This window comes from Paenibacillus xylanilyticus (genome assembly GCF_047246825.1).
Classification (GTDB): Bacteria; Bacillota; Bacilli; order Paenibacillales; family Paenibacillaceae; genus Paenibacillus; species Paenibacillus xylanilyticus_B.
The window spans coordinates 332,158-389,828 of the sequence record NZ_JBFOLB010000003.1 but is presented as its reverse complement, the minus strand read 5'-3'; the positions used below and the strand labels follow the sequence as shown (position 1 = coordinate 389,828).

General features: G+C 49.8%; 50 protein-coding genes (1 of these 50 running past the window's edge). 32 read left to right on the top strand and 18 right to left on the bottom strand.

Annotated features, from left to right (window positions below):
• The 4 genes in view from AB3N00_RS21095 to cydC are tightly spaced (at most 1 nt apart) and all read left to right on the top strand, a layout consistent with a single transcriptional unit that may run on beyond the window.
• Window positions 1–598, top strand: partial view of a cytochrome ubiquinol oxidase subunit I gene (locus AB3N00_RS21095; protein ID WP_413036343.1) — the 3' portion only. The gene continues 818 nt to the left of window position 1, outside the view; 598 of the gene's 1,416 nt are visible here — the last part of the coding sequence; the start codon falls outside the window, past its left edge; its stop codon occupies window positions 596–598.
• Window positions 543–1,598, top strand: a complete 1,056-nt coding sequence (cydB, locus tag AB3N00_RS21090; protein ID WP_413036342.1) for a cytochrome d ubiquinol oxidase subunit II — start codon at window positions 543–545, stop codon at window positions 1,596–1,598. Before AB3N00_RS21095 ends, cydB begins: the two co-directional genes overlap by 56 nt.
• A gap of 1 nt (window position 1,599) precedes the next feature.
• Window positions 1,600–3,474 (top strand): thiol reductant ABC exporter subunit CydD, encoded by a 1,875-nt coding sequence (gene cydD, locus AB3N00_RS21085; protein WP_413036341.1) that lies wholly within the window; start codon window positions 1,600–1,602, stop codon window positions 3,472–3,474.
• A 1-nt stretch (window position 3,475) separates the two neighbouring features.
• Entirely contained in the window at window positions 3,476–5,380 is a 1,905-nt protein-coding gene (gene cydC / locus AB3N00_RS21080) for a thiol reductant ABC exporter subunit CydC (RefSeq protein WP_413036340.1), read from the top strand.
• 169 nt (window positions 5,381–5,549) lie between these two features.
• On the opposite strand, the gene AB3N00_RS21075 is transcribed toward cydC, so the two are convergent.
• From AB3N00_RS21075 to AB3N00_RS21050, 6 genes are all read right to left on the bottom strand, one after another.
• Window positions 5,550–6,509, bottom strand: coding sequence for an MraY family glycosyltransferase (locus tag AB3N00_RS21075; protein WP_175397072.1), 960 nt, complete (start codon window positions 6,507–6,509; stop codon window positions 5,550–5,552).
• Window positions 6,510–6,628: 119 nt separating this feature from the next.
• The gene (locus AB3N00_RS21070) at window positions 6,629–7,444 is read right to left on the bottom strand and encodes a hypothetical protein (RefSeq protein ID WP_413036602.1); all 816 of its coding nucleotides are present in this window, start codon (window positions 7,442–7,444) and stop codon (window positions 6,629–6,631) included.
• Window positions 7,445–7,912: 468 nt separating this feature from the next.
• Window positions 7,913–9,466 carry a gluconokinase gene (gene gntK, locus AB3N00_RS21065; RefSeq protein WP_413036339.1) on the bottom strand — a complete coding sequence of 518 codons (1,554 nt, stop codon included), beginning with the start codon at window positions 9,464–9,466 and terminating at the stop codon, window positions 7,913–7,915.
• Between the two features lie 276 nt (window positions 9,467–9,742).
• A complete protein-coding gene (locus tag AB3N00_RS21060; RefSeq protein ID WP_175396829.1) occupies window positions 9,743–10,570 on the bottom strand; it encodes a carbohydrate ABC transporter permease in 828 nt (275 codons plus the stop codon).
• A gap of 21 nt (window positions 10,571–10,591) precedes the next feature.
• Window positions 10,592–11,542: a carbohydrate ABC transporter permease gene (locus AB3N00_RS21055; RefSeq protein WP_413036338.1), complete on the bottom strand. Its 951-nt coding sequence runs from the start codon at window positions 11,540–11,542 to the stop codon at window positions 10,592–10,594.
• Window positions 11,543–11,586: 44 nt separating this feature from the next.
• Window positions 11,587–12,861 (bottom strand): ABC transporter substrate-binding protein, encoded by a 1,275-nt coding sequence (locus tag AB3N00_RS21050; protein ID WP_413036337.1) that lies wholly within the window; start codon window positions 12,859–12,861, stop codon window positions 11,587–11,589.
• Window positions 12,862–13,185: 324 nt separating this feature from the next.
• Between AB3N00_RS21050 and AB3N00_RS21045 the strand changes: the two genes are divergently transcribed.
• The 5 genes from AB3N00_RS21045 (at window position 13,186) to AB3N00_RS21025 (ending at window position 19,471) form a co-directional block, all read left to right on the top strand.
• Window positions 13,186–13,953, top strand: coding sequence for a GTP cyclohydrolase II (locus tag AB3N00_RS21045; protein ID WP_413036336.1), 768 nt, complete (start codon window positions 13,186–13,188; stop codon window positions 13,951–13,953).
• A 237-nt stretch (window positions 13,954–14,190) separates the two neighbouring features.
• Window positions 14,191–14,769: a glycerol-3-phosphate responsive antiterminator gene (locus tag AB3N00_RS21040; protein WP_413036335.1), complete on the top strand. Its 579-nt coding sequence runs from the start codon at window positions 14,191–14,193 to the stop codon at window positions 14,767–14,769.
• An 81-nt stretch (window positions 14,770–14,850) separates the two neighbouring features.
• Complete coding sequence (glpK, locus tag AB3N00_RS21035; RefSeq protein WP_413036334.1) at window positions 14,851–16,338, top strand: glycerol kinase GlpK; 1,488 nt, start codon at window positions 14,851–14,853, stop codon at window positions 16,336–16,338.
• Between the two features lie 401 nt (window positions 16,339–16,739).
• Window positions 16,740–18,398, top strand: a complete 1,659-nt coding sequence (locus AB3N00_RS21030; protein WP_413036333.1) for a glycerol-3-phosphate dehydrogenase/oxidase — start codon at window positions 16,740–16,742, stop codon at window positions 18,396–18,398.
• 68 nt (window positions 18,399–18,466) lie between these two features.
• Window positions 18,467–19,471, top strand: a complete 1,005-nt coding sequence (locus AB3N00_RS21025; RefSeq protein WP_413036332.1) for a Gfo/Idh/MocA family protein — start codon at window positions 18,467–18,469, stop codon at window positions 19,469–19,471.
• A gap of 94 nt (window positions 19,472–19,565) precedes the next feature.
• On the opposite strand, the gene AB3N00_RS21020 is transcribed toward AB3N00_RS21025, so the two are convergent.
• A complete protein-coding gene (locus AB3N00_RS21020) occupies window positions 19,566–19,838 on the bottom strand; it encodes a winged helix-turn-helix transcriptional regulator (protein ID WP_413036601.1) in 273 nt (90 codons plus the stop codon).
• Between the two features lie 580 nt (window positions 19,839–20,418).
• Between AB3N00_RS21020 and AB3N00_RS21015 the strand changes: the two genes are divergently transcribed.
• Window positions 20,419–20,793, top strand: coding sequence for a DoxX family protein (locus tag AB3N00_RS21015; protein WP_413036331.1), 375 nt, complete (start codon window positions 20,419–20,421; stop codon window positions 20,791–20,793).
• A 180-nt stretch (window positions 20,794–20,973) separates the two neighbouring features.
• Here the strand turns inward: AB3N00_RS21015 and AB3N00_RS21010 are convergent, their stop codons facing one another.
• The 3 genes from AB3N00_RS21010 to AB3N00_RS21000 form a co-directional block, all read right to left on the bottom strand.
• Window positions 20,974–21,492, bottom strand: coding sequence for an AbrB/MazE/SpoVT family DNA-binding domain-containing protein (locus tag AB3N00_RS21010; RefSeq protein ID WP_413036330.1), 519 nt, complete (start codon window positions 21,490–21,492; stop codon window positions 20,974–20,976).
• 105 nt (window positions 21,493–21,597) lie between these two features.
• Window positions 21,598–22,278 (bottom strand): CidB/LrgB family autolysis modulator, encoded by a 681-nt coding sequence (locus AB3N00_RS21005; protein ID WP_413036329.1) that lies wholly within the window; start codon window positions 22,276–22,278, stop codon window positions 21,598–21,600.
• Window positions 22,275–22,646 (bottom strand): CidA/LrgA family protein, encoded by a 372-nt coding sequence (locus AB3N00_RS21000; protein ID WP_239301435.1) that lies wholly within the window; start codon window positions 22,644–22,646, stop codon window positions 22,275–22,277. The genes AB3N00_RS21005 and AB3N00_RS21000 overlap by 4 nt, the downstream gene beginning before the upstream one ends.
• Window positions 22,647–22,811: 165 nt before the next feature.
• Between AB3N00_RS21000 and cidR the strand changes: the two genes are divergently transcribed.
• The 4 genes from cidR (at window position 22,812) to AB3N00_RS20980 (ending at window position 26,074) form a co-directional block, all read left to right on the top strand.
• Window positions 22,812–23,705 carry a cidABC operon transcriptional activator CidR gene (gene cidR, locus AB3N00_RS20995; protein WP_175396818.1) on the top strand — a complete coding sequence of 298 codons (894 nt, stop codon included), beginning with the start codon at window positions 22,812–22,814 and terminating at the stop codon, window positions 23,703–23,705.
• Window positions 23,706–23,764: 59 nt separating this feature from the next.
• Window positions 23,765–24,622 (top strand): carbon-nitrogen hydrolase family protein, encoded by an 858-nt coding sequence (locus AB3N00_RS20990; RefSeq protein WP_413036328.1) that lies wholly within the window; start codon window positions 23,765–23,767, stop codon window positions 24,620–24,622.
• A 70-nt stretch (window positions 24,623–24,692) separates the two neighbouring features.
• A complete protein-coding gene (locus AB3N00_RS20985; protein ID WP_413036327.1) occupies window positions 24,693–25,367 on the top strand; it encodes a GNAT family N-acetyltransferase in 675 nt (224 codons plus the stop codon).
• A 35-nt stretch (window positions 25,368–25,402) separates the two neighbouring features.
• Window positions 25,403–26,074: a GNAT family N-acetyltransferase gene (locus tag AB3N00_RS20980; protein WP_175396815.1), complete on the top strand. Its 672-nt coding sequence runs from the start codon at window positions 25,403–25,405 to the stop codon at window positions 26,072–26,074.
• A gap of 130 nt (window positions 26,075–26,204) precedes the next feature.
• Here AB3N00_RS20980 and AB3N00_RS20975 read toward each other — a convergent pair whose 3' ends face one another.
• Both AB3N00_RS20975 and AB3N00_RS20970 read right to left on the bottom strand, forming a co-directional pair.
• Window positions 26,205–28,187 (bottom strand): LTA synthase family protein, encoded by a 1,983-nt coding sequence (locus tag AB3N00_RS20975; protein ID WP_413036600.1) that lies wholly within the window; start codon window positions 28,185–28,187, stop codon window positions 26,205–26,207.
• A 164-nt stretch (window positions 28,188–28,351) separates the two neighbouring features.
• Window positions 28,352–28,849, bottom strand: coding sequence for an antibiotic biosynthesis monooxygenase family protein (locus tag AB3N00_RS20970; protein WP_413036326.1), 498 nt, complete (start codon window positions 28,847–28,849; stop codon window positions 28,352–28,354).
• Window positions 28,850–28,984: 135 nt separating this feature from the next.
• On the opposite strand from AB3N00_RS20970, the gene AB3N00_RS20965 reads away from it, so the two are divergent.
• Window positions 28,985–31,312, top strand: coding sequence for an ATP-dependent DNA helicase (locus AB3N00_RS20965; RefSeq protein ID WP_413036325.1), 2,328 nt, complete (start codon window positions 28,985–28,987; stop codon window positions 31,310–31,312).
• A gap of 128 nt (window positions 31,313–31,440) precedes the next feature.
• Complete coding sequence (locus AB3N00_RS20960; RefSeq protein WP_413036324.1) at window positions 31,441–32,913, top strand: alpha-amylase; 1,473 nt, start codon at window positions 31,441–31,443, stop codon at window positions 32,911–32,913.
• Window positions 32,914–32,997: 84 nt separating this feature from the next.
• On the opposite strand, the gene AB3N00_RS20955 is transcribed toward AB3N00_RS20960, so the two are convergent.
• A complete protein-coding gene (locus AB3N00_RS20955) occupies window positions 32,998–33,744 on the bottom strand; it encodes an MBL fold metallo-hydrolase (RefSeq protein WP_413036323.1) in 747 nt (248 codons plus the stop codon).
• A gap of 204 nt (window positions 33,745–33,948) precedes the next feature.
• Between AB3N00_RS20955 and uxaC the strand changes: the two genes are divergently transcribed.
• The 4 genes from uxaC to AB3N00_RS20935 all read left to right on the top strand — a co-directional run bounded on the left by uxaC (window position 33,949) and on the right by AB3N00_RS20935 (window position 39,723).
• Entirely contained in the window at window positions 33,949–35,385 is a 1,437-nt protein-coding gene (gene uxaC, locus AB3N00_RS20950) for a glucuronate isomerase (protein WP_413036322.1), read from the top strand.
• Between the two features lie 188 nt (window positions 35,386–35,573).
• Window positions 35,574–36,116 (top strand): MarR family winged helix-turn-helix transcriptional regulator, encoded by a 543-nt coding sequence (locus AB3N00_RS20945; protein ID WP_413036321.1) that lies wholly within the window; start codon window positions 35,574–35,576, stop codon window positions 36,114–36,116.
• On the top strand, window positions 36,113–37,840 hold the full coding sequence (locus AB3N00_RS20940) for an ABC transporter ATP-binding protein (RefSeq protein WP_413036320.1): 1,728 nt from the start codon (window positions 36,113–36,115) through the stop codon (window positions 37,838–37,840). The genes AB3N00_RS20945 and AB3N00_RS20940 overlap by 4 nt, the downstream gene beginning before the upstream one ends.
• Window positions 37,837–39,723 (top strand): ABC transporter ATP-binding protein, encoded by a 1,887-nt coding sequence (locus AB3N00_RS20935; RefSeq protein ID WP_413036319.1) that lies wholly within the window; start codon window positions 37,837–37,839, stop codon window positions 39,721–39,723. The genes AB3N00_RS20940 and AB3N00_RS20935 overlap by 4 nt, the downstream gene beginning before the upstream one ends.
• Before the next feature lie 94 nt (window positions 39,724–39,817).
• Here AB3N00_RS20935 and AB3N00_RS20930 read toward each other — a convergent pair whose 3' ends face one another.
• Complete coding sequence (locus tag AB3N00_RS20930; RefSeq protein WP_413036318.1) at window positions 39,818–40,405, bottom strand: hypothetical protein; 588 nt, start codon at window positions 40,403–40,405, stop codon at window positions 39,818–39,820.
• 342 nt (window positions 40,406–40,747) lie between these two features.
• Here AB3N00_RS20930 and AB3N00_RS20925 point away from each other — a divergent pair, with 342 nt between their 5' ends.
• Window positions 40,748–41,644 carry a diacylglycerol/lipid kinase family protein gene (locus AB3N00_RS20925; RefSeq protein WP_413036317.1) on the top strand — a complete coding sequence of 299 codons (897 nt, stop codon included), beginning with the start codon at window positions 40,748–40,750 and terminating at the stop codon, window positions 41,642–41,644.
• Between the two features lie 60 nt (window positions 41,645–41,704).
• On the opposite strand, the gene AB3N00_RS20920 is transcribed toward AB3N00_RS20925, so the two are convergent.
• Together AB3N00_RS20920 and AB3N00_RS20915 are read right to left on the bottom strand one after the other, a co-directional pair.
• Window positions 41,705–42,280, bottom strand: coding sequence for a GNAT family N-acetyltransferase (locus AB3N00_RS20920; protein ID WP_413036316.1), 576 nt, complete (start codon window positions 42,278–42,280; stop codon window positions 41,705–41,707).
• 115 nt (window positions 42,281–42,395) lie between these two features.
• Window positions 42,396–43,019, bottom strand: a complete 624-nt coding sequence (locus AB3N00_RS20915) for a TetR/AcrR family transcriptional regulator (protein ID WP_413036315.1) — start codon at window positions 43,017–43,019, stop codon at window positions 42,396–42,398.
• 175 nt (window positions 43,020–43,194) lie between these two features.
• On the opposite strand from AB3N00_RS20915, the gene AB3N00_RS20910 reads away from it, so the two are divergent.
• A complete protein-coding gene (locus AB3N00_RS20910; protein ID WP_413036314.1) occupies window positions 43,195–45,426 on the top strand; it encodes an MMPL family transporter in 2,232 nt (743 codons plus the stop codon).
• 235 nt (window positions 45,427–45,661) lie between these two features.
• Window positions 45,662–46,615, top strand: a complete 954-nt coding sequence (locus AB3N00_RS20905; protein ID WP_413036313.1) for a nucleoside hydrolase — start codon at window positions 45,662–45,664, stop codon at window positions 46,613–46,615.
• A 136-nt stretch (window positions 46,616–46,751) separates the two neighbouring features.
• On the opposite strand, the gene AB3N00_RS20900 is transcribed toward AB3N00_RS20905, so the two are convergent.
• Together AB3N00_RS20900 and AB3N00_RS20895 are read right to left on the bottom strand one after the other, a co-directional pair.
• Entirely contained in the window at window positions 46,752–47,495 is a 744-nt protein-coding gene (locus AB3N00_RS20900; RefSeq protein WP_413036312.1) for a DUF3105 domain-containing protein, read from the bottom strand.
• Between the two features lie 260 nt (window positions 47,496–47,755).
• A complete protein-coding gene (locus tag AB3N00_RS20895) occupies window positions 47,756–48,379 on the bottom strand; it encodes a hypothetical protein (RefSeq protein WP_413036311.1) in 624 nt (207 codons plus the stop codon).
• Window positions 48,380–48,447: 68 nt separating this feature from the next.
• On the opposite strand from AB3N00_RS20895, the gene AB3N00_RS20890 reads away from it, so the two are divergent.
• The 9 genes from AB3N00_RS20890 to AB3N00_RS20850 all read left to right on the top strand — a co-directional run bounded on the left by AB3N00_RS20890 (window position 48,448) and on the right by AB3N00_RS20850 (window position 57,582).
• Window positions 48,448–48,582, top strand: coding sequence for a hypothetical protein (locus AB3N00_RS20890; RefSeq protein WP_413036310.1), 135 nt, complete (start codon window positions 48,448–48,450; stop codon window positions 48,580–48,582).
• Window positions 48,583–49,144: 562 nt separating this feature from the next.
• Window positions 49,145–49,489 (top strand): Na-translocating system protein MpsC family protein, encoded by a 345-nt coding sequence (locus tag AB3N00_RS20885; protein ID WP_095290982.1) that lies wholly within the window; start codon window positions 49,145–49,147, stop codon window positions 49,487–49,489.
• Between the two features lie 237 nt (window positions 49,490–49,726).
• The gene (locus AB3N00_RS20880; protein ID WP_413036599.1) at window positions 49,727–50,797 is read left to right on the top strand and encodes an ABC transporter substrate-binding protein; all 1,071 of its coding nucleotides are present in this window, start codon (window positions 49,727–49,729) and stop codon (window positions 50,795–50,797) included.
• 103 nt (window positions 50,798–50,900) lie between these two features.
• Entirely contained in the window at window positions 50,901–51,839 is a 939-nt protein-coding gene (locus tag AB3N00_RS20875) for a nucleoside hydrolase (RefSeq protein ID WP_413036309.1), read from the top strand.
• Window positions 51,840–52,159: 320 nt separating this feature from the next.
• Window positions 52,160–52,981, top strand: a complete 822-nt coding sequence (locus AB3N00_RS20870; protein WP_095290986.1) for an ABC transporter permease — start codon at window positions 52,160–52,162, stop codon at window positions 52,979–52,981.
• 4 nt (window positions 52,982–52,985) lie between these two features.
• Entirely contained in the window at window positions 52,986–53,777 is a 792-nt protein-coding gene (locus tag AB3N00_RS20865; protein WP_413036308.1) for an ABC transporter permease, read from the top strand.
• 18 nt (window positions 53,778–53,795) lie between these two features.
• Window positions 53,796–54,854 carry an ABC transporter ATP-binding protein gene (locus AB3N00_RS20860; protein WP_413036307.1) on the top strand — a complete coding sequence of 353 codons (1,059 nt, stop codon included), beginning with the start codon at window positions 53,796–53,798 and terminating at the stop codon, window positions 54,852–54,854.
• A gap of 105 nt (window positions 54,855–54,959) precedes the next feature.
• Complete coding sequence (locus AB3N00_RS20855; RefSeq protein ID WP_413036306.1) at window positions 54,960–56,705, top strand: adenine deaminase; 1,746 nt, start codon at window positions 54,960–54,962, stop codon at window positions 56,703–56,705.
• 136 nt (window positions 56,706–56,841) lie between these two features.
• Window positions 56,842–57,582, top strand: a complete 741-nt coding sequence (locus AB3N00_RS20850; protein WP_413036305.1) for an HAD family hydrolase — start codon at window positions 56,842–56,844, stop codon at window positions 57,580–57,582.
• Window positions 57,583–57,671 lie beyond the last annotated feature (89 nt).

Genomic DNA, 57,671 nt, shown 5'->3' with positions numbered 1-57,671 from the left:
TCCGGACAAACAGGAGAATTCCGGTGAGATCAAGATTCCCGGATTGCTCAGTTATCTGTCCTACAGCAAGTTCTCTGGCAGTGTCAAAGGCATGAAGGAACTGCAGGCCGAGTATGAGCAGCAATATGGACCTGGAGATTATATTCCTCCGGTACGGACAACGTTCTGGAGCTTCCGTATCATGATTGCAGCGGGTGGCTTGATGATTGCACTAGCTCTGTACGGTACGTTCTTGGCCATGCGCAAGAAGCTGGAGGTCGCTGGAAAGTGGTTTATGCGTCTGATGGTATTTGCCATCTCCCTGCCGTTTATCGCCAATACGTCGGGCTGGATCATGACGGAGGTGGGGCGTCAGCCTTGGACGGTATTCGGATATATGACGACCGAAGCCAGTGTATCGCCTAACGTGAGTGCAGGCCAGATTCTGTTCTCTACCATTGCATTTACGGCAGCTTATACGGTTCTGGGTATTGTGATGGTCTATCTGTTCGTACGTGAGATCAAGGCAGGGCCATATGCAGTAGAAAAGCCGGAGGACCACGATGAATCGTCCGATCCGTTCGGCGTGGATGGGGGTTATTCAGTTGTCACTAAGTGAGTTGTGGTTTTTGCTGATTGCCGTATTATTTGTTGGATTTTTCTTTCTGGAGGGCTTTGATTTTGGGGTTGGCATGTCAACTGGCATTATTGCCAAAACGGATCGTGAACGCCGTACCCTGATCAATTCGATTGGTCCGTTCTGGGATGGCAACGAGGTGTGGCTGATTACGGCAGGGGGAGCAATGTTTGCTGCCTTCCCGCACTGGTATGCTACGTTATTCAGTGGCTTTTATCTGCCGCTTGTAGTGGTGTTATTGGCCTTAATTGGTCGCGGGGTGGCCTTTGAATTCCGCAGTAAAATGAGACATGAACGCTGGCGCCAAACATGGGACGTTATCATCGTGGTATCCAGTGCGCTGCTGCCTTTCCTGTTTGGCGTTGTATTTGCAACGCTCATGAAGGGTCTGCCCATCGATGGGGAGATGCAGATGCGTGCGGGATTCCTGGACATCGTCAATCCGTATACCGTCGTTGGCGGTTTTAGCGTAACTTTGTTGTGTCTCGTTCATGGCCTGCTGTTCGCTTCCTTGCGTACGGTTGGCGATCTCAGGGAGAGAGCATTGCATACGGCCCAAAAACTGATGCTGCCGCTGGCCGCCATTCTTGCGGTGTATGCCATAATGACATACTTCATGACGGACGTGTTCGCCGTCCGCGGCTGGGCGCTCTGGATCATGGTGGTCCTTGGCGCTGTCTCATTGGGTCTTGCCGCTTACTTCGTGCGGCACAAGCGCGAGGGTTGGGCTTTTGGCATGACTGGAGCTGTCATTGCCATCGCCTTTGCTTCCGTATTTATCGGCCTGTTTCCAAGAGTTATGGTGAGTTCCTTTGGCTCCGCGTTTGACCTGACGGTCTACAATGCGGCATCCGGTGCATATTCACTGAAAGTGATGACCATTGTAGCCTGCACGCTGCTGCCTTTTGTTCTCGGCTATCAGATTTGGAGTTATTACATTTTCCGCAAACGCCTGAACGAGCAGCATCACCTGGAGTACTGACATGGGACGGGGATTGCTGAAGCTGCCGGGGATTCGGCCCGTACTGGCGCTGGCTTCAGCGCTGGTGCTGCTGCAGGCGATGACGATCATTATGCAGGCAAAATGGCTCGCCGAGGCCATAACAGCATTGTTTGAAGGGTCATCCATAACAGAGCAGTACCCTGTGCTGCTGCTGTTCCTGGCTGCTTTTACTGCCCGTTATGCCATTTCCTTCTGGTTGCAGCGGGTTGCCATGCGTTATGCAGAGAAAACAGGAACCGATCTGCGCAGACAGATGGTGGAGCAGTGGTTTAGGTTGGGCCCGCGTTTTGCCAAAACAGAAGGCACTGGACACCTGGTCACACTGGCACGGGAAGGGACGGCCCAGTACAAAACGTATTTGGAGCTGTTTATCCCCCGTTTGTTGGGCATGGGGTTCACCCCTATTGTAATCCTGTTGTATGTGTTCAAGCTGGATGTCATGTCCGGCATTATTTTGACGCTGACCCTTCCCATATTGATTGTGTTCATGATTCTGGTTGGTCTTGCTGCACAGCGCAAGATGGATGGGCAATTCAAGTCATACAAGGCACTGGCGAATCACTTCGTGGATACGCTTCGTGGACTGGAGACGCTGAAAACGCTGGGACAGAGCGGCAAGCACGTGAATACGATTGTTCGGGTCAGTCAGCGTTACCGTAAAGCGACGATGTCTACGCTGCGAATGGCTTTTTTGTCTTCATTCGCCCTGGATTTCTTCACGATGCTATCGGTTGCCTCTGTCGCGGTAGGTCTGGGTCTGCGGCTAACGGAAGGAGAAATGCTTCTCGGTCCGGCACTTACGGTACTTATTCTGGCGCCGGAATATTTCCTGCCTGTACGGATGGTGGGTGCCGATTATCATGCGACATTGGATGGTAAAGAGGCCGGAGAAGCGATCGAACAGATGATTAAGCGGGGGAAAGCTGCAGAAGAGAGACAGCGGGAGGCGTACGCCAATACTGTTCTTCAAGCAGAAGTAGAGACGGATGTAGCAGGAGTTGTGCATCAGCCCTCTTCCGGCAACAGCAGTGCATACTCTTCTACGATACGTGTTGTACTGCGTGAGGAGAGCACCCGTGACCATGACTATGCCCCTTCATCGAGGTTTTTATGGCATGCGGGCAGCCGACTGGCGCTTACGGATGTGCAAGTGCGGCATGAAGAGGAGGGGCCCTGCTCGTTGGAGGATGTTACATTCCAAATCTCGGGTCTGGCCAAAGTGGGTATCATTGGTGCCAGTGGTTCAGGGAAATCAACTTTGATTGACGTGCTGGCGGGTTTTCAACTGCCCACTTCAGGCCAGGTATTAGTCAACAGTCAGCCCGTATCTCCAGAGATGATGGACTCCTGGAGAACGCAAACGGCAGCCATACCACAGCATCCTTATATATTCAGTGGAAGCCTGGCTGATAACGTTCGCTTCTATGTGCCCGAAGCATCGGATGCAGAGGTTGCCGGTGCGATTGCCGCTGCCGGATTGAACAAGTTGGTAACTTCCTTGCCGAATGGGCTCTATGAGCCGATTGGAGCCGGCGGCAGGCAGCTCAGCGGTGGACAGGAGCAGCGGGTGGCCCTGGCCAGGGCCTTGCTAAGTGCACGGCCAGTCCTGCTGCTGGATGAGCCGACCGCACATCTGGATGTGGAGACCGAGTATGAACTGAAACAGACCATGCTGCCAATATTTGAAGGCAAGCTGGTGTTTCTGGCTACGCATCGTCTGCACTGGATGCCGCATATGGATCACATCATCGTTATGGATGGCGGGACAGTTGCCGAGATAGGAACACATGAAGAGTTGCTGGCAAGACAGGGTGTATACTACCAGATGATTCAGGCCCAAATGGAGGCGGTATGAGATGAAAGCCGGATATGAGCAGACCGAAACGGCTCGGGACGGGAGAAAAAAGAATAACTGGATTGCTCCCTACGTCGCACAGTACCGCTGGAGATTTGCCGGAGTCATTGCACTCGGAACATGCGCTGCATGTTGTGCAGTGCTGCTGCTCTTCACTTCCGGATTTCTGATCTCCAAATCCGCGCTCCGTCCTGAAAATATATTGATGGTATACGTACCGATTGTGGGCGTACGTGCCTTCGGGATTTTCCGTGCTGTGTTCCGATATATCGAACGGTTGGCGGGTCACGATGCCGTGCTGCGTGTGCTCGCGGATCAGCGGGTGAAGCTGTACCGGATATTGGAGCCGCAGGCTCTGTTTCTGCGCTCCCGCATGCAGACTGGCGATGTACTCGGTGCACTCGCGGACGATGTGGAGCGATTGCAGGACATTTATCTGCGTACCGTATTTCCGGCTGTCACGGCGCTAATTCTGTATGGTGCAGCGGTTATTTCTTTTGGTACTGTGGATCTGGGATTTGCATTGTGGGTGAGTCTCTACATGTTATTTCTTGTTGCTCTCTTGCCTGCCATCACTTTAAAGGTGACTTGGAGTCGGAGGGTGCTACTAAAAAGGAAGAACAGTCAGCTATACACCCGGCTGACAGACGGCGTGTTTGGCCTGGGGGATTGGATGGCAAGTGGACGAGCGGCGGAATTCGTCCGCCTTCAGGAAGAGGGAGAAGCGCAGGCAGACTCGGTTCGGTGCAGCCTGCGAAGCTGGACACGGTGGCGTGATCTGATTGCCCAGTGTGTCATTGGACTGATGGTAGTGTCCGTGACATTATGGGCAGGAAGTGAGGTTTTTGCCGGGCAGCTTCCCGCGGTCCTGATTGCGGCGTTTGTACTGGTACTGTTTCCACTCACGGAAGCCTTGCTGCCAGTTTCAGATGCAGTGGAGCGACTCCCACAATACCGAGAATCGCTGGAGCGATTGCAGCATCTGGAGGGTGAGGGGGACATTCATGGTGCCCAATCAGTCGGGACTGACACTGAGCAGGTGGCAGAAGCTTCATCCATGTCCACGGACATGACGAGGAATATACGAGATCAGCGAATCCGCCTGCGGATCCCTCCGAAGCTGAGAGCGGATATTCGGATCGACCGCGTAAGTTACCGGTATGATTCAGAAGATTCCTATGCTGTGCAGGATGTATCTCTTTATCTTCCCCAGGGCAAGCGGTTAGCTATTCTTGGACGCAGTGGCGGCGGGAAATCTACACTTCTGAAGCTGATTCAAGGTGCGCTGCTACCGTCGTCGGCCTCGGCTGTGTTAATCAACGATCAGCCTGTGCAAACGCTGGGTGAGAATGTACCTGATGTCATTGCGGTGCTGAACCAGAATCCGCACCTCTTCGATACGACAGTAGCAAACAACCTGCGGATTGGCCGTCCTCATGCAACCGATGAGGAGATTAGACGTGTGGCCGCCCAAGTGGGTCTAGCCAGCCTTATTGAGTCTCTGCCACAGGGGTACAATACCCCGATGCTGGAGACGGGCATTCGATTTTCGGGTGGAGAACGGCAGCGGATTGCGCTGGCCCGGGTACTGCTGCGGGAGACGCCTGTTGTCATCTTCGATGAACCGACAGTCGGACTTGATCCGGTGACGGAACGCGCACTTATCCGTACCATTTTGGACAGCATGCAGGGCAAAACGATGATTTGGGTTACCCATCACCTCATTGGTGCGGAACAGATGGATGAGCTTATATTTATGGAAAATGGACAAATTGCCATGCAGGGTTCTCACGAACAGCTGCTGGCTCAGGAAGAGCGCTACCGTCGTCTTGTTGAACTCGATCGGCCGGGCTGGGCAGACTGGCAGAAGACGGATATGCCTCTGCCACCCGCAGCTTCCAGGTAAGCGTGATGAAGCATGTCACCAGGTGGCAGGATAATGCAGGTGGCATGACAAAAGTGCTGCTATTCTCCGAATTATATCGTTGATGAAGATCAGCGAAAAGAGACGAGCCAATGAATTCATTGGCTCGTCTCTTTTTTACCTGTATGTTGTAACGTATGCCGCCAGTCCCCTACATCTCCACCAGCATTAGAATAATGGAAGAAAGGCAGAGACAGGTACTGATGAGATACAAGACGCCGACCACCTGCTTGTGGTTTAGCCCTGCACGCAGAAGGCGATAATGGGCCTGGCTTGCATCTGCCTGATAGATGGCTTTACCCTGAATGAAACGTTTGATCACGACAAAAATATTGTCGAAGATCGGTACACCAAGGGCCAAAATCGGGATGAACAGCGACAGCATGGTTGCTTGTTTGAATGCACCGTCAAGGGCAATGACAGCCAGGATGAAACCCAAAAATGTGGCTCCCGCATCGCCCATGAATACCTTGGCCGGAGGTTTGTTGTATTTCAGATAACCAAGCGTTACACCCACGAGCACGATGGACATGAGTGCTGAGTCGCTTTGGCCTTTGGCCAGGGCAACGACAAACAGCGTGACTGCCGAGATCGCCGATAATCCGCCAGCGAGCCCATCCATGCCGTCCGAGAAGTTGATAACGGTGGTTACACCGAAAATCCACAGGATCGTCAGCAGGAATTGCAGCCAGAATGGAAGCATGACGTATTCCGAGGTCAGCGGGTTAACGAACCCGGTGAATGCAATTCCGGAAGCAAATACGAGCACCGCTGCAGAGATCTGAATGATCATCTTGGGCAAGGCAGGGAAGTCTTTGCCTTTTGTTTTGTACCAGTCGTCAATGGTACCAATCGTTAAAAGAAGCATGCCGCCTGCAACCAATGCGGCCGTCTCCATGGATAGCTGCTTCGTAAAAGCAATGTATGTCAGGAAGAATCCAGTAAATATCGCGTAACTCGCCGTCAGCGGAATCGGCTGCCTGTGCAGCTTGCGCTCTACATCCTCCCGAGGCTTGTCCACAAAATCGAGGCGGTGAGCCAATCGGCTAAGCGGAGGAATGAGCAGAAGCACGACAATAAAAGACAGCAAAAATGCCATTATGTATACCATAAAATTGCTTGATTCACTCCCATCTACCATTTTCCCCCTATTATACGAGCTAAAGCGGAAATCTGTCGATGTCATTATTGTAACCAGCACGACTAAACATGCTGCAGAACACTAAGATATTAGAACGTTTGTTGAAGATAGGAGCCGAAGTAATGGTTCGCGGCCTCTGTATTATAGCCGTCATCTCCTTGCCAGGTAGCGGCAAAAATAAAATCACTGGAGCCGCCCTTGCCTTTCCTCGGCTTATCTCCGGGAACAAGCAGACCCGAGGCAGCCCAAATCTCAAGCAGGGCATCCCGTTCCTGTTTGCTCGAAGGGAACAGACCTTTCCATAGCTTCTCAAGCGAGCGGGCGCTATCTCTGGGATCGCCTGTCTGAGAGGCTGCGAGAAGGTGTTCAAGTATGGTTATATCTTCAGGGGTTACCTCGTAGCATAATTCATTGTCGAGACGCAGCAATTCCAGGTCCATCAGGCAGTAGAGCAGCCAGCCATGACGAACGCCGCCCCATTTGATCCGCTCAAAATTCATGACGTTCAGATCGACGTTCACATACTGCTTGTCCGACTGTAGTCGCAGGTAATTGCAATCCCCGCATGAACTGGTATTGGCATGCAGTGCGGGCCGCTCCCCATAGGTGTGCAGAGGCAACTGTGAGGTTAATGCCCAGCTTGAGAGCGCACTGCGTAAATATACTTTTTTGGTGGACAGGCTGTGCACAAAAGCCGAAACAACCCTTTCCTTCATGGTGGTGTCCTGGTGAAGCTGGTGCAGACGATCAACGATCTCGTCATGGGTGATGGTCAGCGGATCGAACATCACATGTTTGCTTTTGGCATATTCAAATTCATCACCAGAGAAGGGTGCAGGAGCAGTCTTCCAGCCGCCACCTCCCCAGAATGTATTCAGCAGTATTTTTGCCGCTTTTTTGTCCAACAATGCAGTTAGCCTCCTGTCGTATTCCATATTCATTCCACTAGACCGGGAATCGGATGTTCAGTTCAACTCTATGAACGTAGCATATTGGACTATCTCTTTCCAGGTTCTAAGGTGCGATTGTTTTGAGTCTGAACCTCGAGTTCGGAGGAGTAGGGATTCATCATTCAGAATATTTTTGTACAAAAGAAATGTACATGAAGAAGGGCCATCCCATATGTCATAAACATGACGGGATGACCCTCTTGAACGTGCAGCAATTCATATTCCTTCTAATGAACTGGAGACACGCTATTCGGTGAATTTTAACAGAAGCGGTGCTCTAACGAATTCCAGGCACTTTATTTGACTACATTATTGGTTCCAGCGCTAGCTTCTGCTGAAATAACGTGGCTGAAGTTTTTTAGCTTCAACATGCCAAGGTTTAACCTCAACATAAGGTGCCTGCGATTCGTTAGCGTGGCAAGCTTACTTCTGATGCATCGTTTTATTTTGAAAAGCGGCGATATCCGCATACTCCTCTTCAAACTTGCGAGAGATCCGGATGAAGATCGGCAGCAATTCCCGGTAGATGCGGACACTGTCCGGGTCCGGCTGATGACGATGCGTTGATCCGATCATGCCGGAGACGGCACTCAGGGAATCAATGCGGCCAAGGGCGTAAAGACCCAGCACAGCTGCGCCCAGGCAGGAGCTCTCAATACTTTCAGGAATGATCACATCCTGGTCGAATATATCCGCCATCATCTGGCGCCACAGTTCGGAGCGGGCGAAGCCGCCTGTTGCCTGAATTTTGGTGGGACGGCCGATTTTCTCCTCAATTGCCAGCATGACGGTATACAGATTGAACAGCACGCCTTCCAAAGCCGCGCGGATCATGTGCTCCTTCTTATGATGAAGCGTCAGGCCGAAGAAGGAGCCGCGAGCATTCGGATTCCAGAGCGGAGCCCGCTCACCTGTCATATAGGGATGGAAGAGCAGACCTTCCGATCCTGGGGGTACATTTTCCGCGACACGAGTCAACACTTCATAAGGATCGATGCCCAGTCGCTTTGCCGTCTCTACCTCGGAAGCCGCAAACTCGTCCCGAATCCAGCGGAAAATGACCCCGCCGTTGTTCACCGGACCACCGATTACCCACGCATCCTCAGTGAGCGCGTAACAGAAGAAGCGGCCTTTTGGATCGGTAACCGGTTTGTCCACTACCGTGCGAATCGCGCCGCTGGTACCGATGGTCACGGCCACAACGCCAGGATCAATGGCGTTCACGCCGAGATTGGAGAGCACGCCGTCACTGGCCCCGATGACAAATGGTGTTTTGTCTGCAATGCCCATTTCCTTGGCGAGCTCCGGGTTCAGACCTTGCTTGAACACATGGGTGGTCGGCACAAGCCGGGACAAATGGTCTGGCGTAATCCCTGCCACATGCAGGGCTTCCTCGTCCCAGTCCAGTTTTTCGAGATTCATCATTCCTGTAGCAGATGCCATGGAGTGATCAATCACGTATTCATTGAACAGCTTGAAGAACACGTATTCTTTCATGGAGATGAATTTATGGGTCTGCTTAAACAGTTCCGGCTGTTCCCGGGTCAGCCACATGATTTTGGTAATAGGTGACATTGGATGGATCGGCGTACCTGTTCTCAGGTAGATTTCGTGGCCGTTCATCTCGGTTTTGAGTGCTTGGGTCCACTCGGCACTGCGATTGTCTGCCCACGTCATGGCCCGCATCAGCGGTTTGCCGTGTTCATCGACAGGCAGGATGCTGTGCATGGCGGAGCTGAACGATACAAACAGGATTTCGTCAGGTTTGACGCCCGCCTTGGACGTGGCCTGTTTAACGGATTCCAGGACAGCTTGGAAAATATCGTCCGCATCCTGTTCTGCAATCGCAGGAGTAGGAGTGTATAGCGGATAATCGGCACCGCCCTGAGCCACGATGGAGCCGTTCTGTTCAAACAGTACAGCCTTGGTGGAGGTGGTGCCGATATCTACGCCGATCATATAGGGTGAAGAAGCCATTTTGTCATCCCTCTTTCTCTAACATATAAGTTAAATGAACGCTGCTGCACGTTAACACTCCGGGTACAGAAAGCCTTCTGATCGCTGTTATTCCCAAATTTCTTGGATCTCCTCTTCAAAGGAAGAAATTTGGTTATAAACGCGAACGTTGCACTTCCTCAGGTCCTTTCTGTCCCCTCCGTATACGTGTTGCTTCTCATCCAACTTATATGGCATCTGGTATTTATCTATAGATAAGAATATCAGACTTGAGGGATGGATCAAAATGTCGGTGCCTTAGTCCTTCACAGCTCCTGCAGCAATATCTGAAATGAACTGGCGGCTGATGAACAGGAACATGATGATAAGCGGAATAACCGCGAGCAGTGTACCGGCAATGACCATGGCGTAGTCCGTATTGTACAGACCGTTTAATTGGGAGAGGGCAATCTGCAGCGTGTATTTGCGCTCATCTGTCAGGACAATAAGCGGCCACAGGTAGTCATTCCACACACCGATAAAGGTAAATGCTCCGAGAAACGCAAACGCAGGTCGCAGGATTGGCAGCGCCACGTTCCAATAGAGCCGGAAAAAATTACAGCCGTCAATCCGGCCCGCATCGAGCAGGTCATTAGGTATGGACTCCGTGGCATACTGGCGAATCCAGAAGATGCCGAAGGCGTTCACCATGCCCGGAATGATGAGGGCCTTGAAGGAACCGACCCACCCGAACGTAGCCATGAGCACGAAGGAAGGTACCAGCGACAGCTGGGAAGGCACCATCATGGTGGCGAGCAGCAGGACGAAGAGCCACTTTTTGCCCGGGAATTCAAACTTCGCAAACGCAAAACCCGCCAGTGAATCAAAGAACAACACCAGTACCGTCACCATGCCGGATACAAACAATGTATTTACAAATGCGCCCCAGAAGTCAATTTGCTCCAGCACCCGGCTGATATTATTCCATAGTTCTCCCCCGAACCAGAGCTGGGGCGGAAAGGCGTAAATGTCGGACGTCGTCCGGGTGGACATTACAATTAGCCAATAGAACGGGAACATGGAAATGAGCATGCCCCCGATAAGACCGGTATACAACACCAGCGATTTGAGGTGTTTGGACGTCATGAGCGCTCCCCCCTTGTCACATCAGGATGATTTGCCTTGAACGAGCTTCCAGTTCACGATGGAGAACAGGGCGATAATGAGGAACATGCCCCAACCGACCGCTGCACCATAGCCGAAGTAATTGTTAATAAACGATTCGCGGTAAAGGTACAGAACGATGGTCATCCCGGCCGCACCTGCTCCGCCGTCGTTGCCCACGAGAATCTGGGGTTCGGTGAACAGCTGCATGCCACCAATCGTTGATGTAATCACCGTGAACAAAATGACAGGTCGCAGCATTGGAATCGTAATTCGGAAAAAGGATTGTATCCCGGATGCACCGTCAATTTTGGCTGCTTCATACAAGGTTTGCGGAATGCTCTGAAGTCCTGCCAGGTAAATGACCGCGTTGTAACCCGTCCAGCGCCAGACCACCATGGAGGAGATGGCCACCTTAATGCCCCAAGGGGCATTAAGCCATTCCACGACCGGAAGCCCGACCGACTGCAGCAGGTAGTTGAGGAAGCCGTAATTGTTGGCAAACAGCGCGCCGAAAATGATCGCCACGGCCACGATGGAGGTGACATTCGGCAGGAAGTAACCGACTCGAAACAGCGTACGGAACTTCACGAATGGCGCATGCAGCAAAAAGGCCACGATCAGCGCGAAAAACAGCATGGGTATGGTAGAGTAAATCCAGATCATGAACGTATTGCCCACAGCCTGCCAGAACTCGGCATCAGTCAGCATGTATTTGAAGTTGTTCAGCCCGTTGTATGTCATTACTCCGATTCCGTCCCACTTATGGAACGCCAGATACAACGAGAAACCGATGGGGAACAGGCCAAACACGGCAAACAGAACATAAAACGGAGAGATCGCAACATATAGAGCACGATGCTCCCAAATCTGGGACAGGAGAGATTTCTTCCGATCCAGGTCCGGACGCACGGCTCCGGGTTCGGGAGTGAGGCGAGGTTCGGTGACAGCCATATGAATTCCTCCTTTGCGGATATCGAACACACACGTTCTTCAGGTTAACGCTGCAGTTCCCGCTCGACGCGGTGTACGGTATCGGTCCAGACCTGCCCGGGATCGGCATTTTGCTTCGCGACATCATTCAGCCGCCGGGTAATAATGTTGTGCACCGATGGGTATCGTTCACCAAAAAAAGCATCTGGAACTTGCTGTGCCGATTCGGCAAATACAGGCCCCGTCGCCTGTCCGCCGAAGAAGGGCTCTTCTTCTTTCATTGCAGGTGAATCAAACACGCCTGGTGCGGAAGGGAAAAGGTTCAATGTTTGATATTGCTCCAGTTGGTTTTCCGGACTCTGCAGCCAGCGAACCAGCTCGAATGCTTCCTGAGGATGCTCACTGGATTTCAGAATGGACAGGAACGAACCGCCGTTATTGCCGTCTCCTCCAGGAGCGCGGGCTACCCGCCACTTACCGGATGTATCCGGCGCAGCTTCCTGCAGCACCTGTTTCATCCAGACAGCACCTACGAATGATGCAATTTCCCCATTGTTCATCGCTGCATTCCAGCCTGGCGTCCAGCCGTCCGCATTGGCAAGCAGTCCTTTTTGTTTAAAATCAATGGATGTATCCCAGCTTGTTCGTACGAGAGGGGAGTCCATTCCGATAAACGAACCATCCGGACGGAAGTAACGTTCAGCCCCTTGGGACAACACTTGATTGTAAACGCTTCCAATGTTATCGGTCAGATAAACCTTTCCTCCGAATTTCTTCTTGATCTGTTCTCCGGCAGCAGCATACGCCTCCCAGCTGTTCAGCTGACGGGTAACCTCTTCAGGCTCGGAAGGAAGTCCAGCTTCCTTGAACAGGTCTGCACGGTAAAAGAGTGCTGTCGGTCCCGTATCCATCGGAAAACCGATCATCTGTCCGCTTGGTGTCACACCTTGCTTCCATTTCCATTCCAGGTATTGGTCTTCGATATCCCCTGCACCGAGGTCATATAGATTATAAAAACGGTCCTCACTGGGGAAGAGCTCCATGATCCAGTCATTTAAGGCCACAATATCCGGCTCACCTGATTTGGCTGCCAGCGTTGTCTTGAGCTTTGCCTTAAAATCACCACCGATCTTTTGAGCGGTCAGCTCAATATTGGGGAACTTTTCCCTGGCCTTGGCAATCAGCTTATCATCAATGGAACGGTTCCAGTACCATAGTGTAAGCGCTACCTTTTTGTTGTTCGCAGAATCGTTTTGTCCTGGCCAGATGGAGCATCCGCTTATAAGCAGGACGCAGACCATCATGATGGCTGTCCAGCAAGTTTTTTTCCCGCGGATCATGTGCACAACCCCCTCATCGTTAAGTTCGAGGCATGAAGTACTTTGGACTACAACATCATTCTATGAGCAGTTTATAAACTCATACCCAATATTCCAAAAATGAAACACAAATTTGTGTCGGTTCCATATCATAATTTTATTAGTTACTTTAAAAACAAAAGTTACTTGACACAATATAATTTTTATTTTAAACTTGCTTACATAAAGTAACTAATGATGATGACAATAATATAGATACGTACTATATCCGTCCGATGATCTTTTTTCGGTCTTGATGCGACTCAACCAGCATATAAAATGGCTTAACAGGAGGAACTTATCATTATGATCAATTCACATATTATTCAACTACTTGCCCCCAAAATCCAGACTTTTCCGAGTGGAAAAGAATTTATATATCTGGTTGGGCCGATCAAACTGCCGGTCAATTTGGATGGAGAGACACGCACATTCCAGTGGTACAGCTGGCTGAAATCGGATAAGGTGATGGACAGCGGCGAGCTGATTGAATCGCTGGCGACTGCCGAACTGGCGGAGCGTCAGCAATCGAGCGTGCTCGTGTATGGAGATTTTGCTGAAGCACAGGAAGCGCTGATCCGCATGCACAGCATCTGTCATACCGGCGATATTTTTGGCAGCAAACGCTGTGATTGCGGCTTCCAGCTGGAGCAGTCCATGAAAATGATCGCAGCCCATGGAGCGGGTGCATTGTTCTATCTGGCGAACCATGAAGGCCGCGGTATTGGTCTGTTCAGCAAAGCGATGGCGTACATTCTGCAAGAAGAAGGTTTGGATACCGTGGATGCCAACCTTCAACTCGGCTTTACGGACGATGCGCGTAACTATGATGATGCCATTGCCGTATTGCGTGCACTGCGTTCCGCACCAGTTACATTGATCACCAACAACCCGCGGAAGCTGGCTGCATTGCAGGAAGCAGGACTGAATGTGGGCGGACGTGTTCCATTGTGGGGAGACCGCTCGGCTTTCAATGAGAAATATTTGCAGACCAAAGTAAGCCGTTCCGGTCACTTGGCAGAGAATGATGGCTGGGCCGGGGCAGAAGCGCTGCTTCCGCATGCACAGGCTTAACGTATAGTCCATATACGTTAACACTGCATGATTTTTCGGTTGGAAACGTCATGTTGTATAACCGACAGGCTGGCCGTTGTTGTTCACTTCTTCAGAGGTGTGCAACAACGGCTTTTTCGTGTTTAGTACGGAGCACTGCATTCCATTGGATCCAACTTGTGATGCTTGGCTCTGCTTGCCGATCTACCATGCGGATTATACAATATAGGCAATCTGAGTAATGCAGGAGGAACGATTGTGCCATTTGAGGGACAGAGTATGTTACCGGCTGCCAAGAGCATGAAGCAGTTCGAAGCAATTATTGACGGCCCTTACACGTATGGGGTTCTGCTGGATACCCATATTGCTCAGTTGGAGAGTTTGCTGGATGAGGCTCGGCGCCGCAGCAAGAAAATACTGCTCCATGCCGATCTGGTACAAGGGCTGAAGAATGACGAGTACGCGGCAGAATATCTGTGTCAACATATTCGTCCGGCAGGATTGATTTCAACGCGGGCGACCGTGATTCAAAAAGCGAAACAAAAGGGGATTACCGCCATTCAGCGTGTGTTTCTGCTGGATACGAATGCATTGGAGAAGAGTTATCAATTGCTGGCGAAAACAAAGCCGGATTATATTGAGGTGCTTCCCGGCGTTATTCCGCATATTATTACGGAGGTGGCAGAGCGGACAGGAATCCCCATTATTGCCGGTGGACTGATCCGATCCGCCCAAGAAGTCGAATTGGCGCTGGAGGCTGGAGCAACAGCGGTAACGACGTCCAATTTTGACCTGATCCGACACTTTGGGGAATCGCTTACAAGATCGAAACAGTAGCATAACTCAATGCATTGCATCAATTCAGGCAGCTCCGCTGGAACCGAATGATGCCATATGCTTACACAGGAGGTTGTCTATATGGAAAAGTATATTATGGCTCTGGATCAGGGAACTACAAGTTCCCGGGCCATTTTGTTTAACCGGGATGGGGAGATTATACATATTGCGCAGCAGGAATTTCCGCAGTATTTTCCCAAACCGGGATGGGTCGAGCAGAATGCGAATGAAATCTGGAGTTCCATTCTTGCGGTGATGGCTTCATGTCTGGCAGAGAGCGGAATCAAGCCCGTCCAGATTGCCGGAATCGGGATTACGAATCAGCGTGAGACGGCCGTGGTGTGGGACAAAGAAACGGGTCGCCCTATTTATAATGCTGTAGTTTGGCAATCGAGACAGACTGCTGGGATATGTGAAGAGCTGAAGTCCCAGGGGCTGGCTGACCTTTTTCGTCAGAAAACGGGTCTGCTCATTGATCCCTATTTTTCCGGTACCAAAGTCAAGTGGATTCTGGACCATGTACCAGGAGCGCGGGAACGTGCTGCGCAAGGGGAGCTGCTGTTTGGCACGATCGACAGCTGGCTCATCTGGAAGCTGAGTGGAGGTACACATGTGACGGACGTGTCCAATGCTTCCCGCACATTAATGTATAACATCTATGATCTGCAGTGGGATGATGAACTGCTGGGCATTCTCGACATTCCAAAAGCGATGCTCCCAGAAGTACGGGGCTCCTCTGAGGTGTACGCACATACGATGGATTATCACTTTTTCGGTCACCGGGTTCCGATCGCGGGAGCAGCAGGCGACCAGCAAGCCGCCCTGTTCGGGCAGGGATGTTATACCAAGGGCAGTATGAAAAACACATACGGCACTGGGTGCTTCATGCTCATGAATACCGGGGAAGATCCGGTGCAGTCCGACCATGGACTTATTACAACGATTGCCTGGGGCGTGAACGGTAAGGTGGAGTATGCATTGGAAGGCAGCATCTTTGTTGCAGGCTCCGCAATTCAGTGGCTGCGCGATGGGTTAAGAATGCTGCGCTCCTCAAAAGATAGCGAGGATTATGCCACAAGGGTGCCATCCACAGATGGTGTGTATATGGTACCGGCCTTTGTGGGGCTGGGCAGTCCGTATTGGGACAGCGAGGTTAAGGGGGCTGTATTTGGCCTGACACGCGGAACAACCAAGGAACACTTTATCCGTGCTGCGCTGGAGGCATTAGCCTATCAGACCAGAGATGTGCTGGCTGCCATGGAATCCGACTCGGGCATCGCTGTCGATTCATTGCGTGTCGATGGCGGTGCAGCGGCGAATGACTTTCTGATGCAATTCCAGAGCGATATTTTGGGGATTCCGGTTGAACGCCCTTTGGTAAACGAGACAACTGCTCTGGGGGCGGCCTATTTGGCAGGTCTTGCCGTAGGATACTGGGAAAGCACCGAGGAACTTACAGATCATGAGAACACGGAGCGTGTGTTCAATCCGGTAATGGCGGAGGAAACAAGGAACGATTTGTACGCAGGCTGGCAGCGTGCGGTAAAAGCTGCGATGGCCTTCAAGTGAGTATGCTAATTTAACATGGGCATTTGTACTTTTTCATTAAACAAATTCAATAGTTGATATTTATTGGTGGAAAATGATGCATAAATTACAGGGTTTATTTTCCTGGATGAGGAAATGAATATGCCCATTAAAAGGAAAACAAAAAGGTTAGTGGGTCAGTTTGAAATTACATCCTTAGGCAGAACATCTTTTTGAAATTTTTTTGAATAATGTGTCATTTCAGGCCTTCACGCCGCTCAAAATGTGTGATAGGATTAAGGCACAAGTTAAAAAATGATGTCTGGAGATCGGGAGAGACCACGTACCGCTCAGCAATTGCTGTAGCGAATGACGTGGTCTTTTTTTGTTCTTTTACGGAAAATTTGTATAGAAAATAAAGTCAATGAATGGGAGGCATACCGATGGCAGCACCTTTCTCAGCAGAGCTACGCAGTGAGTATCTTCAATCGATGGCGAATGCACATTTTGACATATTGGTGATAGGCGGAGGGATTACAGGGGCAGGCATTGCACTTGATGCAGCGTCCCGTGGACTAAAGACCGGGCTGGTTGAGATGCAGGATTTTGCTGCGGGTACGTCCAGCCGTTCCACTAAACTGGTACATGGCGGCTTGAGATATCTGAAACAGTTTGAAGTGAAAATGGTGGCTGAGGTAGGGCGTGAACGGGCAATAGTGTATGAAAATGGACCCCACGTGACGACACCGGAACCGATGCTGTTACCCATTTATACGGGAGGTACATTTGGCCGCTTCAGCACGTCCATTGGTTTGATGGTGTATGACCGACTCGCTGGCGTAAAGCGCAGCGAACGTCGCACAATGTTGAATGCCGGAGCCGTCTCGGATCGTGAACCTTTGCTGCGCCGAGAGGGACTGCTGGGCGGTGGGCTATATGTGGAATATCGGACGGATGATGCAAGGCTCACCCTTGAAGTGATGAAAGAAGCTGTGCGCCGCGGGGCACAAGCTGTGAACTATGTAAAAGCAGACGGTTTCGTGAAGGAACAAGGCAAGATCATCGGCATCCAGGCTACAGATCAGATAACAGGCCAACATGTTCAACTAATGGCGAGCAGGATCATCAATGCTTCGGGTCCGTGGGTTGATGAGCTGCGCAAGGTGGATGGTTCACGCCAGGGCAAAACGCTGCAGATGACCAAGGGGATTCATTTGGTGTTCGACGGGTCCAGGTTTCCGCTTCGGCAGGCTGTTTATTTCGATACCGCGGATGGAAGGATGGTCTTCGCAGTTCCGCGGGATGACAAAACATACGTGGGGACGACAGATACCGTCTTCAAAGATGACCCGGCCCATCCGCTCATTTCCGAAGCAGATCGGGATTATGTCATTGATGCGGTAAACGGCATGTTTCCAGAAGTTCAAATTCGTGCCGAAGATGTGGAGTCGGGGTGGGCAGGCGTGCGTCCGTTGATCCACGAGGAAGGCAAGGGGCCCTCCGAAATATCACGCAAGGACGAAGTTTGGATATCGCCGTCCGGGCTGATCACGATTGCAGGAGGCAAGTTGACCGGGTATCGCAAAATGGCTGAAATGGTTGTTGATCTGGCTGCCCGCCAGCTGGAACAGGAAACGGGTAGATCCATAGGTCCCTGTATCACGAAGAAGATGCCAATCTCCGGTGGAGACGTGGGTGGTTCAGCCGGATTTGCTTCCTATACAGAGCGCAAAATTAAGGATGGAGTTGCTCTGGGGCTGGATCGGTCTGCAGCGGAGCGGCTGGCCCGTACCTATGGCTCCAATGTGGATGCACTATATGACCGCATGCCTGATCCGCGTGCCAAGGCTGAACGGCATGGCATGCCACAGGAACTGCTGCTCATGCTTGATTATGCCATTGAAGAAGAGATGGCTGTAACCCCGGCGGACTTCTTGGTGCGACGGACAGGGGATTTATTTTTTCGAATCCATGAGGTTCGCAAATATAAGTCGGCCGTTATTAAGTACATGAGTGAGCGGTTATGCTGGACGGATGAACAAAAGACATTGTACGAACAGGAGCTGGACCGGCTGATATTGGAGGCATCCGGCAAAAGGTAATGCAGGATTTCGAATCCGGGGGTCGAATGGAACATGTAAGCGCGTAACAAAGAGAGGGGATTACATCCATGACGTTACAGATCGGTATTATTGGAACAGGCTGGTTCAGCAAGGTCCATGCAGATATTTTGGCACGAATGGAAGGTGTTCGTGTGGCAAGTGTGCTAGGGACCACGTTGGAGAAGGCTGAGGCGATGGCTTCCGTATATGATGCTGTGGGTTACAGTGAGCTTGAACAGATGCTGGATGGAGAAAAGCTGGATGCGGTCTACATCTGTGTGCCGCCGATGTCTCACGGTTCAATTGAAGCGGAACTGATTCGCCGCGGCATTCCGTTCCTCGTGGAGAAACCGCTGAGCACAGGGATGGACATCCCGCGCCAGATATTGGAGCAGGTGAAGGATAAAGGATTGCTCACTTCTGTAGGCTATCACTTCCGCTATCAGGAAGCGGCTCAAGTTCTGCGGGGAGCAATGAAGGATCAGACGGTAGGCATGGCACTCGGACGTTGGATGGGTGGTATGCCAGGAGTTTCCTGGTGGCGGCGCCAGGATGGGTCTGGCGGACAGTTTGTCGAGCAGACAACACATATTGTGGATCTGCTCCGGTATTGTGCAGGAGAAGTAACTGAGGTATACGCCGTGGCAGCTCAGCGTGTGATGCATGAGAAACATGACCATGTTACGGTAGCGGATGTGGCGAATGTTACGCTCAAGCTGGAGAGCGGAGCCATCGCGAGCATTGCCAATACATGCCTGCTGCCGGATGGGGAAGGCGGTGCCGGACTTCAGTTCTATACCGATGCTGGCGTATGGGACTGGACACCGGATCGTCTGCTGCTGCCGAGTGCTGCTGCCCATGCGATGGCAGGTCAGGAGATTCCGGCAGGACATAACCCGTATGAACGGGAAAATGAGGCATTTATTCATGCCCTTCGTACCGGGGACCGTACAAGGATTTTGTCTGACTATGCAGATGCCTGCCGTACACAGGAAATTACAACGGCCGCGTTGGTGTCTGCGGATTCGGGACTGCCGGTGCAGCTTAAGCCTGCCAAGAACCTGTCTCACTGATTCACTTCATTATTAAAAAGCCTGAATGGGGAACTGATCTGAAGAGATCAGCCCTATTCAGGCTTTTTTGTGTTACATACAAGCGATTACCTTACTATCGTTTCAGCCAGTCGGAGGACCAGCCATAGATCTGATTGATGACCGGCTCAATAGCTTTGCCTTTCTCAGTCAGCTCGTATTCAACACGGGGCGGGATTTCAGGATACATATGGCGGGTTACGATTCCTTCCATCTCCATTTCCTTCAATCGTTCGGATAACAAACGACCGCTAATGGCCATTTCCGCTTCAAGTTCCGTGAAACGCTTGGGTCCGGACAACAGCTGGTACATGATTAACAGGACCCACTTCTTACCGATGATGTCCATGGCCTGAGTGATCAAACAGGGACTTGGCGATTTTGCTTTTCTCAGCTTCAACGTATTCACCTCGATTCACATAACGATGCTTGTATCTGCATTTTGCATAATTCGATTCAAATCGCTCCCGGGTACAAAATATAAACGAAAAGGGTCATTTCGATCTATATCTTGCCGATTGGAAGTCGCTCACTGGATTGATGCTAAATGCTTGTATATAAAAGTGTCTGGCTTAATGCCACTCTGACGAAAAATAAGAAAACATTCAGTCCAAAAAGTTGCGACAAGAACCCAAGCAGCAACCCTTTTGTATGTATTATACACTATTTATCAAAAAATTACTTGAATAAATAATCTTATTATTATATACTCACTTCATAAAAGTAACTAGGTATTCATTAATACCTATTATACGTAAATAGATCATTGTTTTACGTACATGCCAGCATGAAAACCGAGTTGTCGCAAGACAGCTTTTACATAGATAGCATCTTGCAGGTTGGATTGGAATCGGAATGTGCAGCAGGCAAGATGCTCTAGCTTTTCTTTTTGTCTAACCATTAGATCCGTTACAGGAGGAACATACATAATGAAAGTTATTGGATATATTTTACTGGTTTTGCTCGCGAGTGTATTTGTGATGACGGGGCTTAACAAAGTGATGGGTGCGGAGATGATGGTGCAGACCTTCGAAAGCTTCTCGTATCCGAAATGGACGATGTATCTGCTGGGAGCGGTAGAGCTCCTTAGCGCAGTAGGGCTGCTGATCCCGCGTACCCGCATGTTGGCAGCAGGTGTGCTGACGTTTATTCTGATTGGTGCGCTCGGAAGTCATCTGATCTACGGGCAATACGGGGCCATTGCTCTTCCAGCAGCACTGCTGGTTGCCAATATTGTCGTTCTGGTGATCGGTATGCGCAAGCTGGAGGAAGAAGAATCGATTCTGGAAGTCATTCAGGCGTAACAGCAGATCGGACATATAGATTAAATGAGTACAAGGGGGCTGCTGTCATAAACAGTAGTCCTCTTTTGTTATTACCCTTATTAAAAAAAAGAAGAACCCACACATAACAAAGGGTTCTCTTGCAGTAGGACTTCCTATAGAGGAAGATCTCCTGATTATAAATAATGAAATGAAATCGTATTATAGCAATTTCTTTAATTGGGAGACGCGTCCTTGGCTGATGCCAAGCTTTTCCGCAATCTGCTGCTGAGCCAAACCGGGATTCTGTTCAACAATTTCTTTCATCTGTTGCAGCATGCGTGCCGTTTTGGGCCGCAGGTCAGGGTACTCAGTGCTGGCAGGTACAGTCCCTTCATCCCATGTAGGAGACGAGACTTTGGCGGAATTGGAAGCAGGACGCTCCACGGCTGCAGGAGCCTGTTTGTTCTGAGGAACGAACCATTCGGGAGTGTCATCCGGGTGTTTTAATTGAACAGCACACGTCCGGCAGATGAATTGCTCTTTGAAATACATATCCGTATCCATATCACCGCAAAACACACACAACGTTGATTTGTACTTTCTTAAAATCAACTCTTTCCCTTCAATGAAAAACTCAAGCGGATCGCCGATATGGATTTCCATCGTATCCCGCATCTCTTTGGGAAGGACAATTCGTCCAAGGCGGTCCAGAGATCTCTTCATTCCGGTTCTTTTCATCGCATCTCCCCCGCAATATTCGCTTATAAAACCTGTCCTTATTGTAAGGAAGAAAGGGCTTTAATACAACAATAATATTTCAAATAAAAGGGTTAATTCCATCTATTATGGGAAAATAAGTTTAGAAAGAACAGGCGCAACCGCCAAAGTAAACAATGCAGCCAGTACCATGGAGATGCTGGAGATGGTTCCTGTCAGAGAACTGAGTTCAAAAGCTTTTGAGGTCCCTGTGCCGTGCGCGCCCGTTCCCAGCAGGGTTCCGCGGGCAATCTCTCCGTCAATACGGAGCATTTTTACGATGGAAGGTCCCATAATTGCACCGAGCAAGCCTGTCATGATGACAAAAACAGCTGTAACTGCGGGGATGCCTCCAATGGTAGCGGAAACGTTCATGGCAATCGGTGTGGTAATGGAACGCGGAATCAGGCTATGGATCAGGCCGGAATCCAATTGCAGCCATTTGGCAAGCAGGGCGGAAGACAGCACGGCAACCACCGATCCGGTCATTACACTGAAGACGATCTCGGATATATGCTTTTTGAGTACATGGAAAAACGTATATAGCGGTACGGCAAAAGCTACCGTAGCCGGTTGTAAGAGAAGGCTTAGCCATTTGCCACCGCTGCTGTAGGCCGCATAGTCCGTTCCGGTTGCCAGCAGCACGCCAACAACAAGCAGCGGCGTAATCAGCAGCGGAGACAGATATACCTTGGGCAATTGACGATACATGCGTTTGGCGATCAAGTAGATACCGACGGTTAACAACAGGCAGAGAAATCCAATCATCCGGTGTGACGCTCCTTTCGTTTCGCAATTCGTGTGGCAACCAGGCCTGTGCAGGCCATAACCAGAAATGTACTAAGCAGGACAATGAACAGAATTTGCAGTCCGTCATGCTCCAGCATCGGCATGTAGTTCATGATGCCCACCGCGGAAGGAATGAAGAACAACAGCAGTTCCCCGAGCAGCCAGGCAGCTCCGACTTCAATCCAGCGCAGCTTCACGACCCGTGTCTGAAGCAAAATGAACAGTACGACCATACCGAGTATGGAACCCGGCACAGGCAAATGGAGAGCACGGGCCAGCTGGTCCATGAGCAGTGAAAAGACCATGAGGAGAGCAACCTGCAGCACACCAAGTCCCCATTTTTTCACTTCAATTTCCTCCTTATATCATCATCGTGAATGATTTGTTTGTTTATGAAAATGAATGGAAACATACTTTGTTGTTACAAATTTTACATCGCATTCTTTCATGAGTAAAATGCATATTAAGAATGTTTTCTATTCCATTTATCTATGAGAGGCTGGAATCAGACGATGGATATCCGCCATTTGCAATATTTTCTGGAAGTAGCCCGGCAGCAGAGCTTTACCAAGGCAGCTGAAGTTCTGTTTATAACCCAACCGACGATTAGCAAAACCGTCAAAAGCCTTGAAGATGAGCTTGGTGTTACCCTGCTGGACCGGTATGGGAAGAAGGTCGAATTGACCGATGCGGGTCATGTCTTTTTCAGGCAGGCGCTTGAGATCGAGAAGTCGTTCCGCAGTTTGTCGTCCGAACTCGATGATCTGATGAACCTGAAGAAAGGCCATCTGCGTATCGGTCTGCCACCAATGGTTGGTTCCAGCTTTTTCCCCATGATCATTGGTGAATTTCATAAGGCGTACCCGCAAGTGAGCATTCAACTGTTCGAGGATGGCGCCAAGAAGGTGGAGGCTGATGTCATCAGTGGCGCACTGGATATTGGTGTTGCTGTGCTTCCGACGGTGGATGAGCTCGTCGATCATTTTGTTTTTGTGGAGGAAAAGCTGAATCTGCTCGTGCACCCTTCGCACCCACTTGCGGGAAAAGAGTCGGTTGCTCTACGTGAACTGGAGCATGATGCATTTGTGCTGTTCAGAGAGGATTTTGCCCTGCATGATCGAATCATTGCTGCTTGTCAGCATGTAGGATTCCAGCCAAGGGTCGTCTATGAAAGCTCACAATGGGATCTGCTCAGTGCAATGGTCGCTGCCAATCTGGGTGTGGCGTTACTGCCGGAAACCATATGTCGTGAGGTGGATCATATGCGTGTACGCATTATGCCCGTTGTGGAACCCGTGATTCCCTGGCAGCTCGGCATGATCTGGCGCAAGGACCGATATCTATCTTTTGCCACCCGGGAGTGGATCGGGTTTACAAAGGCGATGTTGAGCGAACAAAGGAAATAGAAATTACTTCGTTTCGTTGTTACAATGAGAGCAGAATAATGGTGGAGGTGGAGGAAGATATGAAACTGCGGGTATCCGCTGTACAGTACCAATTGCAAACCATCAGCTCCTTTGAGCAGTTCGCTGCTCAAGCCGAGCATTATATACGGACAGCTGACGAATTTGGAACCGAATTTGTGCTGTTTCCCGAATTTTTTACGACTCAGTTAATGTCTATCGGAGACAGTCAGGGCAACGCGCTGACGATTGAGGATTTGCCAGACTTTACAGAGCGGTACGAACAGCTATTCACATCGCTGGCTGCCAAATACAACATGCATCTGATCGGGGGAACTCACGTCGTCAGACGTGAAGGCAAGCTGTATAATACTGCCCATATGTTCTATCCGGATGGTCGTATTGCACGCCAGGCCAAGATTCATATCACCCCAACTGAAGTGCAGGAATGGAACATGGCACCGGGTGATGGATTGGAAGTATTTGATACAGATAAAGGCAGAATTGCGATGTTGACTTGCTATGATATTGAATTCCCGGAAATCGTCCGTATGGCAAAAGCCAAAGGGGCTGACGTCATTTTCTGTCCTTCCTGTACGGATGACCGCCACGGATTCTTCCGTGTGCGCTATACGAGTCATGCCCGCGCAGTGGAGAACCAGGTTTATGTTGTACTGACCGGAACGGTGGGCAACCTGCCGACCGTGGACTTCATGCGTGCCAACTACGGACAGGCAGCGATCATTACACCGAATGATGTCCCGTTCCCTCCGCGCGGTATTCTGGCTGAAGGCGAAATTAACGACGATATGATTGTAACGGCCGATCTGGATCTGGACTTGCTCTACGAAGTGCGTGAGCGCGGATCTGTAACGACTTGGCGTGACCGCCGCACTGATCTGTATACAGATTGGGAGTAGTTTGCTGATCCGCCGATACTGAGGTATGAACAGTAATTGCGTTATCTGCTGAGAGGAGGAGAGGAACAGCATGTATCAAAAGGAAATGTTGATTACCGGTCCGGATCGAAACGGTAAGCCCGTTAAGGCTATCATTCGTACATACCAGACGGGTGACTTCGATGAACTGATTCGCATCCAGGCCGAGAGCTTCCCTCCGCCTTATCCGGAAGAGCTGCTCTGGAACCATGAACAGCTTGCCAGCCATGTAGCCAACTACCCAGATGGGGCCATCTGCGTTGAAGTGGATGGAGAGCTTGCGGGATCGATGACCTCGCTGCGCATGCAATGGGACCCTTCACATCCGACGAGCCATAACTGGGCAGAAGTGACGGATGACGGATACATCCGCAATCATCAGTCTGATGGCAATACGCTCTATATTGTTGATCTCTGTGTACGTCCGAAGTACCGAAAGTGGGGACTGGCGCAGCTTATGATGCAGGCCATGTATCATCTGGTGATTGCCGAGGGGATGGACCGGCTGCTCGGTGCCGGAAGAATGCCGGGATACCATCTGGTTGCATCCGAGATGACGGCTCAGGCGTATCTGGAGCAGGTAGTATCCGGCGAGATCCGTGATCCGGTGATCTCGTTCCTGCTGCGTTGCGGCCGTATGCCAGTTGGTGTGACGGCCGATTATCTGGATGACGCGGAGTCCTGCAACTATGCAGCCCTCATGGAATGGCGCAATCCGTTCAAGTAATAAGTGAACGTATAAATAAGGAGGTAGATGAATCCATGGAATTTACTCGTATTACATCGATTAATGATCCCCTGTTTGCCCAGATGCACAAGCTGATGCAGGAGATTTTCCCGCCAGAAGAAGTACTGGACTTTCCGCTGTGGCAGGAACCGCTGGAAGACCCGGGCATTCGCGTATTTGTGGCTGTACACGAAGGAAACGTGGTGGGCGCGACAGAATACCGCTATTACGAAGACTGGAATGTAGCCATGACCGATTTTACGATCATCGGCCGTGAAGGACTAGGGATCGGCAGTTTCCTTGCCAATCATCGTAAACGTGACCTGCAGCAGCTTGCATCCGCGAACGGCAAGGAATTGTTCGGCATGTTTGCCGAAATCTATAATCCATATCTGAGCCAGGATCATGAATTTGGCGGCATCAAGCCAATGGACCCGTATGTACGTCGTGAAGTTCTGTCCCACCTCGGATATCAACGACTGGATTTCCCGTATGTTCATCCTTCCTGGCAAGGTGATGGGGAAGCGGTTGGTGGGCTTGATCTGTGCTTCATGCCAAGCCATGAGGAGCAGGGAGAATTGCCAGCCAGCCTGGTGGCCGATTTTCTGAATCGCTATTATGCCGTCCTGCCGAATAAACCGCAGGAATGGCTTGCCATGGTAGACCAATTGCGTGCCAGAACTACGGTGCCACTGCTGCCTTTGTAATCCAATATAAAATGAAAAGACGGCACGGCCTACTATGGTTGTGAATGAATAAAGCCCATGGAGCAGGATTCAATCCTGTTCCATGGGCTTTTCGTGATTGTTTTATAAGGTTGAACGATGGCTTGGGAAATTAATCTTCCGTATTTCGATCAGGCAGCTGAATCAAATAACTGTTAGACAAATGCATGAGATCCAGAGCCCGTTCATACTCATCCTTGGTAATATAACGTGCAGAGAACGATGAGCTCTCATCCGGAGTGGTTGTTGCTGGAACAGCGGTCTCTTCCGATGGGTCGGTTTCCTGATCCGGATTGTTCTCCACCTGTTGTATATCCTGCCTTCCGGCTTCGGCAAGAGAGTAATGGGTTCCGTCGCCATACCCTGTTTCCGGAATGAACAGTGAAGCATCGTTAAGCACTGAACCGGATGGAAGATAGTAGCGTTCCGGCAGCAGATTGCCTGACTCTCGCAGCAGATCCTGCCCAAAATGCAGCTGGTTTTGGAGAGAAGCTCCGGTCAGCCCGGCTATCGTTGGCAATATGTCCACCTGTCCGCCAATCTGTTCGAGCTGTTCAGCAGGCGTAATGCCGGGTGCCGTAACGATAAGCGGGATATTGATCATGTCCGCGGATGTATATTCCCGGCCATAGATTTCCTTCATCAGCTCTTTGTCATCCCGGTCCAGGGAGTAGATAGGCAGACCGAGATGATCTCCGTATACCACCAGCAGGCTGTTATCCCATAGTCCGCGTTGTTTCAAACCTTCGATCAGTTGTCCCACTGCCTGATCGGCATAATGTTGGGATACCAGATAATTGCCAGGCAATGTATCCTTGTACCGGGCTGGGAGTGTCAGGCTAACCTTGCTCTCCGGCAAATGGTAAGGGTGATGCGCAGACATGGAAATAATCTGTGCATAGAAGGGAGAACCTGCTGCCTGCATCTCTTCAAGCTTGTCGAGTGTCTTCGTATACAGCACCTCATCCGATGCCGAGAAGGCAATGGAATCTTCTGTACCGAAGTAATCGATATCATAATATTGATCAAAACCAAGCGCCTCGTACAGCTGATCACGATTCCAGAAACGAACATCGTTTGAATGGAATGTAGCTGTCTGATATCCGTTATCGGACATCAGTTTGGGGAGACTTGGCAGAGCTTTATCAGCATAGACCGTGGATGCTGCTCCGTTTGGCGGCGTATAGAAGGATGTGTTTACAACAAACTCGGCATCCGATGTATTTCCCTGTCCTACTTGTTGATAGAAATTCGGAAAATAGAGACTTTCCTGTGCAAGCTGGTTAAGATTTGGTGTAACTTCCTGTCCATCCACCTTAAGACCGATCAGGAAATTCTGGAATGATTCCAGCTGGAGGACAATTACATTCCGGCCCTTGGCTGCTCCCGAATCCACAATGGCATTGATCTCTGTCGTTTGTTTGACCTGATCGATGCGATCCTGATCAATCTCATCAAGCGGAACGGGCTTGTCAGGTCGATCCGCCAGAATGGTATACGCCTCGTAACCGAGAATCCCCATTTGTTCCGCTTGTGTAATCTCGCTCATGCTTGCACGGTTCGGATATATATTGAGCATGCAGATTACCAGGGACATGATGAGAATTACAGAGGCAACCCGTCGTCTGCTTCTGCGATCCAGAGGCATCTTCTCCTGGCGTTCGGCAGCGCCAAGCTTGATCCGGCGCCGGATCAATATACCACCAATGATGAGGATATCGGCAAAAATAAACAAGTAATACGGGTCCAGCAAGGAGAACATGCTGCTCTTAACCGAAGTCACCTGATTAACCTGCGCGAGCGCGTGATAATTGACGATAACTCCATAATATTTGTAATACATAATGGCAGCGAAGAAAATGCCTGACAGCACCAGATTCAGTGCAAGATAGGCCCACATCCGCCTTTTGGCGGCAAACCACTCAATGAGACAGAAGCAGATCCAGATGAGCGGCAGCTCGGTAAGCAATGGTTTCCAGACTGGAATATCATCAAAGATCACGATCCAGGCGAGGGAGCTTTTGATAATCATAATAACGGTGAACAATATAAACGGTCCGCTTAGAAACCGGGTGAGTGAACTGCGTGACAACATAACCGCCTTCCCTTCCGAAGTTTCATTTAACAAGTATTATGCTACCTCATGGTATGTTGTGTCAAAAATATGGAATAAGAATAGCCCCTCCCATTCAGGAAGAGGCTATACGATCCACTACATAAGCAGACTGTTCGGAAACTTGGGGTTCATGAATTTACCAATTATTCTATAGTGTATGTCGTAACAAAAGAAGATCTCGGGAACATGGCTGGTTTCTGTGCGGTCAGCCCTTCACTCGTACTGCGGTTGCGGTGGGCGTGATTGTATGCCTGAGACTGCTGCCAGCTTTTGAAGTGATCCTCTGACTCCCAGAGGGTAAGTACTACATACGTATCATCCTTCAGGGGACGGAGCACACGGATACCGACAAAACCAGGCTCATCCTCCACTTTGCGCGCACGGTTTTTGAACCGTTCTTCGAAGTCGTCACGTCCATCTTCAGCAACAGGGATATTATTCAAAACAGCAAAGCTGCCGCCTGTCCAGGAGCCTGCGGCATCAAATGCCTCATATGCGGCTACGCTGTCATCCGGCTCAATATTCATCAGACGTTCTGTCGTTTCAAAGGCAAGGCGAACCTGCTCCTCGCTCCGCAGGGACAGATGCGGATATGCAGCGAGCACGTCCGGAATCGGTGAAGGAACCAAATAAATATACATGGAAGCTGCCTCCTTAAATGTACGTTCCACCTCAACATAGCATATGGAGAGGGACGAGTCCAATCTGCGGAATGGCTGGTTTGGTCAGGTCTTTTCATGATAAAGTATAAAGACTAAAACAGAACGGGTGATCGCATGACAAATACCATTCGAATATCGGTCAGACCTTTGGTTGAATATGTATATCGCAGCGGCAGCATTCGTCCTGGATTCCGCTCGAATGCATCCATGCAGGAAGGAACACGGATTCATCAGCGGGTGCAGAAGGATTATACGGAAGAAGATTTGAAAGAAGTTGTGCTGGAAGCCGAACTCCAGCATGGAGATTTGATCTATGTGGTGGAAGGGCGTTGTGACGGTCTGATTCGTCTGGAGGGTCAGCTCACAGTGGATGAGATCAAATCAACGGCCAGTAACCTGGACGATTTGGGTGACGGACTTCCGGTTCACTGGGCGCAAGCCATCATGTATGCATATATGTATGCTGTTCAGCATGATGAGCCCCGAATGCAGGTGCAGCTCACGTATGTTCAGACCGTGACCAACCAGGAAAGAAGATTCCGCCGCATGCTGGAACGTCAGGAGCTCGAACAATTTGCCGCAGACGTCATCGCCGGATATGCTCCGTATGCCGAGATGATCGCTGCTTACGAAGAGAAGCGTGATATCACGGTAAAAGAACTGCCCTTTCCATTTCGGAAATATCGGGAAGGCCAACGCAAGCTGGCAGGAGCAGTATATCAGACCATCCGTGAAGGCAAAGGATTAATGGCGAAGGCACCTACCGGAATTGGCAAAACGATGTCTGTATTGTTTCCTACGGTCAAAGCCATTGGCGAAGGTGAAGCCAGTCGATTGTTCTATCTGACGGCGAGAACGACGACACGGGTTGCAGCAGAAGAGGCTTTTGCGAGGATGCAGGCAGAAGGGTTGAACATGCATGTCATCAGTTTGACTGCGAAGGACAAGATCTGTTTCAAGGAAGAGGAAGCATGTGATGCCGGGCAGTGCGGCATGTGTGAAGGGTATTATGATCGTATTAATGGGGCCGTGCTGGATATGCTGGAACATGAGACATTAATGACTCGCCCGGTGATTGAACAGTACGCACGCAAGCATCGGGTATGTCCGTTCGAATTTTCGCTGGATGCGGCGTATGCTGCCGATGCGGTCATCTGCGACTATAACTATATTTTTGACCCGCGCATATCTTTGAAACGCATGCTGGAGGAGCAGAAACGCAAAACCGTGCTGCTGGTCGACGAGGCACACAATCTGGTCGATCGCGGCCGAATGATGTTCTCCGCTGAGCTGGAGAAGGCTGTTTTTCTGGATGTCAAAAGGGAGTTTCAAGCGCTGGGCAACGGTGTAACCGCCGCGAAGGCCATTGCAGATCATGCCGGGGCTATTGATAAATACCTGATTACCCTTCGCAAAAACGGAGGGGAAGAGGGCAAGCTGCTGCAGCAAGAGGCGCCGGAAGAACTGATTGAACTACTGGAGCCGTTTGTCATGGTTGCAGAGCAAAACCTTGTTGAAGGCGGTTCAGGAACTGCCGAGACGGATCAGATGCTGCTGGATGCCTACTTCACGGCACAGAACTTCCTGCGTATTGCCAAGCTGTACGATGAACGATTCGTCACCTATGCCGAATGTGTGCGAAGTGAAGTGAGGGTGAAATTATTCTGTCTCGATCCATCCGTGCTGCTGCGTCAGACGGCGAAGGGGTTCCGCTCCATCATTCATTTCTCGGCAACCTTGTCGCCGCTGCGTTACTACCGGGACATGCTTGGTGCGGAAGAAGAGGATTACACCCTGCGTATTCCTTCCCCCTTCCAGCGGGAACAATTGGATGTAAGGCTGCTGCCGTTATCCATTCGCTACAAGGACCGAGAACGTTCCAGACAGCCGATTGCAAACATGCTGCGCCAGCTGGTAGCCGAGTGGCCGCGCAGCAACCTGCTTGTTTTTTTTCCATCGTATCCGTATATGCGTGAAGTATATGAAACCTACATGCAGCTCCCTGCGGAGGCCGATACGGTTATGCAGGAACAAGGCATGAATGACCTGGAACGGGAGCAGTTTCTGAATGCATTCCAGCCCCATCCGGAACGAACACGATTGGTATTTGCGGTGATGGGGGGCGTGTTTTCGGAAGGGGTGGATCTGCCGGGCGATCGTCTAAACGGCGTTGTCGTCGTGGGTGCTGGACTTCCTCAGATTGGACTCGAGAACAACGTGCTTCGTGATTATTTTGACCGATCAGGACGGAACGGTTTTAATTATGCCTATGTTTTTCCCGGTATGAATAAAGTGCTGCAGGCAGGCGGCAGATTGATTCGGACGGAAGAAGATACGGGTGTGCTTGTGCTGGTGGATGATCGTTTCACCCAGGAACCATATCGTTCCCTTTTGCCGGAGGAGTGGCAGGATTACAAGCGCATTTCGCCGTCGTCTGGATAACTTCTCGGTTTAAGTGATTGAAGCATGGGCCAAAAAGGGTATTACTTGGATAGCAAACGAACGAACAAGGGCGAATACATATCCGTTCCAACGTCCGCTTCGAAAGCAATCAAGGAGGTCGGTTTTTGATGAAAAGAAATCATACGATGATGCAGTTTTTTGAATGGCATTTGGCTGCAGACGGTAAGCATTGGAAACGACTGGCCCAAATGGCTCCGGAGCTGAAAGCCAAAGGCATTGATTCGGTATGGGTGCCCCCTGTGACCAAAGCTATTACCCCGGAGGATACAGGATATGGTGTCTATGATCTGTACGATCTCGGGGAGTTTGACCAGAAAGGCAGCGTGCGGACGAAGTATGGCACCAAACAGGAATTGGTGGATGCCATTGCCGAGTGTCAGAAAAACGGCGTCGCCGTCTACGTTGACCTGGTTATGAACCACAAGGCAGGTGCCGACGAGAAAGAAGTTTTCAAAGTGATTGAAGTTGATCCCAATGATCGGTTGAAGGAAATTTCCAAACCATTTGAAATTGAGGGCTGGACCAAATTCACGTTCCCGGGCCGCGGGAACCAGTATTCTTCCTTCAAGTGGAGCTCCGAACACTTTAACGGAACAGACTTTGATGCAAGGAAAGAACGCAACGGCATATTCCGCATCGCAGGTGAGAACAAGAACTGGAATCAGAATGTCGATGATGAGTTCGGCAACTATGATTATCTGATGTTCGCCAATATCGATTACAATCACCCGGAGGTCCGCAAGGAGATGCTCCAATGGGGAAAATGGCTGATCGATACGCTGCAGTGCAGCGGTTTCCGACTGGATGCGATCAAACATATCAACCACGAATTTATCAAGGAATTCGCAGCAGAGATGCTCCGCAAGCGGGGTCAGGATTTCTACATCGTAGGGGAGTTCTGGAACTCCAACCTTGACGCATGCCGTGAGTTCCTGGATACGGTGGACTATCAGATTGACCTGTTCGATGTGTCTCTTCACTACAAGCTGCATGAGGCATCCCTGGCAGGCAGGGACTTCGATCTGTCCAAAATTTTCGATGACACGCTGGTTCAGACGCATCCAACGCATGCCGTAACGTTTGTCGATAATCATGATTCCCAGCCGCATGAAGCGTTGGAATCGTGGATTGATGACTGGTTTAAACCCAGTGCATACGCACTGACCCTGCTGCGCCGTGACGGGTATCCGGTTGTCTTTTACGGGGATTACTATGGTATTGGTGGTCCCGAGCCCGTTGAGGGCAAGAAGGAGATTTTGGACATTCTGCTGTCTGCCCGCTATAACATAGCTTATGGGGAGCAGGAGGATTACTTCGATCATCCCAATACGATTGGATGGGTGCGCCGTGGCTTGGAGGAGTTACCGGGTTCCGGTTGTGCAGTGGTGGTCTCCAATGGGGACGATGGCGAGAAACGAATGTTTGTCGGCGAACATCGCGCTGGAGAAGTATGGACGGATCTGACACATAGTTGTGAAGATAGCATCACCATTGAGAAGGATGGCTGGGCCACTTTCCATGTGTGTGGCGGAGGTTTATCCGTATGGGCTTTGCCTGACGAGGACAGTGACACTAAATAAGATATTTTTGAAATGAGAAGACATAAACGGATAAAACCACCTGAGACGGCGATGGTATGCCAACAGGTGGTTTTTTGTGCATATTTACATATCCAGCTCAAACGATTCCAGTGTGCCGACCATCTGCAGATCATGCTCTCGGTTGAACTGTTTCCGTTTGTCCGCATCAGCGAATTCGTCATGATAGTGCATCAAGACCGTTTTCTGTCTCACTTCCGCAGGCAGTTGTTCCAGGTCCTTCAATGAGGTATGTGATTTGATCACCAGATCATGCATATGACATTCATGGAATATCAGCTGCACATCAGGGGCAGCTTGCTCCACCCGTTCCTGATCCAGTGTGCTGTCTGCACTATAATAGAAGTAGGGCTTCGCAAGAATGCCATTGCTGACCATGCCTGGAACGTGCTGTGTACGGAATGTCTCAAACGTCACGCCGCCTAATTCAAATGTGCCTCCATCCGGCAATGGCACGATATCATAATAATCACTCATCGTACGCTCGCCATCAGTTGTGTAGCGCATGCCTGGGGAAAGGATGTTCCATAGCGGCTCAACCAGCTGTTCGTGGATAAACAGGCGTGGTTTGCGGTCACCTACAATTTGAGAATAGTATCCGAGCATTTGTACGCCGTTGATGTGGTCCTCATGCAAATGGGTGATAAATACATTATGGATATCGGTCATAGGAAACCCATACTCTTTAAGGGCTTTGGCATTCGATTCCGGAAAATCAATGACCAGATGCGTGCCTCCAAATTCGGCGAGCATGCTGTTGTGATGCTGCTCTACGCTGAACATATCCCCTGTACCCAGAAAGGTAATTTTCATCGATTTCATCTCCTTCTATCATCTTCAGATCAGCATATATACCATTAAAATCAGTATACCTTGTTCCAGGACATATGCCTAAATCAACCTTTTTTGAATACGCTATCATTTGTTATTGAACTTTGGGAGGAAACAGTGTAGCGTAAAGATTGGGATGTGTACCCATATGAACGTAAACTCACCTAAAGGGAGCGTGCGAAGCGAATGAAGTCTTTTTTGGATGAACAATTTTTGCTGCACAATGAGATGGCTGTCAAGTTATATGAGGATTATGCCAAGGACATGCCGATTATTGACTATCACTGCCATCTCAGTCCACAGGAGATCTACGAGAACAAAACATTTGGCAATATTACAGAAGCCTGGTTATACGGGGATCACTACAAATGGCGCTTGATGCGAGCGAACGGAATTGAAGAACGATACATTACCGGCGGCGAAGGAGTGACCGATTATGATCGCTTCCTGGCTTATGCCAAAACGGTACCGATGATGATCGGTAACCCGTTATATGCCTGGTCTCATCTGGAGCTGCAGCGTTACTTTGGGGTGTATGAAGTGTTGAACGCAGACAGTGCTCCAGTGATCTGGGAAAAAGTAAATGCCAAGCTGAACAGTGAGGGATTTGGCGCACGTGACCTGATTACGAAATCCAATGTCACTGTTGTATGCACTACCGATGATCCTTGTGATTCCCTGGAATACCATCTGAAGATTCAGGAGATCGAAGGCTTTGATACAGCGGTGCTGCCTTCTTTCCGCCCGGACAAAGGGCTCGAACTGAACCGGGATACCTTCATCGAATGGGTGGGCAAGCTCTCTCAGGCTTCTGGTATTGCCATCTCCGATTATGATTCATTCCTCTCAGCGCTGGAATCCCGGGTGGAGTTCTTTCATTCCGTAGGTGGCAGAGTGTCCGACCATGCACTTGATTACGTGCCATATGGCAAGGCGACACGGGAAGAAGCGGCAGCCATTTTTGCCAAAGCACTTGCAGGTCATCAAGTGGGCCGAGAGGAAGAGGACAAGTACAAAACGGTTACGCTGACCTTCCTGGGCAAGCTGTATGCAGAGCGGGGCTGGGTGATGCAGTTCCATATCAATGCGGCCCGCAACAATAACAGCCGGATGTTCGCTCAGCTTGGTCCGGATACCGGATATGATGCCGTGAATGATACGCCGCTTTCCTCCGCGATGATCGGTCTGCTGGATGCGCTGGAACAGGAGCAGGCACTGCCAAAAACCATCCTGTATTCCTTGAATCCAAGGGATAATGAAGTGCTCGCTGCCATTATCGGCAGCTTCCAGGGCGGTGGTATTCCGGGCAAAATTCAGCTCGGCGCAGCATGGTGGTTCAACGATACCAAGGACGGAATGCTCGCTCAGATGAAGGCACTGGCGAATGTTGGTCTGCTCAGCCGCTTTGTGGGCATGCTGACGGACTCTCGCAGTTTCCTCTCCTACACAAGGCATGAATATTTCCGCCGTCTGGTCTGCAATCTGATCGGGGAATGGGTGGAGCAAGGGGAGGCACCGCATGACATGGAGTTGCTCGGACAGATTGTTCAGGGCATTGCCTACAACAATGCCAAGGAGTATTTCCCGTTCTCCTCTGCACTCAAAACGGTTTCTGCTTCGTAGTCCTGATTAGCTAATTTCATTCAAAACCGTGGCGGTCTGCCACGGTTTTTTTGTGGTGTATTTTACCCATTTGACTTTTCACCACTGACGGAAATATAATTAGGACACCTAATTAATTGATGTACTATTTAATAGTGATCCTATGTTAATTGAGAATTCATTGAGAATGCAAAAAGGAGGAACCCCATATGACAGGTCTGGATCCAGTGGCCCAGAAGCTGCTGTATTCCATCATGCAGTTTAATAAAGGCAAATGGAGGCAGCATAAGCCCCACGGTCGCAACCATAATGAAATTATGGTATTGGCCTGTTTGCTCCACGGCTCACATCCGGGAGAACGCCTGGATTGGAGAGATAATCCCCCCGATTTCAACAGCGAATTGAATGAAGATCATCCAGGACTGAAGGTATCGGAAATCAGTGCGTTGCTGAGAGTGAAATCGCCTACGATTACCCCTGTAATTCGTGGCCTTGAAGACGAGGGATTGGTTAAACGAACGATGGATCCCGAGGATCGCCGTGCAGTGCGCATCACGATTACGGAAGCAGGCCGTGACATCATTCGGGCCGCTCACGAAGAGCGCATGCAAATATTCAACAGATTGGTTGAGCATTTGGGAAAGGAAGACAGCACTCAGCTAGCTGAGCTGCTGACCAAGGTATATAGCTTTTTTGATACACTTGCTTCCCTGCAAAAGGAGCAATCGACAGAAGGAGATGATACGCCATGATGAAACTGTTTCGCATGCTCAAGCCATATCAAATCCCCATTATTTTCATTTTGGGTTTGGTATTGCTGCAATCGCTCGCCGAGCTGTACCTGCCAACTTTGATGGCCGATATCGTCAATTTTGGTATCGTCAAAGGAGATGTCCCGTACATCTGGCAGATTGGTGGCTGGATGCTGGTGATCGCCATCGCGGGAACGGCTTGTTCTGTGATAGCCAGTTACCTTTCATCCCGTACAGCGGGTGGATTTGCCAAACAACTGCGCAGCCGGGTTTTTCGCCACGTGGAGAATTTCTCGCTGCAGGAGTTTGATAAGCTGGGCACCGCATCACTAATCACACGTACGACGAATGACATTACACAGGTTCAAAACGTATTAACCATGATGCTGCGCATGATGATTATGGCTCCGATGATGTGTATCGGTGGTATCTTCATGGCTGTATCCCAGGACGCCAAATTGTCGACCATTTTCCTCGTAGTCCTGCCTGTACTGGCTGGAGCCATTGCACTGATTGGTGCTAAAGGTCTCCCCTTGTTCAAACAAATCCAGAAGAAGCTGGATCGGCTCAATCTGGTTTTGCGTGAACAATTAACAGGTATTCGGGTCGTTCGTTCCTTCAATCGGGGAGAACATGAACGCGTTCGTTTTAACGGAGCGAACACGGATCTGAGAGATGCCTCCATTAAGGTCAACGTGCTGATGGCGACATTAATGCCGGTTATGATGCTGGTCATGAACTTTTCGATGATTGCCATTCTCTATTTCGGTGGACAGCGCATAGACAGTGGAAATATGGATATCGGTTCCCTGATTGCGTTTATCCAGTATGCGATGCAGATCATGTTCTCGCTAATTATGGTTTCCATTATCTTTGTCATGATTCCAAGAGCTTCGGCTTCCGCAGAACGGATCAACGAAGTGTTGGATATGCAGCCAGACCTCAGTGATCCCGAGCAGCCTCGCAGCATGAAATCCCTGCAGGGCACCATTGAATTCGACAATGTTACATTCCGTTATCCGGGAGCAGAGAATGCTGCACTGTCAGGTATTTCGTTTACAGCCCGTCCTGGTGAGACAACAGCCATTATTGGCGGTACGGGATCAGGGAAGTCCACGCTGCTCAGTCTTATTCCTCGTTTCTATGATGTAACGGAAGGCAGCGTACGGGTAAACGGTACGGATGTACGTGAACTTAGTCAGGAGGATTTGCGAGCGAAAATTGGCTTTGTACCGCAAAAGGCAGTCCTCTTCACGGGCACGATTGCGGAGAATATTCGCCACGGCAAGGATGATGCCACGATGGAGGAAGTCATCCATGCGGCCCGGACCGCTCAGGCGGAGAACTTCATCTCCGAGATGAAAGACGGGTATGACAGCCTTATTGCTCAAGGTGGTAATAACGTGTCTGGCGGACAGAAACAGCGTTTGTCCATTGCACGCGCACTTGTTCGCCGCCCGGAAGTTTATATTTTTGACGACAGCTTCTCTGCATTGGACTTCAAAACAGACGCCAAACTTCGTGCTGCGCTGAAATCCGAAACGACTGAAGCGGCAGTACTCATTGTTGCACAGCGCGTAAGTACAGTTATGGATGCGGATCGCATTCTGGTTATGGATGAGGGGCGTATTGTCGGTTCCGGCACACATAAAGAGCTGCTGGCGAATAATGAAGTGTACCGTGAAATTGTATCATCCCAGCTGACAGAGGAGGAGATCGCATGAGTGAACGTACCGAACAAAAAAGCAAATCACCTCGTTCCTCTGGCGGACCAGGACATCCGGGAGGCGGTATGGGCATGCGTCCACCGGGTGAGAAGCCGAAGGATTTTAAAGGTACCCTGCGGCGGCTGATTCATTACCTCCAGCCACACCGTTATCGCCTGCTCGGTGTACTGGTTGCAGCGATTCTGAGTACCGTGTTCAGCATTATCAGTCCGAAGGTCATGGCTGAAGGAACCGATATATTGAGTCAAGGCGCCATTGCCATTCTGCAGGGCATACAGGGGGCAGGTATTGATTTTCCTGCATTAATGAAAGTGTTGTATCTGCTCTTGGGATTGTATCTGTTCAGTGCAGCATTTATGTATATCCAGCAATACCTGATGGCTGGCGTTGCCCAGCGTGTTGTATACGACATGCGTGAGCAGATCAGTGCCAAAGTTGGCCGGCTGCCGCTGAAATACTTTGACTCCCGTACTCATGGGGAGACGCTCAGCCGGGCGACCAATGATGTGGACAACATCAGTAACACGCTTCAGCAGAGTTTGGCACAGTTCATTACTTCTGTCGTAACGATTGTTGGGGTAATCATCATGATGCTGACGATTAGTCCTTGGATGACACTGATTACCATTTTGACACTGCCATTAAGCGTGGTCGTTGTGATGCTGGTGGCATCCCGTTCGCAAAAGCATTTTGCTGGTCAGCAGAAATCACTTGGCGAGCTGAACGGACATGTCGAGGAAATGTACACTGGACATAAGGTCGTAAAAGCATTTGGACGCGAAGAACAATCGGTAGAGCAATTCGAGAAGGTCAATGAAGAGCTGTATGAATCCGGTTGGAAAGCCCAATTTATCTCAGGGATTATCATGCCGCTCATGAGCTTTGTCGGTAACCTGGGTTATGTCCTGATCTGTGTGGTCGGCGGGATCTTTGTTACACGCGGAGCCATCTCGATCGGGGATATTCTGGCCTTCACGCAGTACTCTCGTCAATTCACACAGCCGATTAACCAAATTGCGAACATTTCCAATATCATTCAATCCACCATCGCTTCGGCGGAGCGGGTATTTGAATTGCTGGATGAAGAGGAAGAAGTGCCTGAGTCCAACCAACCCGTGCAATTACAGCAGCCAAAAGGTGCGGTTTCGTTCCAGGGTGTTAACTTTGGATATAAACCGGATGAACTTCTTATCAAAAATATGAACATCGATGTTAAACCGGGTCAGACCGTAGCCATCGTGGGACCAACTGGAGCCGGTAAGACGACACTGATCAACCTGTTGATGCGTTTCTACGAAATTCAGGATGGCCGGATCACAATTGATGGTATCGATATCCGGGATATGGAACGCGGTAAGCTGCGCAGCCTGTTCGGGATGGTCCTTCAGGACACATGGTTGTTTAATGGAACCATCCGGGATAACATCGCCTATGGACGTGAAGGTGCATCAGAAGCGGAAATTGTTAAGGCAGCCGACGCGGCGCATGCCGATCACTTTATCCGTACATTGCCTGATGGTTATGATACAGTGCTGAATGAAGAAGCATCGAATATCTCTCAGGGACAGAAACAGCTGCTGACAATTGCTAGAGCCATTTTGGCGAATCCATCCATTCTTATTCTGGATGAAGCGACGAGCAGTGTGGATACTCGGACCGAGATCTTTATCCAGAAAGCTATGAATGACCTCATGAAGGATCGCACCAGCTTCGTGATTGCTCACCGTTTGTCCACCATTCGCGGCGCGGACCTCATCCTCGTCATGGATCACGGTAATGTAATCGAACAGGGTAATCATGAGGAATTGATGGCACAGCAAGGATTTTATGCGGATCTGTATAACAGCCAGTTTGCAGAGCAGCAGCCACAGGCAATCTGATTGCATTCGATATAAATGAATAGCCGGGACTACCCTGAGGGGTATCCCGGCTATTTGTGTTGTGCAGCATTGTTTCTGCCGTGAAGTTGGATCACTACTCTTTGGATTCCACCACAGGTTTGTCTGCAGAATCACGGGTATCCGTTTTCTCCTCCAGCTTCTCGTTCTTGTTCGGTTCATCCAGCGCAGCAGGTGCGGGTTCGCCCGGAATCTGTTCACGCTGTTCGATCATGCGTTTTACGACCTCATAACAGTCATCGACATGTTTATTGCCCACATAGCGCATGGCCGTGAAACTGAGAGCTGCGGCGAGACCTTGGCCTGCAAGCGGGACGAACTTGGCAACGGATTTGGTGGCTACACGTATCCCGACCCGTTTCAGTACCTGGACGACAAGTTCCTTCGTTACCATGCGCCCGATCACTTTGCTTCCGATGGACATGACGAATCCGTAGATCATGGACTTGGTCTCGGGGTCCATGCCATCGAGTTGTTTTTGCGATAATCCAAATTTATGGTTAATGGCAGGCAATAGCTGCATGAGCATCCCCACATCGGCCAGTACGTCTGTACCGGGTAAAGGGACGAGTGTGGTACCCGCGGAAGCGGTAGCTCTTTTGCGGACCATCGTACGGCATTCCTTGCGAACTTGCTCCAATTGTTCTAACGTTGCCGGAATCATAGGGAATCCCTCCATTCGTATATGGTATAGATATAACCGATTTAACTCGTTTTGAATGGTGCTTTCTCAAGTAGGATGGAATATAGGGTGTGGAGTAACCTTTCATCTCAATCTTGCGTTTAGTAAAAAAAGGGAAATAACCATTTTTCATGACCGCTATCTAGTATTACGGATATGGGGGGATTATGATGCATGCCCGGTTATGTTTACACCTGTTATTATGTTGTGTATGTTGGCTGTTGATTACAAGCTTCGCAGCACTGGATTATAGGATCACGAGGGATATTGCTTCAACCTTTGCTGATAAAGGGTAAACAACATTGGAATGGAGGAAGAGGAGCGATGACATTTAACAAAGCGTTGTTAATTCATCACAACCATGCCGGAAAAGCGAGTCGCGTGGATGCTGTGGGCACTGCAGCCGGGGTACTTGCGCCCGCCGTTCGTGAACTCGTCATTGTTCGCACAGATGAACCTGGAGAGGGTGAAGCATTGTGCCGGGAACGTGGAGAGCAATTCGAAGTCGTTTTTATCCTGGGTGGAGATGGTACGGTGCATGAATGTGTGAATGGACTAGCGGATTTGCAGAACCCACCGCTGATTGGGGTGTTGCCCGGCGGTACCTGTAATGATTTTGCGCGTTCACTCGGACTTTCACCGGATGTGGAGACCGCGGCACGTCAGATGCTTGAGGGTCATGCCGTATCCATCGATATTGGACGGGCCAATGACCGGGTGTTCACGAATTTTTTTGGCATCGGATTAATCAGTGATACATCGCAGAATATTAACTCCAACCTGAAAGGTACGCTCGGCAAGCTCAGTTATTTCATCAGTACCTTGCAGACCATTAACAATACCAAGCCATTTCATTACGAGATGGAGGCGGATGGCAAAACAATGGAAGGCGAAGCCGTCATGATCTATGCCGCTAACGGGCGGTTTCTGGGAACTAATTCGCTGCCATTTGCCCCGGACGCGCTTCGGGACGGCGAGCTGGATATCCTTGTCATTCATGAGACGGGCATCCCTCTGATGCGAGAGATCCTTTCGCACAAACCGGAGGGAGATTGGCAGCCCCAGAACAAAAGTATCAGTTACTTGAAGGCGTCGACTTTGAAGCTGCGGACGGATGCGCCTATGTCAGCCGATACGGATGGCGAATTATATATGAAGACACCCGCCGAGCTGTCGGTGCTGGCGGGTCATCTGACTTTTCTGACCGGGGATGGGTATTAATCTCCGTTTTTTTCTTTTTTCAAACATCAATCTTCAACCTTGTCCAGTCCTGCCTGTAAACTATCCTGCTGTATGTCTTTCCCGGAACTCATGCTCCAGCATACCCATCAAAATGGCATCGTGATATCTATGGTTATAGTACAATGCATCTCTTCGTACACCTTCGCGCTGGAAGCCCAGCTTCTCATACGCTCGAATGGCCCGCTCGTTGAAGGCGTACACTTCAAGCTCAATTCGGTGCAGATTACAGATGCCAAAACCGTAATCCAGCATCAGCAGCAGCGCTTCGCTGCCATAGCCCTTGCCCTGGTGCTCCGTGCGATCGATGCCGATTCGAACGTGAGCACTTCGATTCTTGGCATGCATGTCCATCAGGGCAACCTCGCCTATAATCTGATCATTGTCCTGCAAGGCAATCAGCAGCATGAGTCGTGAGTCATCCTGACCTGCATTCTCAATGAATTTTTCAACTTGCGTGCGGGTAAAACTGTTCTGTGTTCCAGTAAGCCTGCGCATCTCCGCGTCAAACAGTCCGGGGAAATAGGCATCAACATCCGTCGTCTCAAATGGACGCAGATAGATGCGTTCTGTCTGAAGCAGACGCGGAACGCGTGGGGCTGGTGTTGGTTGGGACATGAGTGAATCCTCCTAAAAATCAAAGTGAGTAGGGCATAATGCTTGGTCTGCTTCCACGTAATGTAAATTCATCGATCATGGATACTGACATGAGTATATTTCAATCCTGTATACTTCACTTTCTCTGAACAGCTCCATCCAAAAACAAAGCAACCAGCTCATGAGCCAGCTCTTCAATGCTTCCATGCATAGTGCGTACATCTTCACGGTTCGCCAGCATGAGCAGGGACGTAAACGCATGGGCAAGCAGCATGGGATTGGCGGGTCGCAGATAACCGCTATCCATTTCCTGCTTGAAGTGTGTAGCGAGAACATCAAAGATTCGCATCTCGGCTTCACGGATCTGGGCGAGCTGATCGGCATTCAGGTAGGTCTCCGCTTCGCGCATCATGGTCTCGGTATCCACGTGGGACTGCTGCATTTTCGCTGCAGCAACATTCTCCAGTCGCTGCTGCAATGTACCCCGCTCCTCCAGTCGAAGCGCAGTCTGCTGCATGCCCATGGCCATCATTCGCGTAATGGCAACAGTGAACAGCTCCGGTTTGCTGGAGAAGTGGTAATATATGGATGCTTTGGTCACATGGCATTGCGAAGCAATCTGCTGGAGAGAGACGGGTTCATAACCATATTCCATAAATAACTGCGAAGCAGTCATGAGAATCTTCGAGTGGGCTGATGCCTGATCGGCACCTGTTTTGGGTCTTCCCGGCGAGCGGGGTGGCATTGTTTTTTTATTCATGCGGCATACCTCTTTACATAAAATTATCTTGGCATAAAGTGTTCATAAAAATAGTATTGCAAAATTAACCTTCCGGTATATATAATTAATTCGATTATACTATGACCCGTGGTTCATTTCTACAAATTCATATACAATAGGGCTTCATAGAAACAGAACAGGAGATGAAGAGACAATGCAAGAAGGATCAGGCTACGGTCGCTGGGTTGCCGGCAAACGAAGCAAATGGATTACGCTGTTGGTATGGATTATCATTGCGGTTGTGCTTGGTATGGTGTGGCCAGCCGTAGGCGATCGTGAAACGAATAATGCGCAGGACCTGAGTGATTCCAAACCATCGGTAGAGGCGGCTGCGGTTGCCCAAAGAGAATTTCCCAGTGGGGAAGGGCTGCCTGCATTAATCGTTTGGCGTCAAGCTGGCGGGCTGACAGATCAGCAGATCGAACAGATTCAGGCGCTGACAGAGCGACTGGATCAGGATCCGGTGGAGCAGCAGCAGGCGGTGGTACCTTTGTATCAATTGCCGCCACAGGCGCTGAAGGGTCAACTGTCGGAGGACGGAAGTACGCTGGTTATGCCGCTCTTCTTCAATGAGGGTGCGGATTCGGAGCAGCTCAAGGAAGGCATCGAGGCAGTTGAACAAAAAACGGAAGACATTTTTGGCTCCAACCCGTTTGATGCTGCCATTGATGATGCCAATACATTAAGTGCACGGGTCACTGGACCTGTAGGCATCTCTATTGATGCGAGCGGGCTTTTCTCATCAGCCGACGTGTCTCTCTTGATTGCGACGGTTGTACTTGTGTTGGTACTGCTGCTGCTGATCTACCGTTCACCGGTACTGGCGATCATTCCAATTATTGCGGTTGGTTTCGCCTATATGGTCACCAGTCCGATTCTTGGATTTATGGCGGATCAGGGCTGGATTACGGTTGATGCACAGTCCATCTCCATTATGACCGTATTGTTGTTCGGAGCAGGAACGGATTACTGCCTGTTCATGATCTCCAGATTCCGCCAGATTCTCTATCATGAGCCGGACAAAAAGAAGGCACTCTTCCAGGCAATAACCGGATCATCCGGCGCGATTGCCATGAGTGGATTCACCGTCGTTGCAGCCCTACTGGTATTGCTGCTTGCTGAGTACGGTGCGTATCACCGTTTTGCCGTTCCATTCAGTTTGTCCATCTTCATCATGTTTATTGCCAGCTTGACGCTGGTTCCGGCACTGCTTGCGATCTTCGGCCGGGGATCATTCTACCCGTTCGTACCACGTACGCACGAGATGGAAGTGGAGCGTGCCAAGAAAAAAGGCAAACCGGCTCCGGCTCCGCGCAAAATCAAGGAAAGCTGGATTGGCCGCACAGTCATCACCAAGCCATGGACTGTTCTGGCCATTACACTGGTACTGCTCGGTGGACTTGCTGCCTTCTCAAGTCAGATCAAATTCACGTATGACCTGCTGTCTTCCTTCCCGGAAGATGTGCCTTCCCGAGAAGGGTTTACCGTTATTGGGGAACAGTTCTCCGAGGGCGAATTGGCCCCAGCCAAGGTCATTATTGATGCCGAGGGCAAGGAAACAGATCTGAAGCAGCGCCTCGAAGCATTGGATTATGTGAGCAAGGTGGGCGAGGCCCAGCAGGGTGCAGAGAATGCCAACATTACCGCCTATGATGTCGAGTTCAATCTGAATCCATATTCCATGGAGGCGATGCAGCATATTCCAGATCTGCGTGCAACGGCTGAACAGGCATTGACCGACGCAGGAGTTACGAGTGTTGACAGTCATGTCTGGATCGATGGTCAGACTGCTGAGCAGTACGACATTGAAGTTACCGGAGAACGGGATGCGAGCATCATTATTCCGGTTGTCATCGGGATGATCACGCTGCTGCTCTTGTTATATCTGCGCTCTGTGGTCGCAACGGCATATCTGATTGCCACCGTGGTACTCTCCTACTTCTCGGCACTTGGGCTCGGATGGCTCATCATCCATTACGGACTTGGTGCAGATGCAATTCAGGGTGCGATTCCGCTGTATTCATTCGTATTCCTGGTAGCACTCGGTGAAGACTATAACATCTTCATGATCTCGAGTATCTGGCAGAAACGAAAAACGATGCCTCTTCGTCAAGCGATCAAGGAAGGCGTTGGCGAGACCGGGTCGGTCATTACTTCAGCCGGTCTGATTCTCGCAGGTACGTTTGCCGTACTGGCAACACTGCCGATTCAGGTATTGGTGCAGTTCGGTATTATTACGGCAGCAGGTGTATTGCTCGATACATTCCTTGTCCGTCCGTTCATGGTGCCTGCCATTACAACCTTGTTGGGCAAATGGGCATTCTGGCCAGGCAAATACGAGCCTGTCGCCGAGGAAACGGGCAAAAAGCAAACGTCCTCCATGTAATCCATAGTGGGGATACAGGACGGACCCAAACCATGACGTCGATCGAAATGAGCACGTCATGGATGGAAGAGATGCGGACAGTGCGAACAACGGCACTGTCCGCATTTTTATACCAAGTCCGAGGGGAAGGTTTACGTATAACAGGTTTTTGGGACATAATAGAAGGAACGTTGGTCTTGGGCTAACGGATGGAATAACATCATAGGGACAACCAGGGGAAGGATGAAAGCAAGCAATGACGAACCAACTTAATGTGTACTTTAACCATGACGGCGGCGTGGATGACCTCGTATCGCTGTTCATGCTTCTGCAGATGGACAATGTAAAAGTTACAGGTGTATCGGTTATTCCGGCAGATGGATATCTGGAGCCAGCTACAGATGCCAGCCGCAAAATTATTGATCGCTTTGGTACATATTCCGTAGAAGTATCCAAATCCAACTCCAGAGGTAAAAATCCGTTTCCTGCGGCTTGGAGATTGCACTCCTTCTATGTAGATGCACTGCCTATCCTGAACGAGTCTGGCAAAATGGAAGCTCCATTGTCATCCGTTCCGGCTCACCAGCACCTGATTGAGAAAGTACGCAACACCGAAGGTAAAACGCTGCTTCTGTTCACGGGTCCACTGACGGACCTCGCGCGTGCACTCGACGAAGCACCGGACATTGAAGAGAAAATCGACAAGCTGGTATGGATGGGCGGTACGTTCGAAAGAGGAAACGTGGAAGAGCCTGAGCATGATGGCACAGCCGAATGGAACGTATTCTGGGATCCGGAAGCAGCTTACCGTGTATGGGAAAGTGGTATTCAGATTGATCTGGTTGCACTGGAGAGCACAAACAAAGTACCTCTTACACCTGCTGTGCGTAATCGCTGGGCAGCTGAGCGACGCTACGAAGGCGTTGATTTCCTGGGGAACTGCTACGCAGGATGCCCGCCACTGGTTTACAGTGAGACGAATTCCACGTATTATCTGTGGGACGTGCTGACTACCGCTTCGGTGGGACGCGAGGATATCGTGAAGAAGAAAACCGTGAATTGCATCGTCATTCCGGATGGTCCAAGCCAAGGCCGCACGGTAGAGCAAGCTGACGGACGTCCAGTACAACTGGTGTACGATACCGATCCAGAGGCATTCTTCACGTATATGACGGATCTGGGTAAAAAAGCTGCTCCGCAGCGCTATTAATTCAGACAACTTCAGGGTTGCACTGTTATTACAATAAAATAAAGCCGCAGGTGGGTAGCCAAGGATTTTCCCTGGTTTCCGCCATGCGGCTTTTTATGTTTTTATGCAATTAAAGGTTGTAAGGTCGGCAGAGAAATTACATGGTGCCGCCGCCCTGGCGAATCGAGGCAGGAATTTTTTCCGGTCCTTGGTTAATATATTTGTTAATAAATGTGCCGACTCTCGCATCATCAAATTGGTCCAGCTTCATCGTTTTGGTCCAGGCGGTCACCACAACTTCACTGCCCTCTGGAATATCCTTGTTCGGGACAGCGAGGATACCGGCTCCTGCCTCCCGGAACTTGGTGAGATATTTCAGGTGCTCTTTCAGGTCATCGCTTGCATTCTCACGGTAATAAATGATGATATCTCCATGTTCCAGATTGTGGACAAGATAAGGATACCCCGGGAAATCAGTGTAAAAACCAAATTTGATGTCATGCGGATTATGAGGCCCTGAAGTGGGGATCGTCATCTCGTAATCAATAGGTTCCTCCGTGTGTTCTGCTCCATAGTAGGGGTCATCAGTTACATCAATCGTAGCGTTCGCAGTAAGATCAGCCACATTATACTTGGTTAATGCACCTTGCATGAAGAAAAGAACAAGGACAATGATCGACACCCCGAGCAAGGAGTGTGCAGCCAGCCGGATGGATCGACTTTTCTTTTTGATTGTGGCTCGTTCATCTTTCTTCATATGACTCAGGACTTTGCCCTGTGTGCGTGACGCAAGGATATAAGCTGCAATGGAGAGCACCAGCAGGACTGCACCCACAATGAGCCACAGATAGGATGTGCCTGCCTCGTGGTTCATTTGCATGTGATTCATATCGTGATTCATCGGTTGATCCTCTTCTTTCTTTTTCAAAATGGAATTGGTATTATTTCACTACATTATGTAGTGTTAAACCCGGCGTCCGAGACCCGTCTTCAGGAAAACATGAAGTACCTCGGTACGTAAATACAAACATAAGGTTTGCACTACACATTATAGTGTATCGAAGATGCCAGTGCAATCATGGATTGGGACACGAAAAAAGACCCTTCTGAACGATGCAGAGGGGTCTCTCCAAGATGAAAATTAATAATATGGCGTGCTGATTACAAACGGCCAAAAGGCGAAAGCATCATGCCCAGAATTCCAATAATGGTACTTGTGAGAAAACGGTACAATATATAGAGCAAAACAACGTTGGCAATAAGTACCGTATACATGCTGTCAAAGGCTGATTTGATGCGATTGAGTGGATGTTGGAACAGCACCGTATTCATGCCTGCAAATAGAATGACATAGGACACAACCAGAAAGAATATGGAGAAACGGAAAGAGATGAAAATAAACAGGTTCGCCAGAATGAGCGATGGCACAGCCGGAACGAGTAACGTACCATATTGGGCTACGAGCGTTTTCGGACGGAACGTGACTTTTTCAATTTTCAATACAGCGTAGATCAGGATAACAGCCACGATCAGGATGACGGCGGTAAACAACAGCGGGCGAATAAACCCGGCTATAAATACCCCTTCCATATCCAAGCGGCTGAAGGTAATTAAAAAGTATGTAGACGACAGGATCGCGATGAGAGCCATCGTAATCATCCCGTTCAGTGCATGTTGTTCACCAACGGTTTTCATGGTCTGATAAGGACGAGCTAGTACGCTAAGAAAATAGGATAAGTACTGTTTGCTGACTTCTTTGGCTTGCTGAACTTTCTCATTTTGCATGACATTGCTCCACTGATTCGTGTTACTGTCTCCAGCAGATGAATGGCTATTTGGGCCGGAATTGTCATATGTCTGTTCGATCGGTGTTGAAGCAGAGGGAGTACGGGATGAACCGGATGGAGAAGGCGTTGCTTGCGTACTGGACCAACGCGTATATTCCGATTCGGCAGCTGCTGCTGATTCGTGGTCGCGGGGAGTGGTAGAAGAAGAGGGTGACTGAGTCAGATCTGTACCACACCTCTCGCAATAATGTGCATTTCCATTTTCATGATTACATACTGGGCATTTCATGGCATGAGCCTCCAATTTCATAAATTAAAGTAACATAGACATTTTGTCTCATTTTAACGGCTGGTGCCGAAGTTTGTCTATGTTTCCAGTAGAATTAATATCCGTTATTTCCCAAATGCTTGAGAGGGCTTATAAGCGAGAAACAGGTATTGAAATGGTTGATATATACTCCTATCGTATGGTCAGCCAGTCCGATTCATACCGGGGCGTAAGCAGAGAAAGGTGGGGCTTCGAGTAATATGGCGTATCAAAATTGATTTCTTAGCCACAATATTATATGAAGTCTTGAGGCAGCGAGATTTTGTTTACAGCAGAATTGGCATATGAAATTCGGTGTATTTTTGGCTATCGTTCGCTTTTATGTGTTATTTTCATGTTAAGTATATCTTTTGGGTTGCCTCTTATCGTATATTTATGTATAATCAAACGTGTTAACACGTCGAATGTACGGTAGTAAATGATGAAGGTGAATTCATGGAACTGCTGGACAGTAATGAAAGCAAGAAAAAGATGTGCCAGTATTACAACGAAATTTCGAAGGAACTATTCGGCTTCGGTACCACTCTCCTGAGAGTGACCGTCGATCAGAATATAGTGACCTTCTTTGCCAAGCACCGACGTTCGCCACGCTCTGACGCCCTGGAAGGGGAGGCCCCCGGCTTAAAGCTGGAAGTGGACTTCCGCATGTCTGTCTTATATAAGAAGAAATTCCGGGAGAAGCTCGAGCAGCACATGGGTTTGCCAATTGAAGCTGTACTAAGGGATTACGATGCGTCCACGCAGTGGGCCATTACGAATATCATCCTGGAACAGGCATAACGTGGATCGACTGGTTCGATACGAGTCATGCGTAATGTTCCGTTTATATCGTCCCTGACAATTTCATATGATGGCGTTTGTCTTCGGATTGATTCTGAAGCAGAAACCAATGATGTACCGGCAGCGGGTGTCGCTTTCCTTTGTTTACGAAGAAAAGTGTTCTTGTTCTTACAAGAATGCTTTTCTTTTTGTTTTTTTAATACACATCAAACAATTCAGGAGGAATTCAGGATCATGATGAAAAAGTGGATTAGCGGTTTGGCAGCAGTGGCAATGACATCGGTATTACTTGCAGGTTGCGGCAGCAGCACGGATGATGCGACAGGCGAATCAGGCAGCGGGGCAACAGCAGCAAATAAACTGGTGATCTCCACTTGGGGCTTCTCAGAAGATTTCTTCAATGAAGAAGTATTTGGTCCATTCGAAAAAGAACATAATGTAGACATCGTGCTTGAAGTCGGCAATAACGCTGAACGTCTGAACAAAATCCGTCAGGGCACGTCGAATGTCGATGTCATCTACCTGTCTGACTACTATGCACAACAAGGCATTGATGAAGGTTTGTTTGAGAAAATCGACCGCTCCAAAATTCCGAATGTGAACGATATCTACGATATTGCAAAAGCACCACTTGGCGAAGATTATGGCCCGGCTTACACGATTGGCCAGCTCGGTATCGCCTACAATCCTGACCTCGTTTCCAAAGAAGTGAGTTCATGGAGTGACCTGTGGGACCCAGCGTTTGAAAATAACCTGACCATCCCGAATATCACGGCAACAGCAGGCCCTATGATTGTGGATGCAGCTTCCCGTGTAGCCGGAAACGATACGTTTAATGAAGATGCAGCATTTGCTGAACTGAAAAAACTGAGCGGCAATGTGGTGAAATTCTACAGCCAAACGTCCGAATTCGTGAACATGTTCTCCCAGGAAGAGATTGCAGGCGGTCCGATCATGGAGATGTACTTCAAAGATCTGAAGGCAGCCGTACCTAATGCGAAGTTTGTAACTCCTAGCGAAGGTGCATATGCCGTAATGAATACAATCAATGTGGTGAAGGGCAGCAAAAACAAAGAACTGGCTGAAGAGTTCATCAACTGGCAGCTGAGCCAGGATGTACAAGCGAAATCTGCCAAAGCTAAAGTGGATTCCCCGGTAAACACCAAGGTTGAACTGACTGCTGAAGAGGCAGAGGGCGTAACGTATGGTGCTGACGTGGTTGAGAAGCTGAACAAGCTGGATATGGAATTCGTGAATCAACAGTCAAAAGCATGGACAGATCGTTGGAACCGTGAGATTGCACAATAAGCATCATTGAATAGAGCTTAAGAAGAACGACAGCATTAAACGATGGAACGGAAGCAATAAACTTTGCAGCAAGCACGATTAAGGGTAGAGGAGTTGAGCACGTATGAGTGAAGCGTTAAATCGCATCATCCTAGATGTAGACACGGGTATTGATGATGCACTGGCGATTTTGCTGGCCGTCAAAAGCCGAAAGCTGGACATTCTCGGCATTACCACGGTCTGTGGGAACGTATCGCTCCAGCAGGCAACCGATAATACATGCAAAATTCTTGAACTGGCGGGTGCGCCTGAAATCCCGGTGATTGCCGGAGCAGCAGGACCACTCACCCGCAAATCGCATTATGAACATCGGGTACATGGACAGGACGGATTGGGCGGAGCACTGCCTGAACCGGCATTGTCCAAGCGGGCGGAAGAGGGCTTTGCACCAGAGTTTATTGTGGAGCAAGCCAAGCTGTATCCGGGTGAACTGACACTCATTATGACTGCGCCACTAACGAATCTCGCGCTCGCATTGCTGAAGTGTCCAGAACTGCCTTCATTATTGAAGGAAGTCATCTTCATGGGTGGCGTTGTTCGAGGACATGGCAATATTACCCCGACGGCAGAGTACAATACGTACGCTGATCCGGAAGCTGCACGCATCGTTTTGCACGCAGGTATTGAGAAGCTTACACAAGTAGGTCTGGATGTAACACGTCAAACGCTGCTGAATGAAGCAACGATTGAGCGTCTCACAGATCCTGCACTGCGTGCGTACGTGGCTCAGAGTACCGAAATCTATATCAATCGTTATGAGCAAATGAATGGCGTCCGGGCTTGCGCTCTGCATGATCCGCTGGCGGTGGGCGTTGCCCTTGCACCGGAACTCGTTGGACGCAAATCGTATTACGTGGATGTCGAGACGGCCAGCCGCCTGTGCGATGGTCAGATGGTGTGCGACTTCCAAAACCGTTTGGGCCAGCAGCCCAACACCCTCGTCTGCGAAACCGTAGACGCCGAAGCATTCCTTGAATTGTTTATCAACGCGTTAAATGCGTAGCTATGATCTTTACGGAATTTGGGTTCACTCTAAAAATCAGTCCTTACGTAATTCGCTGGTAGTGTAGGGGACGAAATCGATTCTGTAGAAGCGAAGCGTTCGCCTAAAAGCTTTCTGTAAGAAAGCTGCTTCGGAAGCATACGCTATCCTTGGATTTTTCCTTCTATAAGAAGGAGATCAAGAAAATCCAAGGATAACAGCGATCGAAAGAACGATTCGTAACCGGAACGGCTGGTGGGATTAACGTGAAGCACTTATTTTTGAAATGTGCCTAAATGAAACGTGTGAATAAAACCATTTTAAAAGTCAGGAGTACCGCGATGAAGAAATCAGTAATCTACTGGCTATTGCTGCCGGGGTTCGTGTTTTTGGCGGCATTTATGATCATTCCGATTGTCCTGACGATCGGATCAACGTTTTTCCAGGAAAACTCCTTCACCTTTGAAGGATACATGCATTTTTTCAGAGACCCTTACTTTTTGAAAATATTGCTTACGACGCTGCAGGTCAGCGTGGTCACCACCCTCGTCTGTGTGGTGCTCGGATTCCCGACAGCTTATTATATTTCGCAAAAAGCGCCGCGCCGCAAAGGTATTCTGCTGGCACTGGCCATCTTCCCGCTGCTGACAAGCCCGGTCGTGCGCTCGTTCAGCTGGATGATCATTCTCGGACGCAAAGGGCTGATCAATAACGCCCTGGTTGGTTTGGGCATCGTGGACAAGCCGCTGGATATCCTGTACACGCCGGCAGCCATGATGATCGGTCTGACTCACTTGTTCCTGCCACTGATGATCATATCTCTGGTCGGTGTGCTTGAGAACATCGACAATGACCTGCTCAAGGCAGCGCAAAGCCTGGGTGCATCCCGCATTACGGCATTCCGCCGGGTTGTGTTCCCGCTGGCTGTGCCAGGACTTGTCATCGGAGCCGTGCTCGTGTTTGTTGGAAGCCTTACGGCGTATACAACGCCAGCGCTCCTTGGAGGCAAGCAGCGCGTCATCGCCACGTTCCTGTATCAAAACGCCATGACCCTCAACGACTGGTATCTGGCCTCGGTCGTTGCCGCGATTATGATTGTCATTACATTTGTCGTGGTCGGTGTCATGAACAAAATGGCCAAAACTTTAAATCCGAAGGGGTAGACATATGCGGGAGAAACATATCGGGCTGGGCCTGTTCAGTCTGCTGGTCTTTATCTTTCTGCTGGGCCCGCTTCTGATCATATCGGTCACTTCGTTTGAACCGGGAACGGTACTCAAATTTCCGCCGGAGGGCTTCTCCCTCCGCTGGTACGAAAATATTTTCAACACAGGCGGTTTCCTCCGCACGTTCCAGACGTCCATCATCATCTCCCTGCTGGGGAACTTGCTGGCGCTGTTGCTCGGAGTTCCTGCTGCATACGCACTTAGTCGTTACGATTTCAAAGGCAAGTCCTTGCTGAACGCATTGTTCCTGTCCCCGGTACTCATTCCGGGTATCGTGCTTGGTTTTACATTGATGAAATACCTGATTGTGATCTACCATCTGCCGATGTATCTGGGTCTGCTGATCGGTCACACGATTATCATGCTTCCATTTATTATTCGCGTCATTGCATCCAGTCTGTCGAGCTTTGACTTTGCGGTGGAAGAAGCTGCGCTGAGTCTCGGCGCGGGACGGGTAAGAACGTTCTTCCAGATCGTGCTGCCCAACATTCGTTCTGGGATTCTGGCGGCTGTGCTGATTGCCTTTCTGGAGTCGTTCAATAACGTGGACATCTCCGTGTTCATGACCGGACCAGGGGTAAGCACATTACCGATTCAGATGCTGACGTATGTGGAGAATTATTTTGACCCAACCATTGCAGCCATTTCCGTGCTGCTGATGGTATTGACCGGACTTTTGATGTTCGTGATCGAACGGATCATGGGCGGATTTTCATACTTTACTAAACGTTAATTGGAGGCGCAGAACGCTATGGCATTGCTGACATTGGATCGCGTATCGGTGGCTTACGATAACCAGACGATCCTGAAGGATTTTCAATTGGAGCTGGAAAAAGGTAAGCTTCTCTCCCTGCTCGGACCGAGCGGTTGCGGCAAAACAACTACGCTGCGCCTCATCGCCGGATTCCTGGAAGCAACACAGGGCAAGTTTATGTTCGGCGGCAAGGACTATACGAAGGTTCCCGTGAACAAGCGGAACTTCGGATTTGTATTTCAGAGTTATGCGTTATTTCCGCACCTGTCTGTCTATGACAACGTGGCCTTCGGCCTGCGGATGCGCAAGGTGAAAGATAAGGACATCGCATCACGCGTCATGCGCATTCTTGAAGTGGTGAACCTGAACGGTTTCGAAAAACGTTTCCCGCAGGAACTGTCCGGTGGACAGCGTCAGCGTGTGGCGATTGCTCGCGCACTTGTGATTGAACCGGATCTTCTGCTGTTTGACGAACCGCTCAGTAACCTGGATGCCAACCTGCGACTCAACATGCGGGTGGAGATTCGCCGGATTCAGCAGGAGCTGGGGATTACGACACTTTATGTCTCCCATGACCAGGAGGAGTGCTTCTCCATCTCGGATCAGGTGGCGATCATGAACAAAGGCGTTGTCGAGCAGCTCGACCGCCCGGAGACCATCTTCAAATATCCGGCAACGGAATTTGTAGCCCAATTTATCGGATTCCATAACTTTATTGAGTTTGCTGAGCGCAGTGATGCGGGAGATGAAATCTCGCTGAAAGCGGGAGGACGTTTGTTCACCGCAACAGCCCATCCCGGAACGGCACGTCCCGGCGCCCGCAAAGGTGCGATTCGCCCGGATGATCTAATCGTTAGTGGGGATACGTCAGCTGATCTGGCAAATGCCTTGCCAGGGATCGTGAAGGTGAGTACGTATCTGGGACGCAGCTATCAGTATGTCATTGAGACAGAACTCGGTGATTTTACAGCCAACCAGGAGATGGAGACGCCGTACCTCAGTGGGCAGCGCGTCAGCCTGATTTTCCCGCAGGACAAACTAGTCCTCGTTGAATAGATGAATCAGCAGTAGACGTAAATAGCAGCAGGAAGCAGAAGCAGCAAAGGCAGCATGCTGCAGGTTTGGATATGCAGCATGCTCAGAAGAAGGAGATTATGCCCCATGCGTGCAGATCAACTGATTGTGAATGTTAATGTGTATAACAGTTATTATAAAAGGTTTGAATTGAACAACGTCGCTGTATTGGACGGCAGGTTTATGTACGTCGGACCAGGCGGCCCTGAGCTGATTCAGGCAGATGAGGTCATCGATGCAAGGGGAAGATATATGATTCCCGGCCTTATCGATATCCACCTGCACATCGAGAGTACGATGGTGACGCCGGCCACCTTTTCCCATGGGCTGATTCGCTGCGGGGTAACGTCCATTGTAGCGGAACCGCATGAGATGGCGAATGTGTTTGGGCTCGAAGGGGTGCAGGAGATGATGGCTGCGAGTCGTGAGACCATGGTCAACATGTTCTATGCCATCCCGAGCTCCGTTCCGGCAACGCCAATGGAAACAACGGGCGGATCTATTGAGATCAAAGATATGGATGTACTTCTCGCAACCGGAGAGATCATCTGTCTGGGCGAAATCATGAACTACGTGGATGTCATCCGTGACCCGGAATGCAAGACCAACCAGATTCTTCAGCATATTCGCCAAAATTACCCGGATCTCGTGATCGAAGGTCATACACCGAAATTGCTAGGGCTGGATCTGCACCGACTGATCTATGCAGGTGTGGACTCGGATCATACTCATCAGAGCATAGAAGGACTGCAGGCGCGGATTTCAGCAGGCATGTTCATTGAGATCCAGGAGAAATCGATGACCCCTGAGGTTATGGATTACTTGATTCAGCATGATGTGGCCCAGCATTTCTGTTTCGTGACGGATGACGTTATGCCGGACTCCCTCGTGGAACGAGGCCATCTGGATCATATTGTGCGTAAGGCCATTCAGATGGGCATGCGTCCGGAAGATGCCATTTACGCAGCAACGTCTACGCCGGCATCCCGAATGAAAATGACGGATCGGGGCAGCATCGCCCCAGGCAAGGTGGCGGATTATGTTCTGGTATCCAATCTGGAAACATTGGCGATTGATCAAGTGTACAAAAATGGCCGGAAAGCTTATGACGACTACGAACCGTATAAGCAGGAACGGATGACGGGGCAGTTCCCGCCCCATTTCTATAACAGTGTACAATTGGACAAGCTGACAGTAGAGGATTTCACGATTTCATTGAGCGATCCCAAAGTCAGGGATGCCGCTAATCAGGCGGTACAAGATTCATTCAACTGCCGCGTAATGATGGTGAAGGACGGCTCGACCTTCGTGGAAGAACATATCGCTCAGCTTCAGGCTGCCAATGGTGAACTCCAGTGGGAAGACAGCGGATACGGACAGATTGCTACCTTTGAGCGTTATGGTGTCAATGGCAATCGGGCACATGGTTTGATCGGTGGAGATACGATTAAACGGGGTGCTATTGCAACGACGTATTCACATGACAACCACAACCTCCTGGTCGTTGGACGCAACCGTGAAGATATGATTCTGGCAGCTAACACCGTTATTTCGAGCCAGGGCGGATTCTGTGTGGTAGAGGACGGCAAGGTGCTGTCTCACTTGGAGCTCCCTGTGGGAGGCATTTTGACGGAAGAGCCGCTCGCTGTAGTTTCTCATCAGGTGAAGGAGCTGCGGGCAGCAATGCTCTCTCTTGGATATGTGCACTATAACCCGATCATGTCCATCAGCACCCATTCCCTCGCGGTGAGTCCTGCGCTGAAAATTACAGATCACGGCCTGATTGATGTGAACGCTGGCAAAGTTGTACCGCTGATTGTAGAGCAGCAATGAGTATTTAGTTATCATGGAGTAAGGTGATTATAAGACGCCCCATTTCAAGCAATATGCTATGAAATGGGGCGTTTCTGGTTTAGCATGTATACTAAAAAGGAGTATATGGAGCAATGGTTAGGAGGAAAGATCAGTAATGACGGAAAGAATAAATAACACAAAAGCCATATTTTTCGATGTAGATGATACGTTGTACGATCACTTGCAGCCACTCCGTGGAGCATTGCAGGAAGTTCTCGGACTACCGGATGATTTTCCATACGCTGAGGCTTACCATCGTTTCCGCTATTATAGTGACTGGTTGTCCGATCAGGAGGACCTCTCTCCTGTTCCTGAGCCAGAAGCCGTGGAACGGATGCGGCGGCGCAGGTTTGAACTGACGATGAAGGAGTTTGGCATAGCTTTGCTAGAGGGTCAGGCTGAAGAACTGCAAGCACAATATCTGAGCAGACAGTTTCAGATCCAGCCTTTTGAAGGTGCATATGATCTGATGAGAAAGCTTATGGCAGATGGACATACCGTAGGGCTCATTACCAATGGTGAGGGAGGACATCAGAGGCGGAAACTCGAAGCACTGGATGTGTTTGGCCTCTTTCCGGAGGAGCGAATCTTCATCTCAGGGAACATCGGTTATGCTAAACCGGATTCCAGATTGTTTGAACATGTAAGTAAGCAGACAGGGACAGATGCCCGTTCCAGCTTTTACATTGGAGATTCGTGGTGTAACGATGTAGTGGGTGCAGTCGATGCCGGATGGAAAGTCATCTGGTTCAACCACCGCGATGCCCAGCCGGAATCGGATCATCAGCCGCATCATGTGGCACGCACTTATAATGAAGTAGCTCGTATTCTTACATCCGAATTTGTTTATCAATGAAGAGTCATACGTTCTATAATCCAGTCCTGTCACCTCACTGAGGTGAAGGGCTGTTTTATTGTTTTGACTATGTGAGGATGATCGCTGTG

Coding starts and splice junctions, on each gene's coding strand:
- cydB (WP_413036342.1), top strand. CDS start 543: ATGAATCGTCCGATCCGTTCGGCGTGGATGGGGGTTATTCAGTTGTCA.
- cydD (WP_413036341.1), top strand. CDS start 1,600: ATGGGACGGGGATTGCTGAAGCTGCCGGGGATTCGGCCCGTACTGGCG.
- cydC (WP_413036340.1), top strand. CDS start 3,476: ATGAAAGCCGGATATGAGCAGACCGAAACGGCTCGGGACGGGAGAAAA.
- AB3N00_RS21075 (WP_175397072.1), bottom strand. CDS start 6,509: ATGGTATACATAATGGCATTTTTGCTGTCTTTTATTGTCGTGCTTCTG.
- gntK (WP_413036339.1), bottom strand. CDS start 9,466: ATGGCTTCTTCACCCTATATGATCGGCGTAGATATCGGCACCACCTCC.
- AB3N00_RS21060 (WP_175396829.1), bottom strand. CDS start 10,570: ATGACGTCCAAACACCTCAAATCGCTGGTGTTGTATACCGGTCTTATC.
- AB3N00_RS21055 (WP_413036338.1), bottom strand. CDS start 11,542: ATGGCTGTCACCGAACCTCGCCTCACTCCCGAACCCGGAGCCGTGCGT.
- AB3N00_RS21050 (WP_413036337.1), bottom strand. CDS start 12,861: ATGATCCGCGGGAAAAAAACTTGCTGGACAGCCATCATGATGGTCTGC.
- AB3N00_RS21045 (WP_413036336.1), top strand. CDS start 13,186: ATGATCAATTCACATATTATTCAACTACTTGCCCCCAAAATCCAGACT.
- glpK (WP_413036334.1), top strand. CDS start 14,851: ATGGAAAAGTATATTATGGCTCTGGATCAGGGAACTACAAGTTCCCGG.
- AB3N00_RS21030 (WP_413036333.1), top strand. CDS start 16,740: ATGGCAGCACCTTTCTCAGCAGAGCTACGCAGTGAGTATCTTCAATCG.
- AB3N00_RS21025 (WP_413036332.1), top strand. CDS start 18,467: ATGACGTTACAGATCGGTATTATTGGAACAGGCTGGTTCAGCAAGGTC.
- AB3N00_RS21020 (WP_413036601.1), bottom strand. CDS start 19,838: ATGGACATCATCGGTAAGAAGTGGGTCCTGTTAATCATGTACCAGCTG.
- AB3N00_RS21015 (WP_413036331.1), top strand. CDS start 20,419: ATGAAAGTTATTGGATATATTTTACTGGTTTTGCTCGCGAGTGTATTT.
- AB3N00_RS21010 (WP_413036330.1), bottom strand. CDS start 21,492: ATGAAAAGAACCGGAATGAAGAGATCTCTGGACCGCCTTGGACGAATT.
- AB3N00_RS21005 (WP_413036329.1), bottom strand. CDS start 22,278: ATGATTGGATTTCTCTGCCTGTTGTTAACCGTCGGTATCTACTTGATC.
- cidR (WP_175396818.1), top strand. CDS start 22,812: ATGGATATCCGCCATTTGCAATATTTTCTGGAAGTAGCCCGGCAGCAG.
- AB3N00_RS20990 (WP_413036328.1), top strand. CDS start 23,765: ATGAAACTGCGGGTATCCGCTGTACAGTACCAATTGCAAACCATCAGC.
- AB3N00_RS20985 (WP_413036327.1), top strand. CDS start 24,693: ATGTATCAAAAGGAAATGTTGATTACCGGTCCGGATCGAAACGGTAAG.
- AB3N00_RS20980 (WP_175396815.1), top strand. CDS start 25,403: ATGGAATTTACTCGTATTACATCGATTAATGATCCCCTGTTTGCCCAG.
- AB3N00_RS20975 (WP_413036600.1), bottom strand. CDS start 28,187: ATGTTGTCACGCAGTTCACTCACCCGGTTTCTAAGCGGACCGTTTATA.
- AB3N00_RS20970 (WP_413036326.1), bottom strand. CDS start 28,849: ATGTATATTTATTTGGTTCCTTCACCGATTCCGGACGTGCTCGCTGCA.
- AB3N00_RS20965 (WP_413036325.1), top strand. CDS start 28,985: ATGACAAATACCATTCGAATATCGGTCAGACCTTTGGTTGAATATGTA.
- AB3N00_RS20960 (WP_413036324.1), top strand. CDS start 31,441: ATGAAAAGAAATCATACGATGATGCAGTTTTTTGAATGGCATTTGGCT.
- AB3N00_RS20955 (WP_413036323.1), bottom strand. CDS start 33,744: ATGAAAATTACCTTTCTGGGTACAGGGGATATGTTCAGCGTAGAGCAG.
- uxaC (WP_413036322.1), top strand. CDS start 33,949: ATGAAGTCTTTTTTGGATGAACAATTTTTGCTGCACAATGAGATGGCT.
- AB3N00_RS20945 (WP_413036321.1), top strand. CDS start 35,574: ATGACAGGTCTGGATCCAGTGGCCCAGAAGCTGCTGTATTCCATCATG.
- AB3N00_RS20940 (WP_413036320.1), top strand. CDS start 36,113: ATGATGAAACTGTTTCGCATGCTCAAGCCATATCAAATCCCCATTATT.
- AB3N00_RS20935 (WP_413036319.1), top strand. CDS start 37,837: ATGAGTGAACGTACCGAACAAAAAAGCAAATCACCTCGTTCCTCTGGC.
- AB3N00_RS20930 (WP_413036318.1), bottom strand. CDS start 40,405: ATGATTCCGGCAACGTTAGAACAATTGGAGCAAGTTCGCAAGGAATGC.
- AB3N00_RS20925 (WP_413036317.1), top strand. CDS start 40,748: ATGACATTTAACAAAGCGTTGTTAATTCATCACAACCATGCCGGAAAA.
- AB3N00_RS20920 (WP_413036316.1), bottom strand. CDS start 42,280: ATGTCCCAACCAACACCAGCCCCACGCGTTCCGCGTCTGCTTCAGACA.
- AB3N00_RS20915 (WP_413036315.1), bottom strand. CDS start 43,019: ATGAATAAAAAAACAATGCCACCCCGCTCGCCGGGAAGACCCAAAACA.
- AB3N00_RS20910 (WP_413036314.1), top strand. CDS start 43,195: ATGCAAGAAGGATCAGGCTACGGTCGCTGGGTTGCCGGCAAACGAAGC.
- AB3N00_RS20905 (WP_413036313.1), top strand. CDS start 45,662: ATGACGAACCAACTTAATGTGTACTTTAACCATGACGGCGGCGTGGAT.
- AB3N00_RS20900 (WP_413036312.1), bottom strand. CDS start 47,495: ATGAATCACGATATGAATCACATGCAAATGAACCACGAGGCAGGCACA.
- AB3N00_RS20895 (WP_413036311.1), bottom strand. CDS start 48,379: ATGCAAAATGAGAAAGTTCAGCAAGCCAAAGAAGTCAGCAAACAGTAC.
- AB3N00_RS20890 (WP_413036310.1), top strand. CDS start 48,448: ATGTCTGTTCGATCGGTGTTGAAGCAGAGGGAGTACGGGATGAACCGG.
- AB3N00_RS20885 (WP_095290982.1), top strand. CDS start 49,145: ATGGAACTGCTGGACAGTAATGAAAGCAAGAAAAAGATGTGCCAGTAT.
- AB3N00_RS20880 (WP_413036599.1), top strand. CDS start 49,727: ATGAAAAAGTGGATTAGCGGTTTGGCAGCAGTGGCAATGACATCGGTA.
- AB3N00_RS20875 (WP_413036309.1), top strand. CDS start 50,901: ATGAGTGAAGCGTTAAATCGCATCATCCTAGATGTAGACACGGGTATT.
- AB3N00_RS20870 (WP_095290986.1), top strand. CDS start 52,160: ATGAAGAAATCAGTAATCTACTGGCTATTGCTGCCGGGGTTCGTGTTT.
- AB3N00_RS20865 (WP_413036308.1), top strand. CDS start 52,986: ATGCGGGAGAAACATATCGGGCTGGGCCTGTTCAGTCTGCTGGTCTTT.
- AB3N00_RS20860 (WP_413036307.1), top strand. CDS start 53,796: ATGGCATTGCTGACATTGGATCGCGTATCGGTGGCTTACGATAACCAG.
- AB3N00_RS20855 (WP_413036306.1), top strand. CDS start 54,960: ATGCGTGCAGATCAACTGATTGTGAATGTTAATGTGTATAACAGTTAT.
- AB3N00_RS20850 (WP_413036305.1), top strand. CDS start 56,842: ATGACGGAAAGAATAAATAACACAAAAGCCATATTTTTCGATGTAGAT.